The 57,671-nt window shown below is 45.5% G+C and carries 50 protein-coding genes and 1 other RNA gene (1 of these 51 only partly in view); 15 read left to right on the forward strand and 36 right to left on the reverse strand.

Annotated elements, in window-relative coordinates:
• The 3 genes from hldE to ACHUFZ_RS17050 form a co-directional block, all read right to left on the reverse strand.
• Positions 1-988, reverse strand: the 5' portion of a protein-coding gene (gene hldE, locus ACHUFZ_RS17040) for a bifunctional D-glycero-beta-D-manno-heptose-7-phosphate kinase/D-glycero-beta-D-manno-heptose 1-phosphate adenylyltransferase HldE (RefSeq protein WP_394128074.1). Its footprint begins 443 nt before the window's first position; 988 of the gene's 1,431 nt are visible here — the first part of the coding sequence; it begins with the start codon at positions 986-988; its stop codon lies beyond the left edge, outside the window.
• Between the two features lie 52 nt (positions 989-1,040).
• Positions 1,041-3,881 carry a bifunctional [glutamate--ammonia ligase]-adenylyl-L-tyrosine phosphorylase/[glutamate--ammonia-ligase] adenylyltransferase gene (gene glnE, locus ACHUFZ_RS17045; protein ID WP_394128075.1) on the reverse strand — a complete coding sequence of 947 codons (2,841 nt, stop codon included), beginning with the start codon at positions 3,879-3,881 and terminating at the stop codon, positions 1,041-1,043.
• 118 nt (positions 3,882-3,999) lie between these two features.
• A complete protein-coding gene (locus ACHUFZ_RS17050) occupies positions 4,000-5,256 on the reverse strand; it encodes a methyl-accepting chemotaxis protein (RefSeq protein ID WP_394128076.1) in 1,257 nt (418 codons plus the stop codon).
• Positions 5,257-5,365: 109 nt separating this feature from the next.
• Between ACHUFZ_RS17050 and ACHUFZ_RS17055 the strand changes: the two genes are divergently transcribed.
• Positions 5,366-6,136, forward strand: coding sequence for a potassium channel family protein (locus ACHUFZ_RS17055; RefSeq protein ID WP_394128077.1), 771 nt, complete (start codon positions 5,366-5,368; stop codon positions 6,134-6,136).
• A 25-nt stretch (positions 6,137-6,161) separates the two neighbouring features.
• On the opposite strand, the gene ACHUFZ_RS17060 is transcribed toward ACHUFZ_RS17055, so the two are convergent.
• Positions 6,162-7,679, reverse strand: coding sequence for a CYTH and CHAD domain-containing protein (locus ACHUFZ_RS17060; RefSeq protein WP_394128078.1), 1,518 nt, complete (start codon positions 7,677-7,679; stop codon positions 6,162-6,164).
• A 206-nt stretch (positions 7,680-7,885) separates the two neighbouring features.
• On the opposite strand from ACHUFZ_RS17060, the gene ACHUFZ_RS17065 reads away from it, so the two are divergent.
• The 3 genes from ACHUFZ_RS17065 to ACHUFZ_RS17075 all read left to right on the forward strand — a co-directional run bounded on the left by ACHUFZ_RS17065 (position 7,886) and on the right by ACHUFZ_RS17075 (position 10,750).
• Entirely contained in the window at positions 7,886-8,566 is a 681-nt protein-coding gene (locus ACHUFZ_RS17065) for a TIGR00153 family protein (protein WP_167489292.1), read from the forward strand.
• A 132-nt stretch (positions 8,567-8,698) separates the two neighbouring features.
• A complete protein-coding gene (locus ACHUFZ_RS17070) occupies positions 8,699-9,958 on the forward strand; it encodes an inorganic phosphate transporter (RefSeq protein WP_394128112.1) in 1,260 nt (419 codons plus the stop codon).
• A gap of 180 nt (positions 9,959-10,138) precedes the next feature.
• Positions 10,139-10,750, forward strand: coding sequence for a TIGR04211 family SH3 domain-containing protein (locus ACHUFZ_RS17075; RefSeq protein WP_394128079.1), 612 nt, complete (start codon positions 10,139-10,141; stop codon positions 10,748-10,750).
• 69 nt (positions 10,751-10,819) lie between these two features.
• Here the strand turns inward: ACHUFZ_RS17075 and ACHUFZ_RS17080 are convergent, their stop codons facing one another.
• Both ACHUFZ_RS17080 and ACHUFZ_RS17085 read right to left on the reverse strand, forming a co-directional pair.
• Positions 10,820-11,578 carry a general secretion pathway protein GspB gene (locus ACHUFZ_RS17080; RefSeq protein ID WP_394128080.1) on the reverse strand — a complete coding sequence of 253 codons (759 nt, stop codon included), beginning with the start codon at positions 11,576-11,578 and terminating at the stop codon, positions 10,820-10,822.
• On the reverse strand, positions 11,571-13,193 hold the full coding sequence (locus tag ACHUFZ_RS17085) for an ExeA family protein (protein WP_394128081.1): 1,623 nt from the start codon (positions 13,191-13,193) through the stop codon (positions 11,571-11,573). The genes ACHUFZ_RS17080 and ACHUFZ_RS17085 overlap by 8 nt, the downstream gene beginning before the upstream one ends.
• Before the next feature lie 88 nt (positions 13,194-13,281).
• Between ACHUFZ_RS17085 and ACHUFZ_RS17090 the strand changes: the two genes are divergently transcribed.
• Positions 13,282-14,493, forward strand: a complete 1,212-nt coding sequence (locus ACHUFZ_RS17090) for a multifunctional CCA addition/repair protein (RefSeq protein ID WP_394128082.1) — start codon at positions 13,282-13,284, stop codon at positions 14,491-14,493.
• A 414-nt stretch (positions 14,494-14,907) separates the two neighbouring features.
• Here ACHUFZ_RS17090 and eno read toward each other — a convergent pair whose 3' ends face one another.
• From eno to rlmD, 5 genes are all read right to left on the reverse strand, one after another.
• Complete coding sequence (gene eno / locus ACHUFZ_RS17095; protein WP_004415590.1) at positions 14,908-16,206, reverse strand: phosphopyruvate hydratase; 1,299 nt, start codon at positions 16,204-16,206, stop codon at positions 14,908-14,910.
• A gap of 77 nt (positions 16,207-16,283) precedes the next feature.
• Positions 16,284-17,924: a CTP synthase gene (locus ACHUFZ_RS17100; RefSeq protein WP_394128083.1), complete on the reverse strand. Its 1,641-nt coding sequence runs from the start codon at positions 17,922-17,924 to the stop codon at positions 16,284-16,286.
• 146 nt (positions 17,925-18,070) lie between these two features.
• Positions 18,071-18,883 (reverse strand): nucleoside triphosphate pyrophosphohydrolase, encoded by an 813-nt coding sequence (mazG, locus tag ACHUFZ_RS17105; RefSeq protein WP_053440205.1) that lies wholly within the window; start codon positions 18,881-18,883, stop codon positions 18,071-18,073.
• A gap of 204 nt (positions 18,884-19,087) precedes the next feature.
• Complete coding sequence (relA, locus tag ACHUFZ_RS17110; RefSeq protein WP_053440206.1) at positions 19,088-21,307, reverse strand: GTP diphosphokinase; 2,220 nt, start codon at positions 21,305-21,307, stop codon at positions 19,088-19,090.
• Positions 21,308-21,380: 73 nt separating this feature from the next.
• Positions 21,381-22,700: a 23S rRNA (uracil(1939)-C(5))-methyltransferase RlmD gene (gene rlmD, locus ACHUFZ_RS17115; protein WP_394128084.1), complete on the reverse strand. Its 1,320-nt coding sequence runs from the start codon at positions 22,698-22,700 to the stop codon at positions 21,381-21,383.
• Positions 22,701-22,861: 161 nt separating this feature from the next.
• Between rlmD and barA the strand changes: the two genes are divergently transcribed.
• Complete coding sequence (gene barA / locus ACHUFZ_RS17120; RefSeq protein WP_394128085.1) at positions 22,862-25,651, forward strand: two-component sensor histidine kinase BarA; 2,790 nt, start codon at positions 22,862-22,864, stop codon at positions 25,649-25,651.
• A 3-nt stretch (positions 25,652-25,654) separates the two neighbouring features.
• Here the strand turns inward: barA and ACHUFZ_RS17125 are convergent, their stop codons facing one another.
• The 14 genes from ACHUFZ_RS17125 to rpoE all read right to left on the reverse strand — a co-directional run bounded on the left by ACHUFZ_RS17125 (position 25,655) and on the right by rpoE (position 38,205).
• Positions 25,655-26,893 (reverse strand): diguanylate cyclase domain-containing protein, encoded by a 1,239-nt coding sequence (locus tag ACHUFZ_RS17125; protein ID WP_394128086.1) that lies wholly within the window; start codon positions 26,891-26,893, stop codon positions 25,655-25,657.
• Entirely contained in the window at positions 26,886-27,299 is a 414-nt protein-coding gene (locus tag ACHUFZ_RS17130) for a hypothetical protein (protein WP_394128087.1), read from the reverse strand. The genes ACHUFZ_RS17125 and ACHUFZ_RS17130 overlap by 8 nt, the downstream gene beginning before the upstream one ends.
• Positions 27,300-27,307: 8 nt before the next feature.
• A complete protein-coding gene (locus ACHUFZ_RS17135) occupies positions 27,308-28,576 on the reverse strand; it encodes a hypothetical protein (RefSeq protein ID WP_394128088.1) in 1,269 nt (422 codons plus the stop codon).
• A gap of 159 nt (positions 28,577-28,735) precedes the next feature.
• On the reverse strand, positions 28,736-29,116 hold the full coding sequence (acpS, locus tag ACHUFZ_RS17140) for a holo-ACP synthase (protein ID WP_394128089.1): 381 nt from the start codon (positions 29,114-29,116) through the stop codon (positions 28,736-28,738).
• Positions 29,117-29,121: 5 nt separating this feature from the next.
• Positions 29,122-29,853 carry a pyridoxine 5'-phosphate synthase gene (gene pdxJ / locus ACHUFZ_RS17145; RefSeq protein WP_394128090.1) on the reverse strand — a complete coding sequence of 244 codons (732 nt, stop codon included), beginning with the start codon at positions 29,851-29,853 and terminating at the stop codon, positions 29,122-29,124.
• A complete protein-coding gene (gene recO / locus ACHUFZ_RS17150; protein WP_394128091.1) occupies positions 29,850-30,575 on the reverse strand; it encodes a DNA repair protein RecO in 726 nt (241 codons plus the stop codon). The genes pdxJ and recO overlap by 4 nt, the downstream gene beginning before the upstream one ends.
• A 152-nt stretch (positions 30,576-30,727) precedes the next feature.
• Positions 30,728-31,705, reverse strand: a complete 978-nt coding sequence (gene era, locus ACHUFZ_RS17155) for a GTPase Era (RefSeq protein ID WP_134835397.1) — start codon at positions 31,703-31,705, stop codon at positions 30,728-30,730.
• A complete protein-coding gene (gene rnc / locus ACHUFZ_RS17160) occupies positions 31,698-32,375 on the reverse strand; it encodes a ribonuclease III (protein WP_134835396.1) in 678 nt (225 codons plus the stop codon). Before rnc ends, era begins: the two co-directional genes overlap by 8 nt.
• Before the next feature lie 163 nt (positions 32,376-32,538).
• Positions 32,539-33,435: a signal peptidase I gene (gene lepB, locus ACHUFZ_RS17165; protein WP_394128092.1), complete on the reverse strand. Its 897-nt coding sequence runs from the start codon at positions 33,433-33,435 to the stop codon at positions 32,539-32,541.
• A gap of 202 nt (positions 33,436-33,637) precedes the next feature.
• Positions 33,638-35,431, reverse strand: coding sequence for a translation elongation factor 4 (lepA, locus tag ACHUFZ_RS17170; RefSeq protein WP_394128093.1), 1,794 nt, complete (start codon positions 35,429-35,431; stop codon positions 33,638-33,640).
• Positions 35,432-35,557: 126 nt separating this feature from the next.
• Positions 35,558-36,028 (reverse strand): SoxR reducing system RseC family protein, encoded by a 471-nt coding sequence (locus ACHUFZ_RS17175; protein ID WP_394128094.1) that lies wholly within the window; start codon positions 36,026-36,028, stop codon positions 35,558-35,560.
• Positions 36,025-36,990: a sigma-E factor regulatory protein RseB gene (gene rseB, locus ACHUFZ_RS17180; RefSeq protein ID WP_394128095.1), complete on the reverse strand. Its 966-nt coding sequence runs from the start codon at positions 36,988-36,990 to the stop codon at positions 36,025-36,027. The genes ACHUFZ_RS17175 and rseB overlap by 4 nt, the downstream gene beginning before the upstream one ends.
• The gene (locus ACHUFZ_RS17185; protein ID WP_394128096.1) at positions 36,987-37,601 is read right to left on the reverse strand and encodes an RseA family anti-sigma factor; all 615 of its coding nucleotides are present in this window, start codon (positions 37,599-37,601) and stop codon (positions 36,987-36,989) included. The genes rseB and ACHUFZ_RS17185 overlap by 4 nt, the downstream gene beginning before the upstream one ends.
• A 25-nt stretch (positions 37,602-37,626) precedes the next feature.
• On the reverse strand, positions 37,627-38,205 hold the full coding sequence (gene rpoE, locus ACHUFZ_RS17190; protein ID WP_004415624.1) for an RNA polymerase sigma factor RpoE: 579 nt from the start codon (positions 38,203-38,205) through the stop codon (positions 37,627-37,629).
• Positions 38,206-38,611: 406 nt separating this feature from the next.
• Here rpoE and nadB point away from each other — a divergent pair, with 406 nt between their 5' ends.
• Complete coding sequence (gene nadB / locus ACHUFZ_RS17195) at positions 38,612-40,225, forward strand: L-aspartate oxidase (RefSeq protein WP_394128097.1); 1,614 nt, start codon at positions 38,612-38,614, stop codon at positions 40,223-40,225.
• 28 nt (positions 40,226-40,253) lie between these two features.
• On the opposite strand, the gene ACHUFZ_RS17200 is transcribed toward nadB, so the two are convergent.
• Positions 40,254-40,652, reverse strand: coding sequence for a protein YgfX (locus ACHUFZ_RS17200; RefSeq protein ID WP_394128098.1), 399 nt, complete (start codon positions 40,650-40,652; stop codon positions 40,254-40,256).
• Entirely contained in the window at positions 40,621-40,881 is a 261-nt protein-coding gene (locus ACHUFZ_RS17205) for an FAD assembly factor SdhE (RefSeq protein ID WP_004415630.1), read from the reverse strand. Before ACHUFZ_RS17205 ends, ACHUFZ_RS17200 begins: the two co-directional genes overlap by 32 nt.
• 201 nt (positions 40,882-41,082) lie before the next feature.
• On the opposite strand from ACHUFZ_RS17205, the gene ygfZ reads away from it, so the two are divergent.
• The 3 genes from ygfZ (at position 41,083) to ACHUFZ_RS17220 (ending at position 43,364) form a co-directional block, all read left to right on the forward strand.
• Positions 41,083-42,051: a tRNA-modifying protein YgfZ gene (ygfZ, locus tag ACHUFZ_RS17210; protein WP_394128099.1), complete on the forward strand. Its 969-nt coding sequence runs from the start codon at positions 41,083-41,085 to the stop codon at positions 42,049-42,051.
• Positions 42,044-42,520, forward strand: a complete 477-nt coding sequence (locus ACHUFZ_RS17215) for an aminoacyl-tRNA deacylase (protein WP_394128100.1) — start codon at positions 42,044-42,046, stop codon at positions 42,518-42,520. Before ygfZ ends, ACHUFZ_RS17215 begins: the two co-directional genes overlap by 8 nt.
• Before the next feature lie 637 nt (positions 42,521-43,157).
• Complete coding sequence (locus ACHUFZ_RS17220) at positions 43,158-43,364, forward strand: DUF1107 domain-containing protein (protein ID WP_004415633.1); 207 nt, start codon at positions 43,158-43,160, stop codon at positions 43,362-43,364.
• A 55-nt stretch (positions 43,365-43,419) separates the two neighbouring features.
• Here ACHUFZ_RS17220 and ACHUFZ_RS17225 read toward each other — a convergent pair whose 3' ends face one another.
• From ACHUFZ_RS17225 to ACHUFZ_RS17235, 3 genes are read right to left on the reverse strand one after another with little or no spacing between them, the layout of a single operon-like run.
• Complete coding sequence (locus tag ACHUFZ_RS17225) at positions 43,420-44,643, reverse strand: FAD-dependent 2-octaprenylphenol hydroxylase (protein ID WP_134835387.1); 1,224 nt, start codon at positions 44,641-44,643, stop codon at positions 43,420-43,422.
• 24 nt (positions 44,644-44,667) lie between these two features.
• On the reverse strand, positions 44,668-45,843 hold the full coding sequence (gene ubiH / locus ACHUFZ_RS17230) for a 2-octaprenyl-6-methoxyphenyl hydroxylase (RefSeq protein ID WP_394128101.1): 1,176 nt from the start codon (positions 45,841-45,843) through the stop codon (positions 44,668-44,670).
• 12 nt (positions 45,844-45,855) lie between these two features.
• A complete protein-coding gene (locus ACHUFZ_RS17235; protein WP_394128102.1) occupies positions 45,856-46,431 on the reverse strand; it encodes a YecA/YgfB family protein in 576 nt (191 codons plus the stop codon).
• Between the two features lie 237 nt (positions 46,432-46,668).
• On the opposite strand from ACHUFZ_RS17235, the gene ACHUFZ_RS17240 reads away from it, so the two are divergent.
• The 5 genes from ACHUFZ_RS17240 to serA all read left to right on the forward strand — a co-directional run bounded on the left by ACHUFZ_RS17240 (position 46,669) and on the right by serA (position 50,047).
• Positions 46,669-46,977, forward strand: coding sequence for a cell division protein ZapA (locus ACHUFZ_RS17240; protein WP_004415640.1), 309 nt, complete (start codon positions 46,669-46,671; stop codon positions 46,975-46,977).
• A gap of 21 nt (positions 46,978-46,998) precedes the next feature.
• Positions 46,999-47,182: non-coding RNA, 6S RNA (gene ssrS, locus ACHUFZ_RS17245), on the forward strand.
• A 32-nt stretch (positions 47,183-47,214) separates the two neighbouring features.
• Positions 47,215-47,799 (forward strand): 5-formyltetrahydrofolate cyclo-ligase, encoded by a 585-nt coding sequence (locus ACHUFZ_RS17250; protein ID WP_394128103.1) that lies wholly within the window; start codon positions 47,215-47,217, stop codon positions 47,797-47,799.
• A gap of 91 nt (positions 47,800-47,890) precedes the next feature.
• A complete protein-coding gene (gene rpiA, locus ACHUFZ_RS17255) occupies positions 47,891-48,547 on the forward strand; it encodes a ribose-5-phosphate isomerase RpiA (protein WP_053440228.1) in 657 nt (218 codons plus the stop codon).
• A 270-nt stretch (positions 48,548-48,817) separates the two neighbouring features.
• Entirely contained in the window at positions 48,818-50,047 is a 1,230-nt protein-coding gene (serA, locus tag ACHUFZ_RS17260; protein WP_134835382.1) for a phosphoglycerate dehydrogenase, read from the forward strand.
• 64 nt (positions 50,048-50,111) lie between these two features.
• Here serA and ilvN read toward each other — a convergent pair whose 3' ends face one another.
• The 6 genes from ilvN to ACHUFZ_RS17290 form a co-directional block, all read right to left on the reverse strand.
• Positions 50,112-50,606: an acetolactate synthase small subunit gene (gene ilvN / locus ACHUFZ_RS17265; protein ID WP_134835381.1), complete on the reverse strand. Its 495-nt coding sequence runs from the start codon at positions 50,604-50,606 to the stop codon at positions 50,112-50,114.
• A gap of 1 nt (position 50,607) precedes the next feature.
• Positions 50,608-52,332, reverse strand: coding sequence for an acetolactate synthase 3 large subunit (locus ACHUFZ_RS17270; protein ID WP_134835380.1), 1,725 nt, complete (start codon positions 52,330-52,332; stop codon positions 50,608-50,610).
• 437 nt (positions 52,333-52,769) lie between these two features.
• Positions 52,770-54,578 carry an AMP-dependent synthetase/ligase gene (locus tag ACHUFZ_RS17275; RefSeq protein WP_134835379.1) on the reverse strand — a complete coding sequence of 603 codons (1,809 nt, stop codon included), beginning with the start codon at positions 54,576-54,578 and terminating at the stop codon, positions 52,770-52,772.
• 166 nt (positions 54,579-54,744) lie between these two features.
• Positions 54,745-55,704 (reverse strand): transcriptional regulator LeuO, encoded by a 960-nt coding sequence (leuO, locus tag ACHUFZ_RS17280; protein WP_394128104.1) that lies wholly within the window; start codon positions 55,702-55,704, stop codon positions 54,745-54,747.
• A 387-nt stretch (positions 55,705-56,091) separates the two neighbouring features.
• A complete protein-coding gene (locus ACHUFZ_RS17285; RefSeq protein WP_394128105.1) occupies positions 56,092-57,138 on the reverse strand; it encodes an MJ1255/VC2487 family glycosyltransferase in 1,047 nt (348 codons plus the stop codon).
• The gene (locus tag ACHUFZ_RS17290) at positions 57,139-57,669 is read right to left on the reverse strand and encodes a phosphatase PAP2 family protein (RefSeq protein WP_394128106.1); all 531 of its coding nucleotides are present in this window, start codon (positions 57,667-57,669) and stop codon (positions 57,139-57,141) included.
• Between the last annotated feature and the right edge of the window lie 2 nt (positions 57,670-57,671).

Genomic DNA, 57,671 nt, shown 5'->3' on the forward strand with positions numbered 1-57,671 from the left:
CAATCAGAGCGTGCTCACCAATCACGCCAAAATCCGTATCTTGGCTACCATGAACCGCTTCTGCCAGTTCAATAGTAGATAACGTTGAAGTACCAAGCTTACCAACAACAATGCCTGCTGCCGCGTTTGCTAATGCACAAGCTTCATCAAGCGGTTTGCCTGCTGCCACTGACGCTGCAAGCACAGAGATAACCGTATCACCAGCACCTGTTACGTCATAGACTTCTTTCGCTTGAGTCGGTAGATGGAACGGCTCTTGACCACGGCGTAGTAGCGTCATGCCATGCTCACTACGAGTCACTAGCAGCGCTTCAAAGTCGAACTCTTCAATAAGCGCTAGGCCTTTCTCAGCCAATTCTTGATCTGATTTAACTTTACCAACCACTAGCTCAAATTCAGCCATATTTGGCGTCAGCAATGTAGCACCACGGTAGCGCTCGAAGTCGGCACCTTTAGGGTCAATAAATACAGGCACATTGGCTGCACGTGCTTTTTGAATAAACTGTTGTACGTGCTCTAGCGCGCCCTTTGCGTAATCAGATAGCACCACTGATTTCACTTTTGGTAACGCTTGCTCCATACGGTCAAGGATAAGTTCTGCATCCACATTTTCAAACTTATCTTCAAAGTCTAAGCGGATCAGCTGTTGGCCGCGGCTCATTACACGCAATTTAGTAATGGTTGGATAATTTGGTAATCCAACAAAGTCACATTTTACTTTCAGTGCAGAAAGCGTTTCATTGAGTGCTTTGGCCGGTTCATCAATCCCTGTTAAACCAACAATATGAGCGTGACCACCAAGCGAAGCAATATTCATTGCTACGTTAGCAGCACCACCAGGACGCTCTTCATTATTCTCTACTTTGACTACAGGCACAGGCGCTTCAGGTGAAATACGGCCAGTTGGGCCATACCAGTAACGATCAAGCATTACGTCACCGATGATAAGCACACCAGAATCACTGTAGTTAGGTAGGATTGGCTTCATTGTGGATCTCCAAATTCTAATTCGGGCAAGAGTTTAGCATAAAGGTTCAGCGTTATTCTAACCACTCGTGCCATAGTTTCATCACAAGCTCGCGCTCGCTGACAAATTTTTCTTCCGCCACATCTGCATCTAGGTTGAGTAAGTTGCGGTGGTGGATTTGATCGCGCATGCTGGTATAGGCATGAGTCAGTGCCATCGCGGCGCCCTCTTCCATAATCCCTTGCGCCATCATGGATTCAAAAATACGTACATTGTCACTCCAACGCGTCAATTTAGGCTTTTCATGACTATGACGTAGTACTAGGTATTGAGCTAAAAACTCCACATCGGTAATGCCACCTGGGTCTTGCTTAAGCATAAAACGTCCCGCTTTCTTACCACCTAAATGATCACGCATTTTTACGCGCATCTCGGAGACGTCTTTAACCAGTTTTTGCTCATCACGGACCAAGGTGAGTATTTCATGTCGTGTTTTAGCAAAGGCTTGTTGCAGTGGCTCATCACCGTAAATCATTCGCGCACGAACCAAGGCTTGATGTTCCCAAGTCCAAGCATCTTGCCGTTGGTACTCATCAAAGGCATCCGTTGGGCTAACCAATAATCCGGATGCTCCTGAAGGACGTAAGCGAGTATCCACTTCATACAGTGTGCCTGATGCGGTACGAGTAGAGAAAATATGGATAATGCGCTGCGCAAGTCTTAAGTAGAACTGACGCGCGTCGATCTCTTTTTTGCCATCAGTATAAGAGTGAACCGGGCTATCGTGCATAAACACAATGTCGAGATCTGAGTTGTAACCGAGCTCCCAGCCACCGACTTTGCCATAGCCGATAACCGCAAAACCTTTGCCTTCACGGTCTTTCAAATGAGAAGGAACGCCATATTTTTCGGTCATTTGCAGCCAGGCTTGGCCCACCACAGACTCAACAATGGCTTCAGCGAGATAGGTTAAGTGATCACTTACTTTCATCACTGGTAGTACACCAGCGATGTCGGCAGCCGCAATGCGTAAAATACATATCTGTTTAAACTGACGCAGCGCCTCCATTTGCTGCTCCATATCATCTTCTGGGATACGGGCAAGGAAGTCACGCAGTTCGGTACGATAGCTTTCAAGCGGGATCGGGTTATACAACTGTTGTGGGTCGATTAATTCATCCAATAAGATCGGATAACGACCTAACTGCTCAGAAATCATTGGACTCGCGGTACATAGACGAACCAGCTGAATCAATGCCGCTTGATGCTCATCGAGCAACTCTAGATATGTCGTTCGCGTCACTATGCGATGCAATAAATGCAGCACGCGCGGCAAACCAAATTGGGCATCTTTGTGGCTATAGATTGCAGAAAAGACTTTCGGCATTAAGCGATTCAACACTTCTCGGCCACGTGGTCCAAGGGTTTTCTTCGCTAAATCTTTCTTAAACTGAATGATGGTTTCAGCCATTTGCTGGGGTTGTTCAGCTTGAATGTCGCTCTCTAGGATTTGTTCAACGACATCTTGCTTCGCCGCCATATCCCACAATTCAACGAAATGTTTCGCGATATCTTGCTGCTCCTCTTCATCGTCACCAATGAGTTCACCAAACACCACATGCACGTTGGCCATATGAGTGTGAACATCAGCAAGCAATTGCTCCCATTGCTGATACCCCATCGCTACGGCAAGTTGCAGTTGCTCGGTGTCACACTCAGGCAAGGTTTGCGTTTGCTTGTCTGCCATCGCTTGAAGTAAGTTTTCCAATCGACGCAAGAACTTATAGGCCTGACGTAAATGTTGTGTCTCTTGCGCAGTCAGCTGTTCTAACTCTTCAATGGCATCAATGGTTTTAAGTAATCCTCTTTGGCGCAGACTTGGTTCACGACCACCACGAATCAACTGAAACACCTGAGCGATAAATTCAATCTCACGAATACCACCCGCACCGAGTTTGATGTTGTTGCTTAACCCTCGACGACGAACCTCACTACTGATCATCGATTTCATCCGGCGCAGAGATTGAATGGCACTAAAATCGATGTAGCGACGGAAGACAAATGGACGCAGCATTTGACGCAGCTCTTGGTATTCTGGGTACATTTCACTCCCCATTACCCGAGCCTTGATCATTGCGTAGCGCTCCCAATCACGCCCTTGCTCTTGGTAGTAATCTTCCAGAGCGGCGTAACTCATCACCAGTGGTCCGCTGTCACCAAAAGGACGCAGGCGCATGTCGACGCGATAACAGAAGCCATCAAAGGTCTGCTGATCGAGTGCTTTAATAATGCGTTGACCAAGGCGAGTAAAGAACTGAGCATTGGCGATGCTACGACGCGCCCCTTCTGTTTCACCATTTTCTGGGTAAGTAAAAATCAAATCGATATCCGATGAGAAGTTTAGCTCTCCGCCACCGAGTTTACCCATACCAATAATCAACATTGGCTGCGCTTCGCCAGCGGCATTGGTCGGCGTTCCCCACAGCTCACAACAAGCTTTGTATTGCCATTGGTAAGTTTCAAAGATCATCGCTTCAGCGAGCTGAGAAAGATGCGCTAAGCTCTTTTCTAAGGTCCAAGTCGCGGTAAAGTCACGCCACGCAATATAGACCATCTCTCGGTTACGGAACTGACGTAACACTCGATGACCTTGCATTTCGTCACTGCAACCCGCCAACTGCTCTGCCAAACGCTCGCGATAACGTTCGCAACGTGTTTCAGTTGCCAGCATCTCAGGTAGTTGTTGTTGCAGGTGCTCATCATTGGATAATGTATCAGCAACAAACTTGCTTAAACCCGCCACATAGCGAAGCTGTTCCAAGGTCGATTGTGACCAATGAGAAAGTGCATCCGATTCGAAAAGAGATTCTAGTGCGGCATGAGAGATGGGAGCGAGCTGCTGAGGCAATTGCATGATTCTTCCTTGTTTCGATAAGCCTTTGAAAGGTTATGGACTATTTATACCAGACTTAAACCAATAAAAAACGCCCACTAGCAATTAGTGGGCGCATTATTAAAGAGTTCGCTAATTACTAGACTCGGAACGAGGTAATCTTCTTATCTAACTCTTCGGCATTTTGCTGCATCAATTCAGAGGTTTCTAACAGCTCTGATACTACCGTTACGGAGGCTTCAACCAACTCGCGAACATTAGTTAGGTTCTGGTTCATCTCTTCTGCGACGCTGCTTTGCTGACCCGCTGCTGTGGCAATTTGGAAGTTCATGTCATTGATCTGATTAACCTGACCAACAATGCCGTCTAACTCACTGCCTGCATTAGTTACAAGGTCAACACCCTCTGCTGCTTCAACCACACTCTTTTCCATCAGCTCTACCGCTGAATTCGCGCTAGTTTGCAGCTTAGTGATCATATCTTGAATCTCAACCGTTGCCTGCTGGGTACGCTGAGCTAGGTTACGCACTTCATCAGCAACCACAGCAAATCCACGACCCGCTTCACCAGCACGCGCCGCTTCAATCGCTGCATTTAATGCCAGCAAGTTGGTTTGCTCAGAAATACCTTGAATGGTGCCGACAACGCTACCAATTGAGCCAACACTGTCTTCTACTTCATTTACCGCTTGAGCTGACGCAGAAATATCTTTCGATAGTTCACTGATTTTTTGCACGGTATCTTGGACAAAACGTTGACCTGTCGATGCTTGCGTTGAAGCCTGTTCAGTTAACGTTGAGGCATTTTGCGCATGGTCCGCGACCGTTTGGACCGTCGACGTCATTTCACTCATCGCGGTTGCGAGTTGATCAATTTCATTGAACTCTTCCTGCGCCGACTCTTTAGTCTCTGACATGCTTAAGGTCATCACTTCTGTCAGGCCAGCAAGCTCTTGAGAGGCGTCAACTTGGAGTTTGATCATATCTTGCAGTTGTACACGGGTCTTTTCAAGCTCACGCGCTACATCGCCGTATTCATCCTTACAAACCATTTCGATCGGCACTGAGAGATCTTTTTCCGCCATTGTTCTGATTGAATCACTCAGGTATTGAGTCTGGCGAAGCATAATACGTGCTGCAAACATTAGCAGTACCACAAAGACCACAATCAATAGCCCTGTTTGCCAAGCCACTTGGACCAAGTAGGTCTCATAATGTGCTTGAGCAACCTCTGCACTTTGCGTCGCTGCCAATAAAGCATCGTAAAAAGTGCTCGCATCCCACAACTGCTTTGAGATGATCAGCAGGGTACTGAACACCATTAGCATCACCATTTTTGGGACTAAGCGAATATCCGTGATCACTCGCTCCCATGGTTTAAATGCCAGTTTGGTCATTGTTACTTCTCCACTAAGTCTTATATATTGTGTGCCTAGAACAGCATCTGGCACCTAAGCCCGACTACCTTTGATATCTAAGGTATCCGTTATTTATTTCGAGCCTCGTATGAAAAAGAATAATATCAAAGACGACACTAAGCCGATGAGCTTGCTGTCACTAATCTTGTCTTTTATGGCGCTATTTGTGATCTCAGGCTTGTTGTTTTTTCCGTTGCGCCCAGAAACTCGACAAGTCCTTATCGGCTTAGACTTTATTATCTGTAGCATATTTATCCTCCAGTTAGGCATAGATTTGATCCGCGCTGCAGATCGTGTGCAATTTATGAAACGTCACTGGATCGACTTTGTTGCGAGCCTGCCGATGATCGAGCCTTTACGCTATGCGCGGCTATTTTCGATTTTGCGAGTGATCTTGGTTATTCGCTCTAGTCGTAGTGTGATCAGGCAGTTATTAAAGAATAAACATGAAACCACGCTGGCTTCGATCTTACTGCTGATGGTGATCCTATTAACCGCAGGATCGAGCATGATGCTATTTATTGAGGGTCAATCACCGGATGCCAACATTCATAGTGGTGGTGATGCAATGTGGTGGGCACTCGTAACGATCTCTACCGTTGGCTATGGTGACCACTACCCAGTAACAGACGCAGGTCGGATTCTTGCGGCGGGGTTAATCATTTGTGGGGTGGGCTTATTTGGTATGATTTCGGGACTTGTCACTTCGATGATTACCTCTCCATCGAAAGTACAAACGACCCGCTCTGAAAACAAAGAGCGCCTATTGCAAGAGCTCGTCGAAAAACAAGATGAGATATTAAAGCGTTTAGATAGATTAGAAAGACAAAAAGAGACCAATACAAAACGGGAGCCCTAAGGCTCCCATTTTAATTCACTGGCTGTTAGTCCTGCCAATAAGGTTCTGCTTCAATACAGATCACTCGCGTTTGCTCCATCGCATGAAGAATCGAGCTTTCTTGACGCGCTAACCAGCGTTCGAGCTGTTCTCGCTCTTCCCCTTCGAGCTTATCGACGAACTTAGCTAATGTTCTTAGTTTCAATAGATCGTCGGTACCATGTAGCAAGTCCCTCCACGGCAGGCGGAAGCTATTGCGCTCATCAAAATCATACAGGCTGGCAAAACTCACACCTGTATATAGATTACGCATCAAACGGTATTGCTGCTCGATGTAATCTTGGCTGGTTAAGTTGCGCTCTGGCGGAAACGCCTCCATCAACTCTGCCCAAGTTCTATCGAGCTGTTGAACTGAAAAGTGTTCAACGTTGAGCGCCATTTTTTCACGTGACTTATCGTCTAAAAACGGCTGCCAACCACGCGTTAAAATCCAACGACTCAAGTCTAGTAATAGTCCGGTATAACGAGACGAGTTGAGCAGTTCTAGAATCTGCTCTCGGCTCGGTAGCTGCTCTTCAATCTGCTTAAGCTCACTGACAAGGAACTTACGCGCATCTAACTTGCGCAGCGCATGGCCTTTATCATCAAGCAAATCTTCTAAATACTCATAGTCATTGAGCCACTCAAGATCTTGCTCTAACCATTTCAGCTCTTGACGTAAAATCGCACTGGCTCGGCGTGGAACCACACCACCATATACGGTTAAGATTTGACGAATAAAGCTAATCGAGTGTTTGATCTCATGCACAGCTTCTATCGAGTCACCCTCTGAATAAATTTGCTCATGATAATGCCAATGAGAAAGGGCGTGTTCCAATGAGTTGATAAAGCAAGATTCAACGCTGTCTCTTCTATTGGTCTCAACTAAAGCGAGCGGTTTCACTTTATCACCGGTATAGCCCATCGCCAGTCGGTAGCCTTTCGCCGCTTTACTTAAGTTGCCAAGACGCATACCGCCCTGTTCACAGAAAAGGCGCGCTAAGGTAAACAGAGCATCGGTTTGACCTGATTTAAGCTCCAACTCCACTTCACAAATCGGGTCTTCCTGGCCATTTGCTTCGACTTTACCTTGGTCAAACGCGACTTCAACTTGGCTGCCATCTGGCATACCAATCAGCCATTGCTCACGAGTAAAGTTGGTAGCAAACAGTGGTTGCAATTCCGATTGAAGAGTCGCTATCTCTTTACCTTTCGGCCAGATATCTTCTGGGTGCAAAGTAAGGTCAGGTTCATTGCCATCATGCTCTGCGTTGTATTCCGGTCTTTGGTGCAAACCTGCTACAACGCGGCCTGCCGTCTTGACGGTCTGTACATACACATCATCACAACGGCGAATGCGCATGCCAATATCGTGTTGGCGCAGCCAGTTATCCGGCGTATCAAAGTAGGTGTTACCAAGCTCTCGACAGCTATGCTGAAGTACTTTGGTTTCAGAAATTTTTTGACGTAAAGTCTCTGAAAAATCGGGAGAAACAAAAAACTTCAGTTCTATCTCGGTTTCCATAGTTATACCTTTCAAAGCAGATAGAGACAGGATATTGCCTATTTTCTTACTCGGCAAGAAAGAAATATCGCCCCAATGATGATCTAAAACAGTTTTAATGAGTGATTTAATGGGTTAACATGCGCGCCTTTATAGCCATCGTTCAACATTTCGCCATGAAATGGTGTATGTTAGTTTTTAGGTTATATTAATTGGGTTGAATGACCATGCCAGTAAATACAATTATGGGGTTATTTGCAAAGTCCCCTATTAAACCTTTGCAGCGCCACGTTGTGTGTGTAAACGAATGTTGCTCGCACCTAGTTAACTTCTTTGAAGTCAGTTCAAAGGGTGATTGGGAGAAAGCATCTGAAATCCGTTCACAAATTTCTCATCTAGAGAAAGAAGCCGACGTTCTTAAGCGCGAAATTCGTCTTAAACTTCCTCGTGGTTTGTTTATGCCTGTGGATCGTAGTGACATGTTGGAACTACTAACACAGCAAGACAAACTCGCAAACCTTGCAAAAGATATTGCTGGTCGTGTTTATGGCCGTCAATTGACTATCCCTGCACCTCTTCAAGAAAACTTCATTGCGTATGTTAAACGTTGTTTAGACGCAGCTGAACAAGCGCAAAAAGTTATCAATGAGCTTGATGAGTTATTGGAAACTGGATTTAAAGGCCGTGAAGTAACACTTGTGGCTGAAATGATCCATCAACTGGATGTGATTGAGGACGACACAGACGCGATGCAGATTCAACTTCGCCAGCAATTAATGGCTATCGAAGCGGATCTAAATCCTATTGATGTGATGTTCCTTTACAAAATTCTAGAGTGGGTAGGTGGTATTGCTGATCAGGCGCAACGTGTTGGTGCGCGTCTGGAAGTAATGTTGTCTCGCTCATAAAATAAGTTAACCAAATAACGAAGAGCATCTAAATTAGTTCACACCCCTTATAGGCGATAAATACTGACTCGCTGAAGGGGTTTTGTCGTGCTTAAATTTTGCTCCGCTTGTTATCAACAACTAGGTATTACGATGGATATCCTTGCGAACTACGGCACTGTCCTGATTATTATTGCAGCAGCTTTCGGTTTTCTGATGGCGATCGGTATTGGCGCAAATGATGTAGCCAATGCGATGGGTACATCAGTAGGCTCAAAAGCTTTAACAGTAAAACAAGCGATCATCATCGCGATGATCTTTGAATTTGCTGGTGCATATTTAGCAGGTGGTGAAGTAACCGACACTATCCGTAAAGGCGTAATTGAAACGTCCCTATTCGCTCATCAACCAGACGTTCTTGTCTTCGGTATGATGTCAGCTCTACTTGCAGCAGGTACATGGCTACTGCTAGCGTCTTACATGGGCTGGCCAGTATCAACCACTCACTCAATCATCGGTGCAATCATCGGTTTTGCGTGTGTATCTGTTGGTACAGAAGCGGTGGACTGGGGCTCAGTTCAAGGCATTGTAGGTAGCTGGATTATTACTCCTGTTATCTCAGGTTTCTTTGCTTACGTTATCTTTGTCAGTGCACAGCGCCTAATCTTTGATACTGAAAAACCGCTATTCAACGCAAAACGCTTTGTTCCGGTGTACATGTTCATCACGACCATGGTTATCGCTCTGGTAACCATCAAGAAAGGTCTTAAGCACGTTGGCCTTCACCTATCTAATGGTGAAGCGTGGATGTGGGCAGCGGCTGTTTCTGCGCTAGTGATGGTTGGCGGTTACCTATACATTCAGAAGAAATTCTCCAATCGTGAAGACGACCACGGTTTCGCTGGTGTTGAAGGCATCTTCAGTGTGCTAATGGTTATCACAGCTTGTGCGATGGCATTTGCACACGGCTCTAACGACGTAGCAAACGCGATTGGTCCTCTATCTGCAGTGGTATCTACTGTTGAACACATGGGTGAAATCACCGGTAAGAGCACTATCGCTTGGTGGATTCTACCACTAGGTGGTTTTGGTATCGTTGTTGGTCTAGCAACTCTAGGTCATAAAGTAATGGCAACTGTTGGTACAGGTATCACTGAACTGACTCCTAGCCGTGGCTTTGCAGCTCAGCTTGCAACAGCATGTACGGTTGTATTAGCGTCAGGTACTGGTCTACCTATCTCTACTACACAAACACTGGTTGGTGCGGTTCTAGGTGTTGGTTTTGCTCGCGGTATCGCAGCGCTAAACCTTGGCGTTGTACGTAACATCGTCGCTTCTTGGATTGTGACTCTGCCTGCTGGTGCACTACTGGCAGTGGTATTCTTCTACGGAATCCAAGCAATGTTTACTTAATCAATAATGACAGTGATATGTAAACCCACTGTCATTATTGGCTCAAAACCGCAGAAAGGGAGGCTTAGCCTCCCTTCTTTGTTGCAGTCAGATTAGAAACTACTTACTATTTGACCTTAGAAAAATTCAAGATTTGGGGTTGTGGCTTTCCCACCCTTTTAGACTGTTAAAGGATTTACCGTGAAAAAACTGGTTTGCTTAGTTTTAGCATCAATGCTAGCTGTACCTGCGGCATTCGCCCAAGACCGTTATATCTCAGATAAGCTGTTCACTTACATGCACGCTGGCCCAAGTAATGAGTTCCGTATTATCGGTAGCGTTGATGCTGGCGATAAGGTGAGACTGCTGACAAGCAATAAAGATACTGGATATACTCAAGTTCAAGACAATAAAGGCCGTAAAGGCTGGGTAGAAAGCCGCTTTGTTACCAATCAAGAAAGTATGGCACTGCGCCTGCCTAAACTTGAGAAAGAGCTATCTGAAGTAAAAGCAAAGCTAGCTAATGCTCGCTCAAGCGCAGACCAAGAAAAAGCGGGCCTTGTTGACTCTCTAGAAACGCGTAACCGTCAGATCGGTGAGCTCGAGCAAGGCTACAGTGAAATGAGCCAACAGCTTTCAGCATCACAAGAAGAAGTTCGTAAACTGCGTGCTAAGCTAGATACGCAAAAAGACGATCTACTGCTGAAGTACTTCATGTACGGTGGTGGTGTAGCAGGTATCGGCCTTCTGCTTGGTCTGATTCTTCCACACATCATGCCACGCAGAAAACGCTCGCCGTCAGGTTGGGCATAAGCAATACACAAAGTTTAAAATCTAAAAAGGTCACCATTTTGGTGACCTTTTTTATATCTTCGCTCTTCCTTAGCCCTGCCAATCATACAGCGCCGGGATCTCGATTTCCTCGCCTTTAAAACGCACCAAGCAGGACTGCTGCTCAATCGCGACTAACTGCAAATCGTCATTAATCCAATCCCCCTGCCCAAACTCACTGCCATTGATTTTCACCCAACGCTTACTCTCCTTGCTTGAGTAAACATGAGTTTGAAAGTTCAATGCTGGTAGCTTGCCATACCACTGCTGGGCATCATGAGCCAAATTGCTTACATCACTCGTTCGCTTATTAGCCTTGCTAGGCTGACTCGATAAAGCCGACTCAAAACGCTGCGCTAGCTCCGGAGATAGCTCGGATAAATCTAGCCCTTTAAGTAAATCATCACTCGGTATTTCGTCAAGGTTTGTGCTTGCGTCATGAGACACTTCTGAACGAGTAGGTTTACCATTATATTCGTACTCTAAATCACTCAATATCACAGGTGCCTTATAAGTACTCTTTAGCTCAGAAAATACCGGCGCTGCTGCAACGGTAAACTCAGACGGTACATTCACAACCGTCGTTTGAACAACATTGTTCGTTAACCAATGGGATTTATAATTGTCATAGGTTTGATATACCACTCCGCCGGCTACAAGCAGTGGCGGTAGCGCTATCGCGAGCATACATGCGAGCTTGTTTGTCGCACGTAGCGGCTGAGACGATACTTGCTGACCATACTGCTGCGTAGAATCAAAGGCTTTATGGCGACGTTCTGAGTGCTCTAGAGCTTGCATCACTTTAGACATTTGATTTCTCCTCTAGACGCTCTAAGGTTGGCGCATCTTGCTGAGATAACTCCTCAAGTAAACGCAGAGTCTTCTTACCTGCTATCCCATCGACCGATAACCCTTGCCAACGTTGGAATAGCTCTACCTTGCGTTTGACCTCTGAATCAAAACGTTCGCTTGCCGACTCTGGCTCACCTAATACTTGCGACAGCGCTTTATCCAACTGCGCTATCTCACCACCACTCATACCTTGCTTTAATGTCTCACTCCAATAACTTTGCCAGATGTGGCGATATTGCCCCTGCCAAATCGAAGCGAGCCATTGACGGTCGAAAGTAACCAGTTGGCCTTTAACCAATAGCTCAACTTGATTGCCTGATACTGAATAAAGAATCGCAAAGCGTGGTTGACCATCAATCTGTAAGCTCAATACGACGGGACGATTGGCTTGAACTAATTCATCTAAGCTCGCTTGGTCAAGCTGACAACGAAACAGCACATCATCGTTATTAAGGCATAGCTGATCGAGCACCGACGCTCGGTAGCCCCATAACTTGTATAAATCCGCCACTGCCGCTTCTTGATCTATCCCTCGGTTGAGAAGCGCCTTTAACTCGCTACTGAACGTTAAGTTGCGCTGTTCGATATTTTCAACCTGAGGGTATTGATGCTTGATGGAACGCTCTACCCAAGGTGTTGCCAATGAAGGTGTATACCAATAAGCGCCGCCAGCAAGCAGTGCACCAATAAGTAGTGAAGCAACTAGCGGGGTGTGGCTTGAAGTCTTTGTCTGCGCTCTATCTGCCGCAAGTGGTACAGAGCCAGTTTGAAAGCTCATCACATCATCGCAGGCGGTTTGTACCGTCGAACTCGAAGGCTGAGCCTCACCCAAACTGTAGGCTTGCTTTAGGCTGGCATCACAAACTAGGTTAATCAGGCGAGGAATACCATTGGTTTGGCGTGCAATATACTTGATTGATTGAGCATTAAATAACTCAGGATCACCACCTGCTAAAGTCAGTCGAAACTTAATATAGTCGCGAGTCTCATCCTGATTGAGCGGCAACAGGTGATAGCGCCCAGTCATACGCTGAGCCAACTGCCTCAACTGCGGCATCTTGAGCTTTTGTTGCAGCTCAGGCTGACCAATTAAGAGTACTTTGAGAAGTTTATGACTATCGGTTTCCAAATTGGTCAGTAAGCGAAGTTGCTCTAACACATCCGCAGAGAGATGCTGAGCTTCATCAATCACCAGTAAGGTTTGAATGCCATTGGCATGATTGTCCAAAAGAAACTGATGAATACATTGATTAAGCTGCTTTAGCGATGAATTCGGCTCATAGGCTAAATCAAACTCATCACAAATCGCTTCAAGCAACTCAATATTGGAGAAGGTTGGATTAAGAATAAGCCCAGCGCGCGTCGTCTCTGCTAAAGTTTTCAATATGGATTTAGCGATGGTGGTTTTTCCGGTACCAACCTCGCCAGTCAACATAGCGAAACCACCGCCTTCACCTAAACCCGCCTGGATTTGGAAGATAGCCTCTTTATGACGGCGGCTTTGATAAAGGAAACGAGAGTTAGGCACAATCGAAAATGGCAACTCTGTTAGTGCAAAATGTTGTTGATACATACTTCTCGTCTCTGGGAATTTGCTGCTAAGAAAAGTACCATTGCTGGCACTATTAGCCAATGGCATTATCAAGAAAAGGGATCACTCGGTGCAAAGATACCTTGTCGGTGGCGCAGTCCGCGATCAACTGCTAAATATTAACGTCTACGACAGAGACTGGGTAGTGGTCGGTTCCACACCTGAAGAACTTTTAGAAAAAGACTACACAGCGGTAGGAAAAGATTTTCCTGTATTCCTTCATCCAAAGACAAAAGAAGAGCATGCCCTTGCTCGAACAGAGCGAAAAGTCGGCCAAGGTTATACAGGCTTTGAATGTTACTTTGCCGCTGACGTCACCCTAGAGGAAGACCTGCTACGCCGCGATCTGACAATCAATGCCATGGCTCAAGATCCGCAAGGCAACATCATCGATCCCTTTAATGGTCAACAAGATCTGCACGATCGAATATTACGTCACGTCTCTGACGCGTTTACTGAAGATCCTCTGCGCGTACTGCGTGTGGCTCGCTTTGCCGCTAAGCTCGATCATTTAGGTTTTACCGTTGCACCTGAAACGTTGAACTTAATGCGTGAGATAGCGGACTCTGGCGAGTTAATTCACCTCACTCCCGAGCGCGTTTGGCAGGAATGGCATAAGTCTCTCTCGACCCAAAGTCCACAAGTGTTTTTAAAAGTGCTACGAGACTGTGGTGCATTAAAAGTCGTATTGCCTGAACTTGATGCTCTGTTTGGTGTACCTCAACCTGAAAAGTGGCACCCTGAGATCGATACTGGAATTCATACCCTGTTGGTAGCTGAGCAAGCTGCTCAGTTGAGTGATTCGCTCCCGGTACGCTTTGCCGCTCAAGTGCATGATTTAGGTAAAGGCATTACGCCAGAATCCGAATGGCCAAGCCATAAGATGCACTGCCATACTGGGGTTAAGCTGATCAAAGCGCTGTGTGAACGTGTGCGCATTCCCAACGAGTTTCGCGATTTAGCTTTAATGGTGTGTGAACAGCACTCCAATATCCATAGAGCGGCTGAGCTTCGCCCAGATACAAAACTCAAAGTACTCAATAAGTTCGATGTATGGCGCAAGCCGGAACGCTTACAAGACATTCTGCTTTGCTGTATGGCCGACAGCCGCGGTCGAATGGGTCATGAAGAGATTGATTACCCACAAAGCAAAATCTTCACTGACGCTTATCAAGCCGCTTTAGCGGTGAATGTGCAAGACATTATCCAAGATGGCTTTAAAGGTGCGGATATTCGCGTTGAGATGGAAAAGCGCAGAGTTGAGGCTATTCGAGAGGCTTAATCGACGGCTGTCATCCTCAAGAGTGAGGAACGAACGAGTTGGGGATCTCTTGAAGCGGATCGAATGATTGAGGAGATTCCCTACTCTCTCCTACGTCGCTCTATGGAATGACTAAGTAACTATTGCTTTACTCTACAGAATGACAGATACAAAAACGCCTCCGAAATCGGAGGCGTTTTTTTTAAAGCTTAAGCTAATAATTCGTTAGGAATTATTGACCTTTAACTTCTTTAAGACCGTTGAAAGGAGCTTTAGAACCTAGAGCTTCTTCGATACGGATAAGTTGGTTGCTTTCTTTTAGGTATAGCAGCAACACGGTCAGAACGGCTCATTGCTCTTAGAGCCTTAAACGAAAAATGCCCCACTAAAAAGTGAGGCATTCATTAAAGCTTTAAGCTAATAATTCGCTAGGAATTATTGACCTTTAACTTCTTTAAGACCGTTGAAAGGAGCTTTAGCACCTAGAGCTTCTTCGATACGGATTAGTTGGTTGTACTTAGCAACACGGTCAGAACGGCTCATAGAACCAGTCTTGATTTGACCTGCAGCTGTACCTACCGCTAGGTCAGCGATAGTTGCATCTTCAGTTTCGCCAGAACGGTGAGAGATTACTGCTGTGTAACCTGCGTCTTTAGCCATCTTGATTGCAGCTAGAGTCTCAGTTAGAGAACCGATTTGGTTGAACTTGATAAGGATAGAGTTAGCTACGCCTTTCTCGATACCTTCAGCAAGGATCTTAGTGTTAGTAACGAATAGGTCGTCACCTACTAGTTGAAGCTTGTCACCTAGTAGTTCAGTTTGGTGCTTGAAGCCAGCCCAATCAGACTCGTCTAGACCGTCTTCGATAGAAACGATTGGGAATTGGTTAGCTAGCTCAGCTAGGTAGTGGTTGAACTCTTCAGAAGTGAAAGTTTTACCTTCGCCCTTCATGTTGTAGATGCCAGCTTCTTTGTCGAAGAACTCAGATGCAGCACAGTCCATAGCTAGAGTAACGTCTTTACCTAGTTCGTAACCAGCAGCAGCAACAGCTTCTGCGATAACTTCTAGAGCTTCAGCGTTAGACTTAAGGTTAGGAGCGAAACCACCTTCATCACCAACTGCAGTGCTGTAGCCTTTAGACTTAAGAACTTTAGCTAGGTTGTGGAATACTTCAGCACCGATACGTAGACCTTCTTTAAGAGTCTTAGCACCAACTGGTTGGATCATGAACTCTTGGATGTCAACGTTGTTGTCTGCGTGCTCACCACCGTTGATGATGTTCATCATTGGTAGAGGCATAGAGAACTGACCAGCAGTACCGTTTAGTTCAGCAATGTGCTCGTATAGAGGCATGCCTTTAGCCGCTGCAGCAGCTTTAGCGTTTGCTAGAGATACAGCTAGGATTGCGTTAGCGCCGAACTTAGACTTGTTTTCAGTAGCGTCTAGGTCGATCATTACTGCGTCGATTGCAGCTTGGTCTTTAGCGTCTTTACCAACTAGAGCTTCAGCGATTTCGCCGTTTACAGCTTCAACAGCTTTAAGAACACCTTTACCTAGGAAACGAGCTTTGTCGCCATCACGTAGCTCAAGAGCTTCACGTGAACCAGTTGATGCGCCAGATGGAGCAGCAGCCATACCTACGAAACCGCCTTCTAGGTGTACTTCAGCTTCTACAGTTGGGTTACCACGTGAATCGATGATTTCACGACCTAGAACTTTAACGATCTTAGACATTGAATGTTTCCTTCTCGTTGAATATATAATGTCAAAATTAAGGGCAGCAGCACGACTAACGCTACTGCCCGTATCCTTTACTTCTCTAATTCGCCGCGTTGGTATTCACCAGCCGCTTTCACGAAGCCTGCAAATAGTGGGTGACCATCGCGAGGTGTTGAAGTGAACTCTGGGTGGAATTGAGCCGCTACAAACCATGGGTGAGCCGGGTTCTCAATCACTTCTACCAGTTTCTTGTCTGCAGATAGACCTGATACTTTTAGGCCTGCTTTTTCGATCTGAGGACGAAGAACGTTGTTCACTTCGTAACGGTGACGGTGACGTTCGTGGATCGTCGCGCTACCGTATAGTTCACGAGCTTTAGTGCCTTTTTCTAGGTGACACAGCTGTGAACCAAGACGCATAGTACCACCTAGATCAGAGGTTTCGGTACGTTCTTCAACTTTACCTTCACCATCAACCCACTCAGTGATTAGACCAACAACTGGGTACTTCGTCTCTTTGTTAAATTCTGTTGAGTGTGCACCTTCCATACCCGCTACGTTACGCGCGTATTCGATCAGTGCCACTTGCATACCTAGACAGATACCTAAGTAAGGTACTTTGTTTTCACGAGCGTATTTTGCAGCAAGGATCTTACCTTCTACACCACGGTCGCCAAAACCACCAGGAACAAGGATTGCGTCAAGGTCAGCCAGTGCTTCATCACCTTTTGACTCAACGTCTTGTGAATCTACGTATTTGATTTTCACGCTTAGACGGTTCTTAAGACCTGCGTGCTTCAGTGCTTCGTTGACTGATTTGTAAGCGTCTGGTAGTTCAATGTACTTACCAACCATACCGATAGTTACTTCACCAGTTGGGTTCGCTTCTTCGTAGATTACTTGTTCCCACTCAGTCAGGTTAGCTTCAGGAGCTGTAATGCCAAAGCGTGAACATACTAGGTCGTCTAGACCTTGAGCTTTAATTAGTTGAGGGATCTTGTAGATTGAATCTACATCCTTCATTGAGATTACAGCTTTCTCTTGAACGTTACAGAACAGAGCAATCTTCTTACGCTCATTCGCAGGGATCATGCGATCGCTACGACAAACTAGGATGTCTGGTTGGATACCGATAGATAGCAGCTCTTTAACTGAGTGCTGAGTCGGCTTAGTTTTCACTTCGCCTGCTGCTGCTAGGTAAGGAACTAGAGTAAGGTGCATGAACATTGCGCGTTCACGGCCTAGTTCTACAGCAAGCTGACGAATCGCTTCCATAAATGGTAGAGATTCGATATCACCAACCGTACCACCAACTTCAACGATCGCAACATCATGGCCTTCAGCGCCAGAAATTACACGATCTTTGATTGCGTTAGTGATGTGAGGGATAACCTGAATTGTTGCACCTAGGTAATCACCACGGCGCTCTTTAGCTAGAACGTCTGAGTAAACACGACCTGCAGTGAAGTTGTTACGCTTAGACATTTTGGTGCGAATGAAACGCTCATAGTGACCAAGGTCAAGGTCAGTTTCAGCGCCATCTTCCGTGACGAACACCTCACCGTGTTGAGTTGGGCTCATAGTGCCTGGGTCAACGTTAATGTAAGGGTCAAGCTTCATCATAGTCACTTTAAGACCACGAGCTTCTAGAATAGCCGCAAGAGATGCTGCTGCAATACCTTTACCTAGAGAGGATACAACCCCGCCAGTAACAAAAATGTAATTTGTCGTCATGTTTAACCTGAAATTGGTTGAATGAGGGAAAATGGATTTCTTCTGGACGGGATATAAATATACCAGAAGCCCTTTTCCGCTACAACGTGAAATCTATCACACTGCAATTTTTTATTTTTTGCTTCAAATCAAATTCGAGTAGCGAGTTATTCGACTCTCTTCTCTAACGCTTCTTTCGCTTTTACTTGATCCCAGAAGCTATCTAACTGTTCTAGATTAAAATCAGTCAGTTGTTTGCCTTGCTCTGCCACTATTGCTTCAACCCCCTTAAAACGTCTGGAAAACTTTAAGTTGGCTTTGGCCAGTGCCACTTCTGGATCTTTACCCAAATGTCTCGCTAAATTTACGGTAGCAAAGAGTAAATCGCCAAGTTCCAATTCGACTTTATTCTCATCGACTGAGACTTGCAGTGCCTCTTCCATCACTTCTTCGATTTCTTCTTGAACCTTGCCAACCACTGGCCCTAACGAATCCCAATCAAAGCCAAACTTGGCACATTTTTTCTGTATTTTTGTAGCACGTGAAAGCGCCGGTAACGAAGCTGGTACTGAGTCTAGAATACTTTGTTCTTGTTTGCCTACTTTGGCCTTCTCTTTAGCTTTTTCCGCTTCCCAATTGGCATTTATTTGCTCGTCATTCTCAAACTTGGTATCAGAAAACACATGCGGATGACGGCGAGTTAATTTTTCATTGACGGTCTCAACCACTTCGGAAAACTCAAACAGTCCTTGCTCTTTCGCCATCTGGCTATAAAAGATCACTTGGAATAGTAGATCGCCCAGCTCCTCTTTAAGATTCGACCAGTCGCGGTTTTGAATCGCATCGACCACCTCATAGGTTTCTTCGATGGTATACGGCACGATAGTGTCAAAGCTCTGCTTGATATCCCACGGGCAACCACTTTCTGGGTCACGTAGCTTCGCCATGATCTGTTCTAACTGTTCGATTGGGTGACTCATTGTCTCTGTTCCTTTAAATCTTTATCTAAAGAAAAAGGTGAGCGGCCAAAACCACTCACCTTTGTTATATGTTGATCAATTCTCTAAATAATTGAAGCTGTAGCTAGGCGGCAAGCGAGCGAGACTCCTGAGCATAGCTTGCCTATGTGATGGAGCGAGTGAGCGCAGGCAACAACGCTATCAGCTTCAAGTATGACGAGAATTTTAGCCAAGGCGTTTAACGCTCATTACATCCTTGATTTGTTCTACACGCTTAGACACTCGCGTTAAGATCTCAACGTTAGTCACTTCCAAATCAAAATCCATGATCGACATTTGTGTACGGTAATCAACACGACTCTTCATGCTGGTGACTTTGATTTTTTCATTGGCAAACAAGGTAGTGATGTCTTTTAGCAAGCCACTACGTTCCATTGCTTCTACGCGCACCGTCAAAATGTATGAACCTACAAAGCCGCTGCCCCACACCGTATCAATGATACGCTCTGCAGCGTGATGTCTTAGCTCTTCAAGCTGTTCACAGTCAGCGCGATGAACTGATATACCGCGGCCTTGAGTAATATAACCGGCGATTTCATCACCCGGGATTGGCTGACAACAACGCGCTAGATGGGTCATTAGATTATCGACACCTTCAACCACTACCGCGTCTTTCTTCGGTCGGCTTTGAGCTGGCGCTTTGTTGACCGCTTCTTTCAGCTTCTCTAACGCTTGTTGGTCTTCTTCTTCCGCCGTTGGCTTGTTTACCAAAGCATTGATGTGGTTAATGATCTGGTTGATACGCAAATCACCGCTGCCGACCCCTACATAGAGTTCGTCAGGGGTATTCATATTGAAGCGCTTAAGGCCATATTGCTCGGCATCTTTTAACGTCGCACCAATCTTGGTTAGCTCTTGTTCTAGAATTTCGCGACCAGCTTCTAGGTTTTTCTCGCGACTTTGAGCACGGAACCACGCGTTAATCTTGGCTCGAGCACGGCTTGACGTTACAAAGCCAGTCGATGGGTTCAGCCAATCACGTGATGGGTTTGGCTCTTTGGCAGTGATAATCTCGACCTGATCACCCATTGCCAACTTATGAGTAAACGGTACGATACGGCCTGCAACTTTGGCGCCGATACAACGGTGACCAACCATAGAGTGGATATGGTAGGCAAAATCGAGTGGCGTCGCGCCCATTGGTAGGTCGACTACATCGCCACGCGGGGTAAAGGCGTAAACGCGGTCATCAAACACCTGACTGCGTAGTTCATCAAGCATTTCGCCTGAATCGGACATCTCTTCTTGCCAATCAAGCAGCTTACGTAGCCAAGTGATTTTCTCATCATAGCCACTGCGGCCGCCGCCACCTTCTTTGTATTTCCAGTGCGCCGCGACACCAAGTTCCGAGTCTTCGTGCATATCTTTAGTACGAATTTGGATCTCGATGGTTTTGCCTTCAGGGCCTAAAATGACAGTGTGGATTGACTGGTAGCCATTAGGTTTTGGATTAGCCACATAGTCATCAAACTCACTTGGTAGGTGCTTGTATTTAGTATGTACAGTACCTAGTGCGGCGTAACAATCTTGCAATTTGTCAGCGATGATACGCACCGCACGCACATCAAATAGCTCATCAAAGGCTAGGCCTTTTTTCTGCATTTTTCGCCAGATGCTGTAGATGTGCTTTGGACGACCACTCACTTCAGCATTGATAGAGGAAGCCTTCATTTCTGAAGTTAAGTCATCAACAAAATCTTGAATGTACTGCTCACGCACAATGCGGCGCTCAGAAAGCTGCTTCGCAATTTGCTTGTAGGTATCTGGCTGTTGGTAGCGGAAAGCGTAATCTTCCATTTCCCATTTTAACTGACCAATGCCGAGGCGGTTCGCTAGCGGCGCGTAAATATTGGCACACTCTTTTGCTGCCGCTTCACGCACTTCTTCTGGCGCTTTTTTCACTTCAACTAGGTTAGCAATACGTTCCGCTAGTTTGATTACCACGCAGCGGAAATCGTCTACCATCGCCAGTAGCATACGACGGACATTATCCACTTGAGCAGACGCTGCACCGCCTTCCATAGTGACGTTCAATTGGCCAAGAGCAGCCATCTCTTCAACGCCATCAATCAGCTTGATGGTCTCTTTGCCAAAGTCTTCTTCAAACTGTTCTCTGTCGTAAGCACCGCTTGTCACCAATGGGAACAACAGCGCCGCCACCAGCGTCGCTTTGTCCATTGAAAGCGTGATGAGGATTTCGATCATTTCACGACCACGCCATAGCAGCAGTGGTCCTTGATCGTTGCCTTCTAAAATAGCCTCGCCACGTAAGTAGACTTCTTTGAGACGTTTAGCCACTTTAGGTTCTTGTTCTAGACTAGCAATCCACTTATCTAGCTCAAACTGTTCGTCTTGATTTAAATGTGCGCTTCTTACCGCAACCATTATTTTCGTCCTGTTATTCTTTTTATATTCGACCTGCTCCGCACTCGGTTTTCCATGTCCGAAGCAAGTTCGTTTAATCCTTTACAAATAGCGCCATCGATTCTAAATGACTGGTATGCGGAAACATATCGAGCATACCTAATTTTTGTAACTTGTAGCCTTGATTGAGCAAGCTTTGTGAATCCCTTGCTAGGGTAGCAGGATTACATGACACATACACAACTCTGGATGCCCCCAAATGAGAAATGTGTTCGATGATGCCACTTGCTCCAGCTCGTGCTGGGTCGAGGAGAATTTTATCAAATTTTTCCTGTGCCCAAAGCTGACCAGAGAAATCTTGCTCTAGGTTGGCCTGATGGAAAGCAGCGTTACTAATACCATTCACTTTGGCATTGTCTTTAGCTTTATCGACCATCGCATCGACACCCTCGACGCCAATTACCTGCTTCACTTTCTGCGCCATCGGCAAACTGAAGTTACCTAGGCCACAAAACAGGTCAAGCACACAATCCTGCTCATCAAGCTCTAACCAATCCAGCGCTTGCGCGACCATTGATTGGTTTACCTTCTGATTGACCTGAATAAAGTTATTTGGTTCAAACGGAATCGTTACGCCAGCTTCGGTATAATTGGCAGACTCCCCCACCACGCGGTTAAGTTGGTCACTTTCCGGCATTAAGTAGAGCGTTGCACCATGCTCTTTAGCTAAGGCCTCTAGGCCCTGCTGATCACTCTCTTTTAACGCTTTCAAGTGGCGTAGAACAATCACATTGGTGCTGTCGCCTTTCACCAACTCCACATGACCTAGGCTGTCTTGGTTAGAAAAACCGCTCAATAATTGATGCAGTGGCGCAAGCAATGCATCCAAGTCGCTATCCAGTACTGGGCAATGCGTCACTGTAACAATGTCTTTGCTCTGTTTTTTACGAAAGCCAAACTCTAACTGACGAGTTTTCTTATTCAGCTTCAAACTGACTCGCGCGCGGCGACGATAGCCTTTAGCATCACCAACAACTGGCGCTTCTAACTCGATACGTTGGCCAGCAAATTTACTCATTAGCTGACCCAGCGTTTGCTGTTTGTATTCTTGTTGAGGTTCAATCGCCAAATGCTGCATATTACAGCCACCACACTCTTGGTAATGTGGACAAAATGGCTCAATACGTTGCTTACTTGGCTGTTGAATTTTGATTAGATTCGCTCGGCCAAATTTGCTTTTGCTTTCCGTTAATTGAGCCAATACTTGCTCACCTGGCAGCGCGCCTTCAATGAAGATCGGCTTCTTGTTTTGGTAAGCGATACCTGCACCATGGTGATCCAACTTCTCAATCGTCAAAGATTGATGCTTAGTATTGAGTTGAGTTTTCTTCTTTGGTTGGAAAAAACGCGCCATGCTATGTGCCTATTTTAATTGCTCTAATTACTGTTCAGGTTCCACCTTTTGTACCTGAATCATTGTCTGAGCCGACTGAGTTGATTATGCTTAGTATTTCGACGGCTTCTTTTAGTTTGGAAGTTATTTTCCCATATCCACACCACGATGTTTAGACAATAATGACAAGATATGGCTTACGTGCCCGCGTTATTACACTTACCTTAGCGCCAACACTAATTATCGGACTGCTCCTGAGTGCTTTTTTCTCTTTCAATCGCTATCACGATCTTGAAAAGCAGGTAATCAACTCAGGACTCAGTATCATTGAGCCGTTGGCCATCGCCAGCGAAGAAGGCCTTAAAAATAATAGCCGAGAATCGGTTCGCCGTATCATCAGTTACGCACATCGTAAAAACTCCAAGTTTGTTCGAAGTATTGCCGTCTTCGACTATAACCACGAGTTGTTCGTCACCTCGAACTTCCACCCGAACTTTGAGCTGTTAACTTTTCCTAGAGATGAGCCTATTCCGCTGTTGGTAAGCTCTGTGCTGCAAGAAAATACACTGATCCTGCGCGCACCTGTCATCGCCGAGTCAGGACTGGTAGCCACCATCAAAGGCCAAAGCAACAATCCAGCCTTAGGTTATGTGGCGGTCGAGCTTGATCTCTCGTCGTTGCGACTGCAGCAATACCAAGAGATATTTTCCGCTTTCCTTGTGCTCCTTATCGGCCTGGGGCTGTCAGCCGTATTTGCCCATCGCTTAATGCATGATGTGACGCGGCCGATTTCTCACATGAAGAACATGGTTGACCGAATTCGTCGCGGTCATTTGGATGTGCGAATCGAAGGTAAGATGCATGGTGAGCTCGACTCGCTGAAAAATGGTATCAACTCAATGGCGGTCTCTTTGTCGGAGTACCACGTTGAGATGCAACACAGTATCGACCAAGCCACTTCAGATTTGCGTGAAACGCTTGAACAGCTAGAGATCCAAAACGTTGAGTTAGACATTGCTAAAAAACGCGCTCAAGAAGCAGCGCGTGTTAAATCTGAATTCTTAGCGAACATGTCTCATGAGTTACGTACCCCACTTAATGGTGTGATTGGCTTTACCCGCCAGATGCTTAAAACCACCCTGACCAATAGTCAAACTGATTATCTGCAAACCATCGAAAACTCGGCCAATAACTTACTCAATATCATCAATGACATTCTCGACTTCTCGAAACTAGAGGCTGGTAAGCTAGCGCTAGAAAATATCCCGTTTGATTTCCAAGCGTCGCTCGAAGAAGTAGTCAGCCTACAAGCCACCAGCGCCCATGAGAAAGGACTTGAGCTAACTCTTAAGATAGATCCTAAGGTCCCTGCTGGATTAGTGGGTGACCCACTGCGTATTCAGCAAGTTCTAACCAACTTGGTCGGTAACTCGATTAAATTTACCGAACGCGGCAATATCGATATCAGTGTCGAGCTGCGCTCACAAAAAGAAGATTCGGTCGAGCTGCAGTTCATGGTGAGAGATACGGGTATTGGTATCTCAGAACGCCAGCAATCTCAGCTTTTCCAAGCCTTCAGTCAGGCGGATGCGAGTATCTCACGTCGTTATGGCGGTACTGGCCTTGGTCTGGTTATCACCCAGAAACTCGTTAGCCAAATGGGCGGTGAGATCAGTCTAACCAGTCGCCTCCACCAAGGATCAACCTTCTGGTTTACTCTACGCTTGTCTTCAACCGATATGCCAGTAAGCGACTTAATCGAAACGCAAGTATTGCAGCAACGCTCTCTACTTCTGGTTGAGCCAAACATGCAAGCAGCTTCGGTGATTCAGCAAACCTTGGTACAAGAAGGTTTGATCGTTACCTATCGTTCATCGCTACCTGATGAATCTGAAAGTTACGACTATGTTCTTCTCAACCTATCACCAAATAGAGAGAACGACGTTGAGACAGTTCAAGTCTGGGTTGAACATGCGATGAGATGTGCTTCGCATGTGGTCGTCGGCACGCCAAGTACGGCGTTAGCGCTCTCGGATCACTTAATTCAGAAATACCATATTCACTGTATTACTAAGCCACTGTCGCGTAGAAAACTCCTGCAGACCCTTGCTGCAAACCAAGAGAGTGTACCGCTGCTAGAGAGCCCTTCGCAGAACAACGAGACTCTACCGTTGACGGTAATGGCCGTGGACGATAACCCAGCGAACTTAAAACTGATTAGCGCCCTGCTGCACGAAAGGGTAGATAGCGTTGTCACCTGTACCAATGGCCTTGATGCGGTCAAACAAGCTGAAGTTCAGCATTTCGATATCATCTTGATGGATATCCAGATGCCGCATATGGATGGGGTCACCGCTTGTAGTCAGATTAAGCAAACCGAGCTAAACAGCAATACCCCTGTCATTGCGGTGACCGCCCATGCGATGAGTGGCGAACGTGACCGCCTATTGTCTGCTGGGATGGATGATTACCTCACCAAGCCAATTGAAGAACATGTGCTGCAACAAGTCTTGATGCACTGGAACCCGCATACGACAGAGCAAGATTTAGAGAAGCTGGATCTATCTGTAAGCTCAGCCGTGATTGAGCATCATGAGGAAACTGCGGCTCAAGAAAGCCACAGCAATATGATCATTGATTGGCAAGCGGCACTGAAACAATCGGCCAATAAGGAAGACCTCGCTCAAGATATGTTGCAAATGCTGGTCGATTATATTCCAGAGGTCAGTGCCATTGTCGAAGGCGCACTTGAAGATGATCATTTTGATACCCAGCAGTTGATTCATCATGTACATAAACTGCATGGCAGTAGCTCTTACTGCGGCGTCCCACGCCTGAAAAATGTCTGTGCAACAATAGAAAAAGAGTTGCGCTCTGGAGCGAGTATCGAAGATATCGAACCCGAACTGTTCGAGCTGCAAGATGAGATGGAAAAAGTGGTGGCGAGTGCAAGGCCCTACTTAGAAAAATAGTGTTTACTGGATCGAATCAGGTTGGTAAAAACGAAAGCTGTTTTTACGAGATTGCTTAACCGCATACATCGCCTGATCCGCTCTGTGCACTAGTTTTTCAATATCTAGCTGTGATGAGTCTTCAATAGCGATACCAATACTGCACCCTACAGAGACCAACTCTTGGTTATACATGGATGGCTGATTCGCTAATTGAATCGCTTGAGCGGCGATGTCTGCTAGCAGTGTCTTATCTTGATGCTCTAGCACTAAGTAGATGACAAACTCATCGCCACCTATTCGCCCAACGACACCCGGCACGCTGCTATTTGACAGCAAGTCAGAAAATCGATGGGCGATTTGCATCAAAATCGTATCTCCCGCGGCATGGCCGTGGGTGTCGTTGACCTGCTTAAAACCATCTAAATCCACCAACAATAATGCAATATATTTACTTGAGCCGATTGCTGTTTGAATGTACTTTTCACAGCCCAAACGGTTCTTTAATCCGGTCAAAACATCCTGCTGAGCGAGATTACGATAATACTGCTCCCAATGCTCAATCTGAGCTCTTAGCTCTCGCTCTCGGATGATCGCTTGTCGTGAACTCTCAATAAATGAATTGACACTATGCACTACCACGCCCAATTCATTCTCACGATTCTCTTTATCAATGGTAATGGTTTCAACCTTACCAGGTGTAATTGAGTACAGTGAACGAGACAATACTGTTAATGGACGACCGACAATTCGCTCAAACACAATAATCAATGCAATAACGGTTACCAAGAATTGGATGACAACAAACAGCACCTGATTAAGAACCTGCGCCAATGCAGATTGTTGCAGCGCTTGTTCATTATTGTGAATGTACAAGGTGCCGATGGGATCACCATTGGTTGGAGAATGAAGGGAGTATTGATTGGCGGTTTCCCACAGATTTTCTTCATCAACGAGTGTGAGGTTAGAAGAGAATGATACGCCATCACTGCCTTTGATAAGTACCGCATCGATTTCTTGATGAAGTAACAATGCGCTAATGACTTCTTCAGCAATTTCAGCATTGTTGACATAGAGTGCGATAGCGGCCGAGCTGGAGAGGGAAAGCACCAGTTTGTGTTCAAGATCCTTATGTCTTTGCCCTTCTTTATTAAGACCCACAGGGATCATCACGATCAACACTATGCTCAAATAACACAGCGCTAAAATGGATACGATTTTTAGCATCCTAGTCGATAATGATCTTAATCTCGGCTTAGTCATTGATTTCTAAAACCACCTTAATTCCTGAATTAACAGCAGGGCGCTCAGAGGTATAACCAATCGCCTGAGGATTCGCTAACAGCTTCTCAAACACACTTGAGTCAGCCTCTACTTGCTCAGGAGCTCGCATGCTGCCAGAGAATTTAAGTTTGGCCCAATAAGCATTAACTTGGCTCTCTCTCATCTGGGTTACGCTCATGAAAAAGCGTCGTCTCAACTCACCCTTACGATCTATCACTTGGTTTATATATAGGCTATCTAAGACTTTGCTACGTCCCAAATAAACATCTGCGATATCACTAACTTCAAATACATTGATTTGACTTTGTTCACTGACAACCACAAACAACCCAGCAGCCGAGTATGGCGTAAACAAAAGTAATAGAAGGCTTAAATACTTTTTCATATCGCCTCCTAGAATATAAAGTTTAGATTGATGGTATAAACTTGAGCATCCCTTCCACTGCCTAACACAGAAGGGGCCGATGCCCACAAACCATATCCAAACTCATTAATCTCGATGTAATCTATCTGAGCTTTCAGGGCTAACTGAGGTAGTAAATCCCACCGAACTCCGAGTGAATAGGTACTTTGGTCAATGCGTACCGAATTAATACCAATCTCGGCTCCTGCCTGAAGTAAAGATAGTGATGGGTCGACCGCTCCCCAATCTAAGCTGTTGGTATAATAAGAATAACGAGGACTAAATTGGCCATACATGACATACGGCGTAATGTTATTTAGGCTATAACCCACTAAGGCATAGCCGCCACGGCCTTGGGGGATGGAAGATTTGTCTGCATCAATCTGAAATAACTCAGTTTGTAACGTCCACTGGCCATCAAAATACAACATCGCCAGTTGGTAATACTCTACGGATTCATCATCTAGCGTCATCGCATCATACGCTTGAGCCGCTTCCTCACTAACCCCAGGAATGCCTAGCATTGAAACCTGCTGTAACTGACTTTGCAGAGCTTGGATTGATCCCCCTTGCTTAATCGATAGAGAGCCGACATTGGCGTATGAAGCTTGCCATTTCCAATTGCCTTGCATCACTTCAAAAGAGGCACTTAATACCTCTCTTAACTCGGCGGTATAATCGTCATTGGTTTGGGCGATTTCTCCTCGTTGATTGTTACTCCCATACTCAAGTTTCAATGACCAGTTAAATGCTGGGTTGTTGGATAAGTAACTCATCCCTACACCGTCGAGCGAATCAAAGACGATGCCCCCGTACAACTCTTGAGAAGGCCGTACCCACAAGTGACCGTAATCGATATACCGACTGTCCGCTGCCGCATAAGCGCTTACTCCAACCCTACCGACTCGGAAGTTCCAATATTGGTTTGGCTCATAGCGAATAAATGCTAATTCAGTCAGCTCATCGAAGTCGTGTTTAGTACTGTTGTCGAGTAACCATTGAGTGGTGAATGACCATTGGTGATTAAAGCTAGTGTCCAACTGAAGACCAAAGTTAGAATCAGTTAACCATGAACCATTGTCATCATTGTCTGCTGTCTGAGTAATGTCACGTCGATAGGCGAGTTGGTCCTCATCTTCATACGCATAACCTAATGTACCAAAGCCCGATACTGACCAATCCATAGCCACTGTATGAAAACTAAAAAATAGCACGCTAACAGCTAGAGCAACTCTTGCCGCTATCGGTTTTCTATTCATATTGAGCAATCCTTAGCAGCAGAGCTGCAAGCACTAAACATGAGGTGTAGTGATGATAATTCTTTATCTAATCACTATAAATTATTAACCAAAAATCAGGTTAAGGAGGGAAGATGCCAAAAATAAAAAAACGACCTAAGGTCGCTTTAATTAAATGGGTTAGTTTTCGAGTATGACTGTCGCCATTGCATAATGCCGTTCATCGGAAATGGAAAGGTGGATGTGATTCACTCCTTTCAGCTCAGAAAGCTCAAGTGCTTTTTTAGACAGGCTCAACTTAGGCGCACCAAGCTCATCATTGGCAATGGTAAAATCGTGGAAGGTAACACCAAGCGCAATACCAGTGCCTAACGCCTTTGATGCCGCTTCTTTCGCCGCGAAGCGTTTCGCCAAAAAGCGCCCTTGCTGCTTTAAGCCAGCAAAAATCTCAAGTTCGACCTCGGTCAAAATACGCTTTGCAAATGCTTCACCGGAGCGAGCGAGCGCCTTTTCGACTCGCTCAATCTCAGCTATGTCTGTTCCTAAACCAACAATCGCCATAGTGCTTATTTACGCGCTTCAACCATGATGGCTTTCATATCAGCAACTGCTTTATGCAAACCGTCAAACACTGCGCGACCAATGATCGAGTGACCAATGTTTAACTCAAAAATTTCCGGAATTGCCGCAATGGGTGCAACGTTGTGGTAAGTCAGACCATGCCCCGCGTTAACCGTAATACCAAGGTCTGCAGCATAGCTTGCACCAGCCGCGATCTTTTTTAGCTCGTCTTGCTGATCTTCTTCAGTTTCAGCGTCTGCATAGTGACCAGTGTGAAGCTCAATAAATGGCGCACCACACGCTTTCGCTGCATCAATTTGCTCACGATCAGCATCAATGAATAGCGAAACTTTAATGCCCGCTTCCGTTAGAGTTTGAGTCGCCGCTTTGACCTTTTCTAGGTGACCTGCAACATCAAGACCGCCTTCAGTGGTCAGTTCTTCGCGCTTTTCAGGCACCAGACATACGTATTCTGGTTTAGTTTTCAGTGCAATCTCAACCATTTCATCTGTCACTGCCATTTCTAGGTTCATACGCGTTTGTAGCGTCTCACGCAGAATGCGAACATCACGATCAACAATATGACGACGGTCTTCTCGCAGGTGAATTGTAATACCATCAGCACCCGCTCGCTCAGCAATTTCTGCTGCATGTACAGGATCTGGATACTTAGTACCACGTGCGTTACGTAGCGTTGCAATGTGGTCGATATTTACACCTAGGTAGATTGAGCTCATTTTCCAATACTCCGTGCTCGGGGAATCATCGACATAAACAATTCCCTGCTTTTTAATGGTTTGCCGCCAAGATACGGCTTTAAGGCTATACGTGTAAAGCGTTTTGCCGCTTTGAGTTGTTCTTTTGTGGTAAACCGACGTTCACTGATTGCGATCAGTTCATCACCTCTAAAAGTCAGATTGTCATGACGCACTGAGGCGATAAAACCTTTCTGCTCCCGGTAACGGTAAGTCATTCCGGGATCAATCGGCTCCCCACTACCCGCGCAGTGGAGAAAGTCGACGCCATAACCCATGGCGGATAACAGTGCTAACTCAAAACGCCTTAGTGCAGGCTCGGGATTCTCCGCTTGAGCTAACTCTGTTAGCGCGTGCAAATAGTCATGAAACAGAGCGGGCATCGCCACTTCCGCCATCAATACTCGGCCAATCAACTCATTAACGTACATACCTGAATAGAGGTTAATACCGGTTAGCGGTAAACCTAAGCTAATGGGTTCAGCCTGGCGCAAGGTCTTCATCGAGCCATTGCCCGACCATTTGAGCAACAATGGGGTAAAAGGCTGAAGTGCACCTTTAAGATTCGAACGTTTACTGCGCGCCCCTTTTGACATTAAGGTGACGCGACCATACTCCTCACTAAACACATCGAGAATTAAACTCGATTCGCTGTAAGGGCGGCGGTGCAACACGAAACAACGCTGTAAACCTTCAGAGGACATAGAATTTGCCAGACAAATATGAAACCAATATTAACGAGAGATGACTTACTCGTAACTTAAATAATTATTAAATAATCCGCATGATACAAATAAGGAGCCGACCGGCTCCTTATTTCGTACAACTTGGAGCGAAGCATCTAGCCTCGCAGACCTTATAGATCGTCGATGTAGCCAAGCGAGCGCAGTGCACGCTCATCGTCTGCCCAGCCCGATTTCACTTTAACCCAAGTTTCTAAGTAAACCTTACGGCCAAACAGCTCTTCCATATCTAGGCGCGCTTCACGACCAATGGTCTTGATCTTTTCGCCGCCCTTACCAATTACCATTTTCTTTTGACCATTACGTTCAACAAGAATTAAGGCATTGATGTGGAAGCCATCTGTGTCCGGGTTATAGTCAAAACGCTCGATCTCAACCGTTACCGAGTATGGCAGTTCTTCACCAGTGAAACGCATTAGCTTTTCACGTACGATCTCTGACGCCATAAAACGCTGAGAACGGTCAGTCACATACTCTTCTGGGAAGTGGTGTGTCGCTTTAGGTAAGTGTTCACGTACATGTTTACGTAGAACGTCGATATTCTTACCATGTTTCGCTGAGATAGGCACAACATCAACGAATTCCATCTTCTTCGACATATCCATCATGTGTAGCATGACTTCATTGCGATCTTGTACGTTATCAACTTTGTTGACACACAATACTACTGGGAAGTTAGATTTCTGCAGTTTAGTCAGAACCATCTCATCATCGGCAGTCCAATGCGTACCATCCACTAGGAAGAACACAAGGTTCACATCACTCAGTGATGAGTTTGCCGCACGGTTCATCAGACGGTTAATCGCACGCTTCTCTTCGATGTGAAGACCTGGAGTATCGACATAAATCGCTTGATAGTCGCCTTCAGTATCGACACCCATAATGCGGTGACGAGTTGTCTGAGGTTTACGTGAGGTGATTGAAATCTTCTGACCTAAAATACGGTTTAGAAGCGTCGATTTACCTACGTTAGGGCGACCAACGATCGCGACAAAACCACAATGCTGATTTTCTGGTGAGGTAGCTTGCTCGCCGCCTGATGAGAAAAACGCATCAATATCAAATTCGTTGTTATCCGTTGAATCAGTCATTGGTTAATTGCTCTAGTGCTAATTCAGCAGCCGCTTGTTCTGCCTTGCGGCGGCTGGTGCCTTTACCAATAACAGGTTGTCCAATACCTGCCACTTCGCACGAAACCGTAAACTCTTGGTTGTGTGCTTCACCTTTAATATTAGTCACTGTGTAAGCAGGCAGCGGCTTTCTTCGACCTTGAAGGAACTCTTGTAGGCGAGTCTTCGGATCTTTTTGTGATACACCCGGCTTGATTGCATCAAGGCGCGTCTTGTACCAGCTAAGAATAATGCCACGAACCACTTCAATGTCGCTGTCTAGATAGATAGCACCAATGATGGCTTCCACAGCGTCGGCAAGAATTGAATCACGACGGAAACCGCCACTTTTTAATTCACCTGGACCTAATTTTAAGTGATCTCCTAGTTCGAATTCGCGACCTAGTTCAGCAAGCGTATGACCACGAACAAGTGTCGCACGCATACGGCTCATATCCCCTTCGTTAACCTTAGGGAAACGGTGATAAAGATCATCAGCAATGACAAAACTTAAAATTGAATCGCCCAGAAACTCAAGACGCTCGTTATGTTTTCCATTAGCGCTGCGGTGTGTCAGCGCTAAACTGATTAGCTCAGCATCATTAAACTGATAGCCGAGCCTCTTCTCTAGTTTTGGTGTAGGAGAATTCATGCTCTCTCAATAATTTGTGTTCATTCTCAAAATAGTTGAAGTTGTAGTTAGGCGACAAGTAAATTCAGCCCTATGAGCATAGGTAATCTATGTGATTAGGGCGGCCGGCGAACCGGTGAATTTACGCAGTCAACAACGCTACAGCTTCAAATATGAAGAGAATTTAGTTAATGCCACCGATGCGGTTAAAACGCACACCAGTTGGGATCCATGAAGGTAATACGCTATCTTCGCCACGCTCAAATTCGAAGCTGATCCAGATAGCCACAGCCTTACCTACAAGGTTTGCTTCCGGAACAAAGCCCCAGTAGCGACTGTCAGCGCTGTTGTCACGGTTATCACCCATCACAAAGTACTGACCTTCTGGTACAACCCACTCATTAACGCCGTTGCGTGGTTGATACAATTCAACGCGATCACGACGTAGCGGATTGACCAAGATTTGGTGCCCAGTTTCACTTAATTGCTCATCCAACTGAATCAGAGGGATACCATTTTGGATAAACTGGCTTTCTTCTACATTCGATAGTTTCACTGGCTTACATACGTTTTCGCCAGGAGACTGAATACAGATTTCTTTTTTGCTGTTGTAGCGAACCGTGTCACCAGGTAGACCAACCACACGCTTAATGTAGTCGATGCTTGGCTGAGGTGGGTATTTAAATACCACAGTATCACCACGTTCAGGTTTACCGGTTTCAACCAGTTGTGTGCGCCACACAGGGTCTTTCAGACCGTAAGCGTACTTCTCAACCAAGATGAAGTCGCCCACCAGCAGTGTTGGCATCATAGAGCCAGATGGAATTTGAAACGGTTCATAGATAAAAGAGCGCAATACGAGCACCGCAGCAATCACTGGGAAAATAGACACGCTATTTTCAATCCACCACGGTTGAGTCTTCACCTTTTCAAGAACAGCGGCATCTAAACCATTGGTTTGCGCTTCGACTTCCGCCACTTTCGCTTGGCGTTTCTTTGCAAAGACCAGCTTTTCTAGCACCCAGACAATACCCGTTACCAAAGTAACAATCACAAGGATGAGTGAAAATGTGTTCGCCATTGACTTCCCTTATCTCAAAAATACGAAAGTGAAAGAGCCGAAACCCTTCCACTTACTCATTGAATTTAATTCTAATAATCCCATAAATAGTTGGCGTTACAGCTAGGCGACTAGCAAACTCAGCCCTATGAGCATAGGTGTACTATGTGATTAAGGTGAGTTTGCGCTGGCAACAACGCTGTAGCGTCAAATATGACTGGGATTAGTCTTTGCCTACGTGAAGAATTGCTAAGAACGCTTCTTGAGGCAGCTCTACGTTACCGATCTGCTTCATACGTTTCTTACCTTCTTTCTGCTTCTTCAGTAGCTTCTTCTTACGACTCACGTCACCACCGTAACACTTCGCGATTACGTTCTTACGCAGCTGTTTCACTGTTGAACGCGCGATGATGTGGTTACCGATTGCTGCCTGAATTGCAATATCAAACATCTGACGAGGGATGAACTCTTTCATCTTCTCTACTAGCTGACGACCACGAGTTTGCGACTGATCTTTGTGAGTGATCATCGCTAGGGCATCAACCGTGTCACCGTTAAGAAGAACATCAACACGAACCATGCTCGACGTTTCAAAACGTTGGAAGTTGTAGTCCAGAGATGCGTAACCACGTGACGTTGACTTCAAACGGTCAAAGAAGTCGAGTACCACTTCCGCCATAGGAATATCGTAAGTCACTGCAACTTGGTTACCGTGGTAAACCATATCAACCTGAGTACCACGTTTCTCAACACATAGTGTGATTACGTTACCTAGATAATCAGATGGTACTAGGATGTTACAGCGAGCAATTGGCTCGCGGATTTCTTCAATATCATTAACCGCTGGTAACTTCGCCGGGCTATCGACGTATAGAGTGTTACCGTTAGTTTCTTCAACTTCGTAAACTACCGTTGGCGCAGTGGTGATCAGATCTAGATCGTACTCACGCTCTAGACGCTCTTGGATGATCTCCATGTGTAGCATGCCAAGGAAGCCACAACGGAAACCAAAACCAAGCGCTGCTGAGTTTTCTGGCTCATAAAATAGCGATGCGTCATTCAGACTTAGTTTACCTAGTGCATCACGGAAGCTTTCGTAATCATCAGAAGATACTGGGAATAGACCCGCATATACCTGAGGTTTTACTTTTTTAAAGCCTGGTAGCGCTTTATCACTGCCGTTTTTAGCCAGTGTTAGCGTATCACCTACTGGTGCACCTAGGATGTCTTTAATACCACAAACAACCCAACCTACTTCACCAGTACGTAGTACATCAGTATCGACTTGCTTAGGCGTGAAAATACCAAGACGGTCTACACCCCAAACCTGACCTGTGCTCATTACTTTGATCTTGTCATTCTTCTTAAGAGCGCCGTTCTTAATTCGAACGAGAGAAACAACACCTAAGTAGTTGTCGAACCATGAGTCAATGATCAATGCTTGTAGCGGCGCTTCTGGGTCACCTTCTGGTGCCGGAATCGCAGAAACAATGTTTTCTAGAACGTCATCAACACCGATACCTGTCTTTGCACTACAACGAGTGGCTTCCATTGCATCGATACCAACGATTTCTTCAATTTCTTCTGATACACGCTCAGGGTCTGCAGCAGGAAGGTCAATCTTGTTTAGGATTGGCACAACCTCTAGATCCATTTCAATCGCTGTGTAACAGTTAGCAAGAGTTTGAGCCTCTACACCTTGACCAGCATCAACTACCAGTAGAGCACCTTCACACGCCGCTAGAGAACGAGAAACTTCATAGGCGAAGTCAACGTGCCCAGGGGTATCGATGAAGTTAAGTTGGTATGTTTCACCATCATTTGCTGTGTAGTTAAGCGTCACACTCTGTGATTTGATTGTGATACCACGCTCACGCTCTAGATCCATGGAGTCTAAAACCTGTGCGGCCATTTCACGGTCACTCAATCCACCACATACTTGGATTAAACGGTCTGATAGGGTCGACTTACCATGGTCGATGTGGGCGATAATCGAAAAGTTACGAATGTGCTTCATGATTTGGTGTGACTAAACTCTTATAAATAGGGACAAGAAAACCGTTAATTCGCTCTGATTTATTACATTGAGCGACGGCATTTCAATCAAGTTGGCAGATTCTACCCAATTTCTAGCCGCTTCGCACTAGCTAATTGGTTCGCCCAAGATCCTTAATAATATGACTTGCTGAGAAGATTGCTGCTCTAATCGCACAGATAATCTCTTGGCGAGATAAATACCCGCAACCGTGGCAAGGGCAGAAGAGAGAATCACGATGCCTTCTCCAGCGGCCAAAAATGGAGCAATCCACCATTGCGCAATGAAAGCGCCAAGAATCATGGCAAAGAGTGGGACAAGATAAACAACCGCCGCGGAGTGCAATATGCTCTTTTCTGGTAGGCCAATTTCGACCACTTGACCCGGTTTAACTGACTTATCCGTCGTTAAATGCCAACTCAACGATTTATTCCCTACTGCTTTAGAGACAATGCCAGTTCCGCAACTTTTTTGCGAAGAACAACTGCTACAACTGGTTTGCTGTTCGCACGCTAACTCAACGTCAAACCCCTTTGAAAGAGGTTTAACGTGAGCAACCGTTGCCAGTGCGGTCATCATTGTGAATCACTCACAGGATTGGCAAATTTGACTGATTGAGCAATACGTTTTGCTGTCGCAGGAGGAACATCACCAATCACTGAGATTTCATGTTCACCACGAACAAAGCTGTGCAGCGTACGACGCCCTTGGCGAACTAATTGGCCTTTGAGCGACAAGTTATCGCTTTGCGAAATGTAGACCGAGAAACTAAACAAACCATCACTGTACATCTGACTTTCAACCATACGCTCAGTGTCATTCATGCGGTAGCGGTTAAGCTCTTTCGGTTCAAAACCATTTGGCACCCATGCAACTGTCCAGTGTGCATTATCAACCTGCCCTTTTGGCAGTGACAACACTTCTGGTAACTTCACTTGGTTTAAACCACTGAGCACTTGCTCAATTTTCTCATTTACATTGTAAGAGATGGTTCGATATTGCTCTAACACCTCACCATCGCGATCCACTAAGTCTGCACGCAAAGGTAATTTGCTGCCTTCATCGACCCATAAAACGTAGGAATAACGTTGGCCATCTTTCGGCACGACTCTTAGTACCTGACATGCCACACCCGCTTCACGCGCACGGCCAACTTGCACGAAATCGTAGAAGTTTTTTAACTGGCTAACGTCTGAATTTAATAATGGAATCGTTGGAGCAACCATGTTGCCTGACTCAATTGTGAAAGGTTCAACGCCAGGCTCAAGATAGCTAACCTCATCACCACGACGAATGACCTCACGAACAGGGCCACTCAAATAGATAAGGTGTGCAAGCTGCTTATCTTCAGATACTGCGTGTCGATACAGCAATGGCTCAATGCTGTTTTTCTTTATCAGTATGTAAGACAGTTCATAGTTAAGATGCTGACTTGCCTCGTTCATTTGATACAACAAAGCCTCTGCAGCGTTCTCTTCTGCAAAGGCTAATGGTGTGTTCAAACTGAACAGTGTCAGCGCACTGATCAGAAATTTCTTCATTCAACTACCGTTTCAGGATTATCACTACTTTCAATAGTATTTTCACTATTTAAGCGTAGTTGTAATTCGTAGTCTCGTAGCATCGCATTTATGCGACGACGTTGTTCTTGTACATTCACTTCGCTAGAACTTTGCTGCTCAACCGAAGAACGCGTTAGGCTAACAGGCTCTGCGCTACCAGCAAATGGGATCGTTTGAAGAACAGGCAATGTTTCTGCCGCAGGTGAACTTGGATCGCTGCCACCATATTGCTGCACACCTAAGATCACCGCCAATGACACACACGCCGCCATCGCGACTTGGCCAAATTGGTTCAACCAAGCAGGTAATTGTTTACGTGCTTGTGCCGGTGTCGGCTGTGATTCAACACGACGATGCTGTTCTAACTGAGTTATTGTGGAGTGCGCAGGCTCATCATCGAGCGCTAACGCGACGCTTTCAGCAATATTCCACTCCGGTTTCTCCGGAGCCTCACCACGCATTACATCACCAATTAAATGGTAGTTTTGCCATGATTGTAGGCTTTCTTGGTCTTGCTCTAATTCAGTAATCAGAGCCTTATCAACCAACTCTCCATCCATGAGTGCTGAAAGTTTCTCTTTGTCAGCCATTATTTTCACCATTAATGTTACTGGTCTAGCGTTGCAAAAGGGGTTGAATCTTTTTCTCAACCGCTTCACGAGCACGGAAGATACGCGAGCGCACCGTTCCTACAGGGCAATCCATAACCGCTGCTATTTCCTCGTAGCTTAAGCCATCAAGCTCACGCAACGTCATTGCGGTTTTTAAATCATCAGGCAGTGCTTCAATCGCACTGAAAACGACACGTTTCAATTCATTGGACAACGTTAAGTTCTCAGGGTTCGATATTTCTTTTAATGCACTACCCGTTTCGTAATATTCAGCATCTTCAGTATCCACATCTTGAGCGGGAGGCCTACGCCCTTGAGCTACAAGGTGGTTTTTTGCAGTATTAACGGCAATCCGATATAACCAAGTATAGAAGGCACTTTCGCCACGAAAGCTTGGTATCGCTCTGTACGCCTTAATAAATGCTTCTTGCGCTACATCGGGAACATCACCAGGATTATTCACATAGCGAGAAATAAGGTTGCAGACTTTGTTTTGGTACTTTGTCACCAACAAGTTGAATGCTTGCTTATCCCCATTCTGAACTCGCTCAATTAATACTTGATCGGTCAGCTGCTCGTTCATTCGAGCGGGTACTCCTATTGTTATTCGCCCCAGTCTTATCAGACATGAGCATTAATTATGCAAAATGTAGTATTGACACCACTGCTTACTTGAGCACTATTGTGACCTAGTAAATAAATATAAGTTCAAAAATTCTTCAAACAAATTTTACACAGTGATGCATTCATCTACCTCTGATCCCGATTGTGGGGATGAGAGCCAAGAAAAGCAATGCTCTTTACGAAGAATTGCACTCAATGCAAAGCCATTCGCTCGGTGTTACTATAGCGAATTGACTCTCACGTTTTCAGAGTCGCATTGGCAAATCTATGACAGGTTTATGAGCGGGATCGCTCAGTGACCACGACGCGAGTTTTTAAGTAAAGGGCGTCAGTGGTACAAATTAACTCGGGAATTTAAAAGTTTTATGAACGCAAACCGTGAACATCAGTGTGATGTGTTAGTGGTGGGTAGTGGCGCAGCAGGTCTATCGTTAGCGTTACGTGTCGCAGAACATGGCAAAGTCATCGTACTCAGCAAAGGACCACGTAGTGAAGGAGCAACCTACTACGCGCAAGGTGGTATTGCTGCGGTATTTGATGAATCAGACAGTATCGAGTCTCACGTTGAAGATACGCTGATTGCCGGTGCGGGTCTGTGTGAACAAGATACGGTCGAATTTATCGCTAAGAATGCTAAAGAGTGTGTTCAGTGGTTAATCGATGGCGGTGTCCCTTTTGATCGTGAAGAGAATGATAGCGACGAAGCACCTCGCTACCACTTGACGCGCGAAGGCGGTCATAGTCATCGCCGTATTCTCCATGCCGCCGACGCTACAGGCATGGCGATGCAAACCTCTTTGCAAGACAATGTCCACAACCACCCAAATATCACGGTATTGGAACGCCATAACGCCCTTGACCTGATTACTGAAGATAAAATCGGCGGTGACAGCAATAAGATTATCGGCGCTTATATTTGGAACCGTAACCAAGAGCACGTTGAAACAGTGCGTTCCAAATTTGTCGTATTGGCCACTGGCGGTGCGTCTAAAGTGTATCAATACACCTCTAACCCAGATGTTTCTTCTGGTGATGGTATTGCAATGGCATGGCGCGCGGGCTGCCGTGTTGCGAACCTCGAATTCAACCAATTCCACCCAACGTGTCTCTACCACCCTGAAGCGCGAAACTTCCTGCTAACTGAAGCTCTGCGTGGTGAAGGCGCCTACTTGCGTCGCCCTGATGGCACTCGATTTATGCCAGACTTCGACGAGCGTGAAGAACTCGCTCCACGTGATGTTGTTGCTCGCGCTATCGACTTTGAGATGAAGCGTCTCGGTGCAGATTGCATGTACTTAGACATCAGCCACAAGCCTGCTGACTTTATCGAAAAACATTTTCCAACTATCAATACTCGTCTATTGGATCTGGGTATTGATATGACCAAAGAGCCGATTCCTGTCGTTCCTGCCGCACACTACACTTGTGGTGGGGTGATGGTCGATAAAACAGGCCAAACCGATTTAAGTCAGCTGTATGCGATTGGTGAAGTGAGTTATACCGGCTTACACGGCGCTAACCGCATGGCGTCAAACTCGCTACTGGAATGTGTGGTTTATGCCTGGGCTGCGGCTAATGACATCATAGCCAATCTTGAAAACGCCGCATTACCACCCGCTCTTCCTGCTTGGGATGAGAGCCAAGTAAGCTGCTCAGACGAAGAAGTGGTTATTCAGCATAACTGGCATGAACTGCGTCTATTTATGTGGGACTATATGGGCATTGTGCGTACCGATAAGCGCTTAGAACGCGCACTGCGTCGTATTCAATTACTGCAGCAAGAAACCCACGAGTACTACAGTAACTTCAAGGTATCAAATAACCTCTTAGAGCTGCGTAACCTACTGCAAGTTGCTGAGCTGATGGTTCGCTGTGCAATGGAAAGAAAAGAGAGCCGTGGCCTGCATTATACTCTCGACTACCCAGAGCTAGCGAAAGAGAGTCACCCGACGATTCTCGTTCCTGACAGCCGAGACTAATACTCGAGCAATGTGACCAAAAGGGAGCCTAGTGCTCCCTTTTTAGCATGACGATCAAGTCGCGATACTGTTTTTCGCTCATACTATCTCGCCACAGCAAGACGCGGCTGTTGTCATCATGAACAATCAATAATGCTGCGGGAGAGAGTGCGAACACAACACGCTTAATGGGGATTAACGAACGATCTAGTTGGTACTCTTGCGCCGACAAAAAGGTCACATCACCAAGCAAGGCTGAAGTAAAGAAGCCAGATTTGATCGTCACGGTCGTGAGCAGATAAATGCTCGGGAACACTGCAACAAGCGGTAAGTCAGATAGGATGACGAATGAACTGGCCAATACCAGAATAAAGTAATTGGCCAGTAGAGATAGGTAAGAGCGAGTTAGGCGAAACCTAGCGCACTTTACTGAGGTTATGAGCGACAATCTTATCGACCATAGAAGCATGACCTAAGTTTTCACTGCGGCCATGGCCCATTATCCACGTAAATAAATCTGGATCATCGCACTCTAGCAGTGACACAAAATCTTGTTGCTCATTTTCTTTAAGGCTTTCAAAACACTCTTCAAAAAACGGCATGATAACCACGTCGAGTTCTAACATTCCACGACGACACGCCCATTTGATACGCGCTTTTTGTTCTGCGGTATACATTGTAATTCCTCACCTAATCGGTTGATTTGCGCCGAGTGTAACAAGCAAATTGCTTTGCAACTAGTACGCCAGTCACACTCCCGAGCAAGGTCAGCATTTTCGCTAACTTTATCGGATTTAATGCCACACTACGCTAAAGGTTGTTTATCAATAGGATTAGGCGATAACATACGTCTATTCAGATTCTATTAGGTAACGATCATGGATTGGCAAAAAGACTTTGCTCCTTTACAGCTAGCATCAACGGACTCACTGCCAGAGCTGGCAATTGCACCTCTAACGACTTGGGGAGCAATCACACTCATTGGCGACGACAAGAAATCATATCTGCAAGGGCAAGTGACTTGTGATGTTGTGACTCTTGGTGAGCAATCATCAACGTTTGGCGCTCATTGTGATGCAAAGGGTAAGGTTTGGAGTGTATTCCGCTTATTCCACCATAATGGTGGCTACGCAATGTTCCAACCAAAGTCATTGATCGACAAAGAGCTTGCTGAGCTTAAGAAATATGCCATTTTCTCTAAAGTTGAGTTTACCCATAGTGATGAAATCGCACTTGGCGTTATGGGCAGTAACGCCACCGCTCTAGTTGACTCCCTTTCAGAAGAGACTGGTGATGTTCGTCGTGTAGAGGGTGGTAGCGCAGTTAAGATCGATGATCAGCGCTGGTTACTATTAGTCACAGAGGCCTCTACACAGCAGATTGTCGCGCAAAGTAACGCGAGCAAAGTATCGGAAGATTTATGGACGCTACACGATATTCAATCGGGTACCCCATTGCTTAACGCAGAGCAGCAAATTGAGCACATTCCTCAAGCTATTAATGTACAAGCTGTAGACGGCATTAGCTTCAAAAAGGGTTGTTACACTGGCCAGGAAACCGTCGCTCGCGCCAAGTATCGCGGTATGAATAAACGTGCCCTATTTATTGTCCAAGGTAACGCTGACAAGAATATTGATGACAATGCAGAGTTAGAACGTGCCGTGGGTGAAAACTGGCGCAGTGCGGGTAAGTTACTTGCGAGTTACCGCTTTACAGATAACGCCGCGCTGGCATTAGTGGTATTGCCGAACAACCTCGACGATGACGTTCAATTACGCTTAAAAGATCAACCAGAAAGCTCATGGACCATCGCTCAGCTACCATACTCGTTACAAGACGATGAGTAATTCATTTTCCACCCATATTACTCAATACTTAGAGGCGCAGCAGGTGGCTTTTCGCCTGCTTCCGCATCAGACGCCAGCGACAACGATTGAAGATGCCGCAGCTCAGCGCGGCATTCGCCCAGAGCAAATGGTCAAGTGTATTGTGCTTAGAGATATGAGTAATCGCTATGCCATCGCTTGCGCGCCCGGTAATCAATCGGTTGATCCGAAAAAAGTTCGAGCATTGCTTAACTGGCGACGAATGACCTGCGTCTCCATGGAGCAAGTCGCCAGTTTGACCGGCTATCAAATAGGCACTGTGGTTCCTTTGCTGCTCCGCACGCCAATGGAGATCATTTTTGATCAACAAATCTTAAATGAACCAGAAGTCACCATCAGCAGTGGATCTAACATGGCAGGGGTTGCCTTGAACTGTGCTGACTTGATCGAATTATGCCAACCTAAGATCGCAGCGATCTGCCGCGATTAAACTATCAGGCTAACCAATTTACGTTAGCCTCATCTGTAAAAATTACATAATGTTGCATAAAATATTGATCATTTTCGCATCATATAAGATATTCAATTAAATTATTATTCAATTTAAAAGCATATATAGTCACAGGGATTTTTTTGCAGTATTCTAATCTCGTTGGTTAAAGTTCAAGCAAAATATGTTCATTCTGTTTGGCACTCGTTTGAAAGTCGGTATGTAACTCTTAAGCGACGTGTAACCTTCTCCAACAAAAAAGTGAATCCACTGATTGTTTCAGGACATCCACTTTTTGTGTAATGCATCTGTGACTATTCGCCCGCGTAGCTATGCGGGCTTTTTTTTGAATAAATTTACCGAAAAATCACATCTAATAAAAAAGTTAAACTATTCTTTAAAGTAACTGTCACAAAGATAAGGCTTAATAGTGCTCGTTCTCCCCAACGAGTTCAATAACTAGAATATAAATGGGGTAACTATCACAATAAAATGGATATTTATCCGTAGATTTGTCTACGACAACACAAATATCCAAAAACTCAGTTTCTACTGCATATTCCACCACCATAATCACATAAATTCAGGTGGATAATTCGTATAATTTGCAGTGCTTGCTAAACATAAGGACAAATGTATGAGACTGTTTAAGCGCTATACACCAGGTATGATTGCTAAACACATTAGTCGGCTATTCAAGGGAAGAATTTACATCTATGGCGTAGGTAAATTTGAGTTCGATAACGGCAAATTGATTTTGCCAGAAAGAGCAGAAACGCGTCACTTTAAAGCGGTTAAGGAAATCAATAAAGAAGTCATGAAACTCCGCTGCGCTTACGCATAAAGAATTAGAAAGGGTTGGCAATTGCCAACCCTTTTAGTACCTATCAATCAAACTGCTACGATTTAATCACGCTTCGCTGAGCAAGCTTGGGTAAGTTCCCTGTAAGCCCAAGCGCACGCTTCATTATTTCATCTTTTGCGCCTGGTAATTGACCGACCAACTTCATACCAATACCACGAATCAGCTTCTTGGCCGGATTACTGCCTTCAAACAGGTCCTTAAAGCCTTGCATTGCTGCGATCATTTTCGCCGCTTCAGCTTTACGCCAACGCTCGTAACCTCTGAGGTTACGCTTAGTGCCGAAGTCTTCACCCTGTTGCCAAAGCTCGATCACTTCTTGCGCTAAACTGGCTGCGTCCAACAAGCCTAAGTTAACACCCTGCCCTGCAAGTGGGTGGATGGTATGAGCAGCATCACCAACCAAAGCAACACGTTCAGTCACAAAGTCACGGGCGTAACGCATTTTAAGTGGGAAGGCAAAGCGATCGCCTTCAACTTCACATAGGCCTAAGCGATTATCAAATTCTGTCGTGAGCGCTTTATTAAACTCGCGGTTTGACATCTCGACTAAGCGTTCCGCTCGGTTGGGCTCTGTTGACCAAACAATCGAGCTTAAGTTGTCTTCACCTAAAGGTAAAAAAGCCAATGGACCTTGTGGTGTAAAGGTTTGGCGAGCAATACGTTCATGCGCTTCTTTGGTACGAACATTGGCAACAATCGCACTGTGCCCATAGTCCCAATGAGTCAATGGAATATCTTGCTGTTTTCTCACCCAAGAGTTAGCGCCATCCGCACCCACAACTAATTTCGCAGTTAATGATTGGCCATTATCAAGCGTCAACCAAGCTTCACTTTCGCCCATTGCCATAGACGCACATCGCGCCGGCATAAATAGCGACACATTGGCTTGCTGTTTCACTTGGTCAAGCAGTGCCAATTGAATCACGCGATTTTCAACAATATGACCAAGATCTGGCTGAGCAAGCTTCTGCGCTTCAAACTCTATGCGTGCGAAGCTATCTTGCTCCCACACTTCCATAGCACGATAAGGGGCCGCTCTGCGCTGCATAATCCCTTGCCATGCACCCAAGTTGCGTAACACGGATTCACTTGAACGACTCAATGCAGAAACACGAACGTCTGGCAATGCACTCAGCTCGCTTTCAGGTTCGTGACTTTCAATCACGGCAATACGTAAATCAGTATCTTTAAATGCGGCCGCTAGCGCTAAACCGACCATTCCACCGCCAACAATCGCGATATCTACACTTTGCATCATATGTTTGTTGTCCTTGTTGCTGGCTTATCGAGCCACCAAGCCTAAAGTTCTTTTTAGTAGTGGGGCTTTTAACGGGGCAAAGTTATCCATAGCGAACAGCCCCAAGTTACGACCAATACGCATCGTCAAATAGTCATTAGAAAAGATATGCACTAGAGATGATGTCATTGAAATAGTCGCGTTGCGATCTTGTGCTCGCGCCTGCTTAAATTGCTTAAGAACGTGATATTCACCTGAGTCTTGTGGCTGCTGAGCGATACATTCCGCTAACGTCGCTACATCACGAATGCCCAAGTTAAACCCTTGACCTGCTATTGGGTGAAGTGTTTGTGCCGCATTGCCGACAATGGCAAAACGGTGTGAGACATTTTGCTCACGGTAACGCAGTAATAATGGGTAACTGGCTCGCTGCCCGGTCTTGTCTAATCGCCCTAGACGCCAACCAAAGCTCTCTTGTAACTTAGCCAAGAAAGCTTCATCACTATAATTCATCACCTTGGCTGCTTCATCTGGTCTCAAGCACCATACCAAAGACATACGGCCCTCAGACATTGGCAGCAATGCCACGGGGCCAGATTCAGTAAAGCGCTCAAAAGCACGGCCCTGATGCGCTTGTTGAGTGGTGATATTAGCAATCACAGCCACTTGGTCAAAGTCGTGCTCAGAAAGCGTCAGTCCAATCTGCTGGCAACAAGTAGACACCGCACCATCAGCCGCGACCAAAAGCTTCCCCTCAACCTGTTGGTTACCGCTTAATGTCAGTTGCACTTTTTCTTGCTGGCGAACAACTTGCTCTACCGAAGCATGAATCAGCTCAATGTGTTCATCTTGCTCAATTTGATGATGATAAATACGTCCCACATCGGCAAGCTCAACCACATAGCCTAATGCATCAACGGCCAGCTCCTCACAGGTTATATCTGTCATTCCAGCATGAGTACGATCAGAGACATGGATATGGATAATCGGCGTCGCCACGCTTTCAATCTGCTGCCACAAGCCAAATCGCTTCAGGATATTGACCGTGCCATAAGAGAGCGCAATTGAGCGAGAATCAAATCCCGGATGCGCTTGGTGATCAACAGGAAACGGTTCAATCACCGCAATAGACAACGGCTGTGATGAGAGCTTATTTATCGCCAGTGCTAACGTCATTCCAGCCATTGCGCCACCAGCAATGACCACATCAAACTGCTTCATTAACCTACCTACTTAGTGAATAGTTGGAGCGGTTTGCTGAGTTGGTCGTTGACCAAATTCCGAGTGAATCGTCAGTACGCACGCTTTAACATGCTCAATGACCTGCTCAAGCAGTTGTGCCTGCTCTTCTAGGTCGTCATCTTCATCAATGCCCAGCTTAGAAATTTCTTCAAGATCAGCCAGTGCTTCTTTGACATCCTTAGAGGCTTTTTTCAGTTCAGCATTCACTAGACCTAAACCGGAAATAAAGTGATTAACCCACTCTGCCAAGCCATCCGCAATATCAAACAGCGATGCACTCGCTTCTTCGTCAGGAAGCAGTATCTCAAGCTCCATACCTGAACCAGTAAGTTCGCTGATGGTTGCATCTAGTGCTGCTTGCGCTAACTGTAAGGACTTTGTTGGCCATCCCATACCTTCACTGACATAGTCATAAACCATTGGCTGCCAGCTTTTGTCTGTCAAACTAAGACCGCCACTGAGCATTCCAGTCAATAGACCGTGCAATTCAGCTGGATTGACCGCTAAACCGGCTGACTGTAAATCACTGGCAAATGTCAGATAATCTGGTAGTTGTTTGTCGCTCATTAGAATGACCCAATTGAAATAAATAAGCTCAATCGTATCACTTACCAAAGCAGCCGAAAACGAACGATTACTCAATTGTGGGCACCTTTTACTCAATTTGCCCAATTACTGTGTTATTGTGCGCTGATTTGCACCACGGGTTCTGGAAAAGCTTGAATCTTAATGGGCGTTTTTCTATAGTTTCTTCCTCGGTGATTGTTTGCTTTATCACCTTAGGCAACAGATATTAGAGTCGATATGAGTAATCAAGCGGTAGAAGTTGAAATCTTAGGTAAGTTAATGCGGGTAAACTGCCCAGCTGGACAAGAAGAGTCTTTGATTAACGCAGCCCAACGTCTAGAGAGCCGCCTGACTGAAATGGCAGAAAAGACTAAAATTACTAATGAAGTCCAATTGCTGACTTTTGTTGCCTTGAACTTTAGTCATGAGCTTGAAACTCGTGATAGCGATTCAAAGCAAGAACAAAATGCACTGTTTGAGCGCATGGAACAGCTCTCAGCCTCTTTAGATAGTGCAATGAGTAAAGTGAAGCCAGGACAGCAATAGCCTTTACAGTACCAACAAGAATTTACCCTGGAGTGTGCGTTAGGGGATTACGTCCCTGAGCCGATAAGCAATACTAAAGGGTTAGTACTTGGTTGCTATTGAGCAAGCTCGGCATGCACCGAGAAGCCTACGGTAACCATTGCTGATCCGCCCTGAACCAGCTGGTTCATGGGTCAAACATCTCCGACGACACTCTGGGGTATCCTCCTTTGAATACCCCTAACGATGGGTAGTATCATGACACTCTCTCGACAAGACTTTCGCCAATCCATTCGTCATCGACGCAACCAGTTAAGCGATAGCTTCCAGCAGCAAGCGGGCTTAGACCTTTGCCAGCAATTTTTATCTATTCCTGAGATCAAATCCGCTCAACATATTGCTTTGTACTTGTCGGCAGACGGTGAAGTCGACACCATGCCACTGATTAAAAAACTGTGGCAGAGTGGCAAACAGGTTTATCTGCCGGTTATCCATCCTTTCTCAAAGGGACACTTACTGTTTCTCCGCTATACCCCAGACTCTCCAATGGTGTTTAACAAGTACCAAATCGCAGAGCCCAAACTCGACCAAACCCAAATCATTCCAGCCCAATCGCTCGATATTATCTGCACGCCTCTGGTTGGGTTTGATTCAACGGGTCATCGTTTAGGCATGGGCGGCGGCTATTACGATCGTACCTTAGCGCCTTGGTTTAATACTGGCCATGGGCCTAAACCAATCGGCCTTGCTCACGATTGTCAGCATGTTGATGCCCTACCGATTGAATCGTGGGATGTGCCACTGCCTAAAATTGTGACTCCAACCAAGGTTTGGCAATGGTAACTTTCTACGCTCACTCATCGCTTCAAGTATGATACGGATAAGGCTATAATCGCCGCGCAAACGTTAATACAACCTCTTTTAGGAGATGAGCATGACTCAAGATGAAATGAAGAAAGAAGCTGGCTGGGCTGCACTTAAGTATGTCGAAAAAGGCAGTATTGTTGGTGTAGGCACAGGTTCAACAGTGAATCACTTCATCGATGCATTAGGCACTATGAAAGAGGAAATCAAAGGTGCGGTATCCAGTTCAGTAGCTTCAACTGAGCGTTTAAAAGAGCTAGAGATCGAAGTATTTGATTGTAACGAAGTTGCAGGTCTAGATATCTACGTTGATGGCGCAGATGAAATCAACGCTGACCGTGAGATGATTAAAGGTGGCGGCGCAGCGCTAACACGTGAAAAGATCGTTGCGGCAATCTCTGACAAGTTTATCTGTATCGTTGACAACACTAAGGCGGTTGACGTACTTGGTGAATTCCCACTGCCTGTTGAAGTCATTCCAATGGCGCGCTCTTATGTGGCACGCGAGCTGGTTAAACTGGGTGGTGACCCTGCATACCGTGAAGGCGTAACAACGGATAACGGCAACGTAATTTTAGATGTTTACGGCCTAAAAATTACTAACCCTAAAGATCTAGAAGACAAGATTAACGCACTACCAGGTGTCGTAACGGTCGGTCTATTTGCACACCGCGGTGCAGACGTCGTGATCACTGGTACGCCAGAAGGCGCAAAAATCGAAGAGTAATAACAATTAGCGCGATAGAGTCGCGAATCTTGTTATTTCATTACAGACGGCACCTATTGGTGCCGTTTTGCTGTTTATTCCTTTATTAATTATTCCTTATTCCGTAATTTTCTTACCCAAACTGTATTTTTTTTGTTAACTTAGTGAACAGAAGACGCACAAGGAAAACGTTTGCGTCACCCTGTGAGGTAACGAAACGTTTGCTTTTATTACATTACATACTTTGTGCGCCAGTTAAGCCCCAATTTCCCCACTTTAAGGACGAAGATAATGGCCAAAGTTTCACTGGAAAAAGACAAAATTAAGATCCTCCTGCTAGAAGGTCTTCACCCATCTTCTGTAGAAGTACTTCAAGCGGCTGGTTATACCAACATTGAATATCACAAAGGCTCTCTACCAGAAGAAGAGCTACTAGAAGCAGTGAAGGATGTTCACTTCATTGGTATTCGATCACGCACCAATCTTTCCAAGGAAGTGATCAGCGCAGCTGAAAAACTGGTTGCGATTGGCTGTTTCTGTATTGGTACTAACCAAGTTGATCTTAATGCTGCAGCTTCACGCGGTATTCCAGTGTTTAACGCACCATTCTCAAATACTCGTAGTGTTGCGGAATTAGTCCTTGGTCAGCTTCTTCTACTTCTACGTGGTATTCCAGAAAAGAATGCACTTGCACATCGCGGCATTTGGAAAAAGAGTGCCGATAACTCTTACGAAGCTCGCGGTAAACGCTTAGGTATTATCGGTTACGGCCATATCGGTACCCAACTCGGTATTATTGCTGAAAACCTTGGTATGCGCGTTTACTTCTACGATATTGAGAACAAGCTATCACTGGGTAATGCGACGCAAATCCATACCATGAGCGAGCTGCTTAATAAGTGTGATGTGATTACACTGCACGTACCAGAAACGCCAGAAACGAAAAACATGATGGGCGCTGAAGAGTTCGCTCGCATGAAGCCTGGCTCAATCTTTATCAACGCCGCTCGTGGTACTGTAGTTGATATTGAAGCGCTGTGTCACAGCCTTGAAGCGGGCCACATTGCTGGCGCTGCTATCGACGTGTTCCCTACAGAGCCAAAGACCAACGCTGACCCATTTGAGTCTCCACTACAAAAGTTTGATAACGTTATCTTGACCCCACACGTAGGCGGTTCAACTCAAGAAGCACAAGAAAACATTGGTGTTGAAGTGGCTGGTAAACTGGCTAAATACTCAGACAATGGCTCGACGCTATCAAGCGTTAACTTCCCAGAAGTATCACTGCCTGAGCACCGTGATTGCTCACGTCTACTGCACATTCACCAAAACCGCCCTGGTATCCTGACGCAAATCAACACCATCTTCGCTGAAGAAGGGATCAACATCGCAGGTCAGTATCTTCAGACGGCAGCCGACTTTGGTTATGTTGTAATTGATGTTGAGACTGGACGCTCGGAAGAAGCACTAGCAAAACTGAAGAGCATCGAAGGCACAATTCGCGCGCGTATCCTGCACTAATCACCAGTTGCCAGACACAAAAAAACCACCGACTTATCGGTGGTTTTTTTATATTTTCGACTCTTTAAGGTTTAAGAGAGCGCTCACCACGAGCAATGCCAACAACACCACTTCGTGCAACTTCTAAAACTTCAGTGACTTCTGAAAGCGCTTGAATAAAGGCATCAAGCTTCTCGCTTGTTCCGGCTAATTGAACCGTATATTGCGAAGCTGTCACATCAACAATCTGACCGCGGAAAATATCTGCAGTACGCTTCACTTCAGCGCGAGAGAAACCACTCGCTTTGACCTTAACCATCATCAGCTCACGCTCAATATGATCAAGCTCTGACACTTCTTGAACCTTCAACACATCAATCAACTTATTCAGCTGTTTTTGAATTTGTTCCAGTTCCATATCATCTGAAATAGTGGTGATATTCAGGCGCGATAAAGTTTCATCGTCTGTCGGAGATACCGTCAATGACTCAATGTTATAAGCACGCTGAGAAAACAGACCAACAACTCGAGACAAAGCACCCGGTTGGTTTTCCATTAGTAGTGAAATAATGTGTCTCATATTAAGTTCTCTCCGTCTTGCTTAGCCACATATTGTCCATACCTTCGCCTTTAATTTGCATTGGGTATACGTGTTCAGTTTCGTCTACATTGATGTCGACAAACACCAGACGATCTTTCATGTCCAGTGCTTGCTTCAAACCAGCCTCAAGCTGATCCGGTGACTCAATACGAATACCGACATGCCCATACGCTTCAGCGATAGCAGCAAAATCCGGAACGGAACTCATGTATGAGTTAGAGTGACGGCCTTGGTAAATAATGTCTTGCCACTGTTTTACCATGCCTAAGAAACGGTTATTTAAGTTGATGATTTTAACAGGGATATCATATTGCATCGCCGTTGATAGCTCCTGAATATTCATCTGGATACTACCATCACCTGTCACTACCACCACTTCTTCGTCTGGCTTAGCAAACTTAACGCCCATGCCAGCAGGAAGACCAAAGCCCATCGTGCCTAGACCACCAGAGTTAATCCAGCGACGCGGCTTGTTGAATGGATAATATAAAGCGGCAAACATCTGGTGCTGACCAACATCGGAGGCAACGTAAGCATCGCCCCCCGTCAATTTATGCAGTGTCTCAATAACTTGCTGTGGCTTAATACGTTCTGGAGAAGTTTCGTAAGATAAGCACTTACGATCACGCCATACTTGGATCTCATCCCACCAGCGATTCAGCGCTTCTTGGTCATTGGTGCTGCCCTGCTCTTCAAGTAAGCTCACCATAGCCTGAAGCACTTTTTCTGCAGAACCTACAATCGGAACATCCGCTTTAACATTCTTCGAGATCGACGACGGATCGATATCGATATGCATCACTTTCGCGTTTGGACAGTACTTCTCTAGGTTGTTTGTGGTTCGATCATCAAAACGAACCCCAACACCAAAGATAAGGTCAGCATTATGCATCGCCATATTGGCTTCATACACGCCGTGCATGCCCAACATACCTAGCGCATTTTTGTGTGTGCCAGGGAAAGCACCAAGGCCCATTAAGGTACTAACAACCGGTAGGTTTAGCGCTTCAGCCAACTCTGTTAAATGCTGTTCAGCTTCAGAAATAACAGCACCACCACCGACATAAAGAACCGGTTTCTTGGCTTCTAAAAGTGTTTTCAAACCTTTTTTGATTTGCCCTTTATGGCCAGTGGTCGTCGGCTTGTAAGAGCGCATCGAGATCGATTCAGGGTACTCATACGGCAGTTTGATTTGCGGGTTCATAACATCTTTTGGCAAATCGATAAGCACAGGACCAGGTCGGCCTGTTGTTGCGATATAGAAGGCTTTCTTAACCGTTTCGGCAATATCTTCCGCTTTCTTCACTAGGAAGCTGTGTTTCACTACTGGGCGCGATACACCCACAATGTCACACTCTTGGAAGGCATCGTTACCAATCATATTGTTTGGTACGTTACCTGATATAACGATCATTGGAATTGAGTCCATATACGCTGTCGCAATACCGGTAATGGTATTGGTCGCGCCAGGGCCAGAACAGACGAGTACGACACCCGGATTACCGGTCGCACGCGCATAGCCATCAGCCATATGCGTTGCTGCTTGTTCGTGACGAACAAGGACGTGTTTTATTTGGTCTGTTTTTGCATGAAGTGCATCATAGATATCGAGAACAGAGCCACCTGGGTAACCAAAGATCTGTTCAACGCCTTCTTCGATCAGAGATTGAACGACCATCTCTGCACCGGACAACATTGCTGCCATACTTTTCTCCTTAACCAGTTCTCCAAAGTGTAAGGTCAACACTCCGGGCTGGTTTTACATAGTCTAGGTCTTATTCGTAGCCTAAATCGAAATACTTCCACTTTTTCGGCTATGTCTTGTCTGCAGTTAAAATCAAACAAGTTCACGCAACAAATGTAACGTTTTATTAGCAACGGGTCTAATGCGACTCCTCTCCCAATTTAAACGATATGCTATTTTTCAACACTAAATCACAAAAACAGTCTAGCCAATCCGAATAGATTGGAACTTTACACTAATAAAACCTCTAAATACGTTGAATAATATCCAATAAAATCCACACTTCGTGATACTAGGCAATCATTTTATTAAACCTAAAGTTGCAAAAAAAATCCCCCAAAGCAGGCTGAGTGCCTTGGGGGATTATTGAACAAGTAAGAAATTAACTTAGCGAAAAACTACTTTTTGTCTGGCTTATCACTATACATTTCTTCGATTTCGTCCTGATATTTGTCGTTAATGACTTTACGACGAAGTTTCTGTGTTGGGGTTAACTCACCATCATCCATTGAGAATGCTTTCGGCAGTAGCTTGAACTTTTTCACCTGTTCAAACTTCGCTAGCTCTTTCTGCAGGTCATTAACGCGCTTCTCTAGCATCTCAACAATTTGATGATGTTTAATCAGCTCGACACGATCGTGATACTTGATATTGAGCTCTTTCGCATACTCTTCAAGTGAATCGTAGCAAGGCACGATCAAAGCGGACACGAACTTACGCGTATCAGCAATCACCGCAATTTGTTCGATAAAGTGGTCTTTACCAATAGCACCTTCGATCATCTGTGGAGCAATGTATTTACCACCTGAGGTTTTCATCAGCTCTTTGATACGATCGGTAATGAATAAATTGCCGTTCTCATCAATATGTCCAGCGTCACCCGTTTTTAAGAAGCCGTGCTCATCAAACGTTTTCGCTGTCTCTTCTGGCATTTTGTAGTAGCCACGCATGACCATCGGACCGCGGACTAAAATCTCATTGTTCTCGCCAATCTTAACTTGCGCACCTGGCATCGACATACCAATCGAATCAGGGTTAAAACATTTGTCATCCCAACAAGAAACGGTAGCGGTCGTCTCTGTCATACCATAGCCAAGCTTCACATTGATACCAATCGCATGGAAGAAGCGGCCAATTGTCTCGTCCAGCTTAGCACCACCACATGGCATGAAGTTGATTTGACCACCTAGCAGCGCGCGCAGCTTAGATAGCACCAATTTATCAGCAAGGGCATGTGACTTTTTCAGCATTGCCGATGGCTTGCGCCCCTCTTGGTGACAAACTGCCATTTTAGCGCCCATGTTCACTGCCCAAGTAAATAGAACTTTGCGAATAAATGGCGCTTTTGCGACCTTTTCATGGATTGCTGAGAATATTTTTTCGTAGAAGCGCGGAACCGCACACATCACTGTAGGGCGAACTTCACTTAATGCATCACGCACTTGCATGGTGTCTTGCAGATAGCAGTTAGTCGCGCCTTTATAGAGCACATAAAACGTCCAAGCGCGTTCAAACACGTGTGATAGCGGCAAGAAACACAGTGATACATCAGATTCAGATAGGCTTAAGCGCTGATCATGACCTTCAAGTTGAGCAGCGATATTGGCGTAATCAAGCATTACCCCTTTCGGTTGACCCGTAGTGCCTGAGGTATAGATAAGTGTCAGTAGATCATCGAAGTTAGCTTGAGCCAAACGCTCGTCTAGCTCGGCTTGCTGCTCAGCTTGAGTATTGGCAATAAATTGCTGCCAACCAATCGCATGTTCAAAACCGCCAAGCTCAATGTCATCCGACATCGCGACAATCAGCTCTAACTGTTCACATTGGTCAAAGATAGAGACAGCAGCATCAAATTGTGGCTGCTCGCCAACAAACAAAATACGTACATCTGCGTCTTGTAAGATGTAGGCGGACTGCGCCGCTGTGTTCGTCGGGTAAATAGGCACTGTAACAGCGCGCAGTTGAAGCGCGGCAAAATCAGCCACTGTCCATTGTGGCATGTTGTTGGAGAAGATTCCGATCTTATCCTGAACTCTGATTCCATGAGCCAATAGAGCAAGTGATAGCGAGTCAACTTGCTGACCAAACTGCTTCCAGCTAATGCCGTTCCACATATTGCCGACTTTGTGCTTAAGTGCAATGCGGTCGCTGCCATTGGCAATTTGGTCTCTAATTCGTTTTACGATATGAAAATCTAAGTTGGCCATTCTTCGTCTACCTTTAGCTTACACATGTAAGCTTTAATCAGCGCACAAGTGTACATTTCGGACTAGAAAAGGCAACTGATGAGCGTCAAAGTTATCAATATAAATAATAAAAAACCTCGGACAGTATTCACCATCCGAGGTTTTATAATTTCGATGATTGAGTCGATTAATCTAATGCAACGACTTCACCACAAATCATCATAAGCTGATCACGTAACCAGATATGACCTTTGTCTTTTTCGCTCGACTCGTGCCAGCTAAGGAAACCGCTGATCTTACCGTTTTCAAATGGGAAATCGATCACTTGTAGCTGCTCTTTGTTCGCTGCGTTTTCTACCATCCAACGTGGAGCAATCGTTACTAGTTCAGATTGACCTACAACGTACAATACGTTGCTCAAGCTTGTACCTTCATAGTATGCCTGCACATCTAGATCGCGATACGCTTGCTCTGAGAAGCTACGCTGACCATGTACTTTCGATAGTTTAGCGTGACGTTCACGAAGCAGTGAGTCTGCCGTAACCGCACCTTGAACACGAGGGTGGCCTTTCGACGCCACAACAACTAGCTCATCTTGGAAGATCTCAGTACTAGAGAAACCTTGCTCATCAAAACGCGCGTAATCAATAACAAAGTCGATCTCTTGGTAACGCATACGCTCTGCAAGCTGGCGATCAAACTCCGCATCAAGATGAAGCTGCACATTTGGTGCTAAGTCATGAATCGTTGACATAATTTTCGGTGCGAAACGCATATCGCATGGGCTGCAAATCGCGAGTTTAAACAGGCGCGTTGAGGTTTCAGGTGAAAATACTGAGCTTGGCAATTCGTTACGGATTAGCTGTAGAGCCTGACGTACAGGACCAAATAATTGGCGAGCACGTTGAGTTGGCTGAATACCACGACCTTGGCGCATAAACAGCTCATCATTAAACATCACTTTTAAACGAGCAACGGCATTACTTACCGCCGGTTGAGACATACCTAGATTGTGCGCTGCACGAGTAATGTTTTGCTCTTGCATAACAGCGTCAAATACAGTTAATAGGTTTAGATCTACTCCACGTAAAGTACTTTCCATGCGGTAACTAGCAATAGCACTCATAGACTCTTTCTTGTCAATCATTAGGCAAGCCTCTTAATTCTTCAGCGTAAATGGTTCTTAATTCAATTTGAGTTGGAATAGAAAACCCAAGTCTCGTCTCATCCGTTATATTTATTTGTTAGATGTTTACTGACGAATTTCTACTATCGGCGAATCATTCAGCGTTTAGCAATAAGATTGACAATTAATCATCATTTTTTACTTATCAACTGAAAAAGTTCTTCAATTACAGACAATTACCCCATTTATAAAAAAAGGTAAATAGTTAGAGGTACCCTTGATATATAAATATTTGATATTAATTCCAAGTGTTACAGCAGAGTATCAGGTATCCACATGAGTTATTAATGACAACTCGGATACAAAAACAGCATCAATAGATGACGCTATTAGGCATGAGTGTTTATTCTAAACTCGCGTCACATAGCTGGGAAAATCAACTTTTTCCCACAAGGATTGTCTAAGCGCGGTCGTATCTCCCCACTCCCCTTGCTTAATCCAACATGCTAATGCAGTGGCTACATCTGGATAAGTGACACTTTCTGCACTCGACTCGTCGAGCCAATGGCGTACTACCGAAGCATCCAAAATATCCATCCGCGTAGCGAGGCCTAACTCTTCCAAAGTTGCCACATTACTCACTTGTTCAAACTGCCCTTTTAGCGGCTTAAGCAGCAGCTTCTTACCTAAGCTAAGGGCTTCAGATGGAAGTTCAAATCCGCCGTTAGTAATCACTCCTTTACAGCGACTTAAACTGGACTGAAATGCATCAAAGCTCAATGGAAAGAATTCAATATTTTCGATCTGCTTGTGTTCGATAATTTCAGGATGAAAACAGACGAAGGATTGACTGGTAAAGCGCAGCAGTAGCTCAGTGATATCGTTGATGCTTTCAAATGGTAAATAGACCAATACAAATGCTTCTTCTCGGCAAGCTGAATTGGCTGTATAGATAATAGGAGGCAAGATCGGCTGTTCAAAATGATGCCAATGCAGACCGATATAGTGATCCGCAGGCGCAAAGTACTCTATCATTTGTCTATCTAACCAATTCGCTCCCTGTAAAGGGACCGCATAACGAAACGCATTTTGATGACTGACACTGATGGACGGAACGCCACGCTTTTTGGCGGCCCATGCTGATACCGGCTCAAAGTCATTCAGCACCAAATCATAGTGAGACAAGTTCAAACTATTCACATCGTTCCATAGCTGCCACAAGTTATTAGACATCAATGTTTTCGCGTAGTTAATACAGCCTCGCTCAGTGATAAAAGAGAGGCCACGACGCGTTTGATAATCGCCAAATTCTTCCATAGAGAAGTACTTGGCTTTTTCTCGACCAGTAAATAAGTAATCGACCTCAATCCCCTGCTCGGCCAGACAGCTCGACATGGCCCGAGCACGAGCTATATGACCATTTCCGGTGCCTTGTATGCCGTATAGAATTTTCATTTATCCCGCTCCCAGCAGCAACATTGCTAACTTGGCACAACCAACTCCCAATGCTGCCCCAAGAATCACATCGGTAAGGAAATGAACGCCAAGTAAAATACGCGCGCTGGCAATCAAGCTAGCCCAAGCGAACGCGAATATTGTCAGGTCGACATACCAATATGACATGAGCGTCGCCATCAAAAAAGCCGCAGCCGTATGTCCTGACGGTAAGCTGTAGCGGTCACTTGGGGTAATAAATGAGGTCACGAGTTCAGAACAGTCATGCGGGCGACGACGCTTAAAAAGATTTTTTATTCCCCAATAAATAGGCAACTCAATAGCAAAGGCCACGAGACCGACCAAAAGGAACTGCTGACCTTTATCTCCACCAAAGCCACTAGCGGCTAATCCAAATAGCGCATAAAGATGGCCATCTCCCGTATGTGAAACAGCCCGACTGACTCTAGATAGAGGATACGAGAATTTGTGCTGCAGACAGAAAAGCGAAAACGCCAGATCTAATTTGGCAATTGGCTCGATAGAACGCATTA

Origin of the sequence: Vibrio hepatarius, assembly GCF_043642085.1 — a bacterium.
GTDB classification, from domain to species: domain Bacteria; phylum Pseudomonadota; class Gammaproteobacteria; order Enterobacterales; family Vibrionaceae; genus Vibrio; species Vibrio hepatarius_C.

Bases quoted from the DNA above. Each gene is read 5' to 3' on its own strand.
- ACHUFZ_RS17290 (WP_394128106.1), bottom strand. From the start codon at position 57,669: ATGCGTTCTATCGAGCCAATTGCCAAATTAGATCTGGCGTTTTCGCTT.
- ygfZ (WP_394128099.1), top strand. From the start codon at position 41,083: ATGGATTGGCAAAAAGACTTTGCTCCTTTACAGCTAGCATCAACGGAC.
- acpS (WP_394128089.1), bottom strand. From the start codon at position 29,116: ATGGCGATTGTTGGTTTAGGAACAGACATAGCTGAGATTGAGCGAGTC.
- ACHUFZ_RS17270 (WP_134835380.1), bottom strand. From the start codon at position 52,332: ATGGCAGCAATGTTGTCCGGTGCAGAGATGGTCGTTCAATCTCTGATC.
- leuO (WP_394128104.1), bottom strand. From the start codon at position 55,704: ATGATTGACAAGAAAGAGTCTATGAGTGCTATTGCTAGTTACCGCATG.
- rnc (WP_134835396.1), bottom strand. From the start codon at position 32,375: ATGAATTCTCCTACACCAAAACTAGAGAAGAGGCTCGGCTATCAGTTT.
- rseB (WP_394128095.1), bottom strand. From the start codon at position 36,990: ATGAAGAAATTTCTGATCAGTGCGCTGACACTGTTCAGTTTGAACACA.
- ACHUFZ_RS17100 (WP_394128083.1), bottom strand. From the start codon at position 17,924: ATGACGACAAATTACATTTTTGTTACTGGCGGGGTTGTATCCTCTCTA.
- ACHUFZ_RS17135 (WP_394128088.1), bottom strand. From the start codon at position 28,576: ATGAATAGAAAACCGATAGCGGCAAGAGTTGCTCTAGCTGTTAGCGTG.
- lepA (WP_394128093.1), bottom strand. From the start codon at position 35,431: ATGAAGCACATTCGTAACTTTTCGATTATCGCCCACATCGACCATGGT.
- eno (WP_004415590.1), bottom strand. From the start codon at position 16,206: ATGTCTAAGATCGTTAAAGTTCTAGGTCGTGAAATCATCGATTCACGT.
- ACHUFZ_RS17065 (WP_167489292.1), top strand. From the start codon at position 7,886: ATGCCAGTAAATACAATTATGGGGTTATTTGCAAAGTCCCCTATTAAA.
- mazG (WP_053440205.1), bottom strand. From the start codon at position 18,883: ATGAGTCACCCAATCGAACAGTTAGAACAGATCATGGCGAAGCTACGT.
- ACHUFZ_RS17125 (WP_394128086.1), bottom strand. From the start codon at position 26,893: ATGACTAAGCCGAGATTAAGATCATTATCGACTAGGATGCTAAAAATC.
- ACHUFZ_RS17080 (WP_394128080.1), bottom strand. From the start codon at position 11,578: ATGTCTAAAGTGATGCAAGCTCTAGAGCACTCAGAACGTCGCCATAAA.
- ACHUFZ_RS17070 (WP_394128112.1), top strand. From the start codon at position 8,699: ATGGATATCCTTGCGAACTACGGCACTGTCCTGATTATTATTGCAGCA.
- ACHUFZ_RS17240 (WP_004415640.1), top strand. From the start codon at position 46,669: ATGAGTAATCAAGCGGTAGAAGTTGAAATCTTAGGTAAGTTAATGCGG.
- rlmD (WP_394128084.1), bottom strand. From the start codon at position 22,700: ATGGCGCGTTTTTTCCAACCAAAGAAGAAAACTCAACTCAATACTAAG.
- ACHUFZ_RS17055 (WP_394128077.1), top strand. From the start codon at position 5,366: ATGAAAAAGAATAATATCAAAGACGACACTAAGCCGATGAGCTTGCTG.
- ACHUFZ_RS17050 (WP_394128076.1), bottom strand. From the start codon at position 5,256: ATGACCAAACTGGCATTTAAACCATGGGAGCGAGTGATCACGGATATT.
- ACHUFZ_RS17275 (WP_134835379.1), bottom strand. From the start codon at position 54,578: ATGGCCAACTTAGATTTTCATATCGTAAAACGAATTAGAGACCAAATT.
- glnE (WP_394128075.1), bottom strand. From the start codon at position 3,881: ATGCAATTGCCTCAGCAGCTCGCTCCCATCTCTCATGCCGCACTAGAA.
- ACHUFZ_RS17175 (WP_394128094.1), bottom strand. From the start codon at position 36,028: ATGATGACCGCACTGGCAACGGTTGCTCACGTTAAACCTCTTTCAAAG.
- relA (WP_053440206.1), bottom strand. From the start codon at position 21,307: ATGGTTGCGGTAAGAAGCGCACATTTAAATCAAGACGAACAGTTTGAG.
- ACHUFZ_RS17220 (WP_004415633.1), top strand. From the start codon at position 43,158: ATGAGACTGTTTAAGCGCTATACACCAGGTATGATTGCTAAACACATT.
- ACHUFZ_RS17235 (WP_394128102.1), bottom strand. From the start codon at position 46,431: ATGAGCGACAAACAACTACCAGATTATCTGACATTTGCCAGTGATTTA.
- ACHUFZ_RS17285 (WP_394128105.1), bottom strand. From the start codon at position 57,138: ATGAAAATTCTATACGGCATACAAGGCACCGGAAATGGTCATATAGCT.
- ubiH (WP_394128101.1), bottom strand. From the start codon at position 45,843: ATGAAGCAGTTTGATGTGGTCATTGCTGGTGGCGCAATGGCTGGAATG.
- ACHUFZ_RS17185 (WP_394128096.1), bottom strand. From the start codon at position 37,601: ATGGCTGACAAAGAGAAACTTTCAGCACTCATGGATGGAGAGTTGGTT.
- ACHUFZ_RS17250 (WP_394128103.1), top strand. From the start codon at position 47,215: ATGACACTCTCTCGACAAGACTTTCGCCAATCCATTCGTCATCGACGC.
- ACHUFZ_RS17215 (WP_394128100.1), top strand. From the start codon at position 42,044: ATGAGTAATTCATTTTCCACCCATATTACTCAATACTTAGAGGCGCAG.
- ACHUFZ_RS17225 (WP_134835387.1), bottom strand. From the start codon at position 44,643: ATGATGCAAAGTGTAGATATCGCGATTGTTGGCGGTGGAATGGTCGGT.
- rpiA (WP_053440228.1), top strand. From the start codon at position 47,891: ATGACTCAAGATGAAATGAAGAAAGAAGCTGGCTGGGCTGCACTTAAG.
- ilvN (WP_134835381.1), bottom strand. From the start codon at position 50,606: ATGAGACACATTATTTCACTACTAATGGAAAACCAACCGGGTGCTTTG.
- serA (WP_134835382.1), top strand. From the start codon at position 48,818: ATGGCCAAAGTTTCACTGGAAAAAGACAAAATTAAGATCCTCCTGCTA.
- ACHUFZ_RS17085 (WP_394128081.1), bottom strand. From the start codon at position 13,193: ATGTATCAACAACATTTTGCACTAACAGAGTTGCCATTTTCGATTGTG.
- recO (WP_394128091.1), bottom strand. From the start codon at position 30,575: ATGTCCTCTGAAGGTTTACAGCGTTGTTTCGTGTTGCACCGCCGCCCT.
- pdxJ (WP_394128090.1), bottom strand. From the start codon at position 29,853: ATGAGCTCAATCTACCTAGGTGTAAATATCGACCACATTGCAACGCTA.
- ACHUFZ_RS17130 (WP_394128087.1), bottom strand. From the start codon at position 27,299: ATGAAAAAGTATTTAAGCCTTCTATTACTTTTGTTTACGCCATACTCG.
- nadB (WP_394128097.1), top strand. From the start codon at position 38,612: ATGAACGCAAACCGTGAACATCAGTGTGATGTGTTAGTGGTGGGTAGT.
- rpoE (WP_004415624.1), bottom strand. From the start codon at position 38,205: ATGAACGAGCAGCTGACCGATCAAGTATTAATTGAGCGAGTTCAGAAT.
- ACHUFZ_RS17060 (WP_394128078.1), bottom strand. From the start codon at position 7,679: ATGGAAACCGAGATAGAACTGAAGTTTTTTGTTTCTCCCGATTTTTCA.
- barA (WP_394128085.1), top strand. From the start codon at position 22,862: ATGACAAGATATGGCTTACGTGCCCGCGTTATTACACTTACCTTAGCG.
- lepB (WP_394128092.1), bottom strand. From the start codon at position 33,435: ATGGCGAACACATTTTCACTCATCCTTGTGATTGTTACTTTGGTAACG.
- ACHUFZ_RS17205 (WP_004415630.1), bottom strand. From the start codon at position 40,881: ATGTATACCGCAGAACAAAAAGCGCGTATCAAATGGGCGTGTCGTCGT.
- era (WP_134835397.1), bottom strand. From the start codon at position 31,705: ATGACTGATTCAACGGATAACAACGAATTTGATATTGATGCGTTTTTC.